This is a genomic window from Cellulomonas sp. P2_B4, assembly GCF_056404795.1.
In genome coordinates this window covers 54,524-110,507 of sequence record NZ_JBFUDI010000004.1, presented here as the reverse complement: position 1 = coordinate 110,507, position 55,984 = coordinate 54,524, and the positions used below count along the sequence as shown (strand labels likewise).

Annotated in this window: 52 protein-coding genes, 1 tRNA gene and 1 pseudogene (2 of these 54 cut by a window edge); 28 read left to right on the top strand and 26 right to left on the bottom strand. The window is 71.9% G+C overall.

Features of this window, described 5'->3' with window-relative positions:
• On the bottom strand, positions 1-108 hold the start of the coding sequence (locus AC1DZC_RS08360) for a helix-turn-helix domain-containing protein (RefSeq protein WP_477042926.1). It extends 159 nt beyond the left edge of the window; only the first 108 of its 267 coding nucleotides appear in the window; its start codon is at positions 106-108; its stop codon lies beyond the left edge, outside the window.
• Positions 109-174: 66 nt separating this feature from the next.
• On the opposite strand from AC1DZC_RS08360, the gene map reads away from it, so the two are divergent.
• Complete coding sequence (gene map, locus AC1DZC_RS08355; RefSeq protein ID WP_477042925.1) at positions 175-942, top strand: type I methionyl aminopeptidase; 768 nt, start codon at positions 175-177, stop codon at positions 940-942.
• 48 nt (positions 943-990) lie between these two features.
• Here the strand turns inward: map and AC1DZC_RS08350 are convergent, their stop codons facing one another.
• Positions 991-1,476 carry a MarR family transcriptional regulator gene (locus tag AC1DZC_RS08350; RefSeq protein ID WP_477038434.1) on the bottom strand — a complete coding sequence of 162 codons (486 nt, stop codon included), beginning with the start codon at positions 1,474-1,476 and terminating at the stop codon, positions 991-993.
• A gap of 65 nt (positions 1,477-1,541) precedes the next feature.
• Between AC1DZC_RS08350 and AC1DZC_RS08345 the strand changes: the two genes are divergently transcribed.
• Positions 1,542-2,210: an NAD(P)-dependent oxidoreductase gene (locus AC1DZC_RS08345; RefSeq protein WP_477042924.1), complete on the top strand. Its 669-nt coding sequence runs from the start codon at positions 1,542-1,544 to the stop codon at positions 2,208-2,210.
• Positions 2,211-2,262: 52 nt separating this feature from the next.
• Positions 2,263-3,899, top strand: a pseudogene (locus tag AC1DZC_RS08340) (bifunctional 3'-5' exonuclease/DNA polymerase).
• A 1-nt stretch (position 3,900) separates the two neighbouring features.
• On the opposite strand, the gene AC1DZC_RS08335 reads toward AC1DZC_RS08340, so the two are convergent.
• On the bottom strand, positions 3,901-4,422 hold the full coding sequence (locus AC1DZC_RS08335; RefSeq protein WP_477038437.1) for a hypothetical protein: 522 nt from the start codon (positions 4,420-4,422) through the stop codon (positions 3,901-3,903).
• 49 nt (positions 4,423-4,471) lie between these two features.
• Between AC1DZC_RS08335 and AC1DZC_RS08330 the strand changes: the two genes are divergently transcribed.
• Entirely contained in the window at positions 4,472-5,452 is a 981-nt protein-coding gene (locus tag AC1DZC_RS08330; protein ID WP_477042923.1) for an alpha/beta hydrolase, read from the top strand.
• On the opposite strand, the gene AC1DZC_RS08325 is transcribed toward AC1DZC_RS08330, so the two are convergent.
• Positions 5,427-6,281 (bottom strand): hypothetical protein, encoded by an 855-nt coding sequence (locus tag AC1DZC_RS08325; protein WP_477042922.1) that lies wholly within the window; start codon positions 6,279-6,281, stop codon positions 5,427-5,429. The genes AC1DZC_RS08330 and AC1DZC_RS08325 overlap by 26 nt on opposite strands.
• An 88-nt stretch (positions 6,282-6,369) precedes the next feature.
• Entirely contained in the window at positions 6,370-7,497 is a 1,128-nt protein-coding gene (locus tag AC1DZC_RS08320) for a LacI family DNA-binding transcriptional regulator (RefSeq protein WP_477042921.1), read from the bottom strand.
• 397 nt (positions 7,498-7,894) lie between these two features.
• Between AC1DZC_RS08320 and AC1DZC_RS08315 the strand changes: the two genes are divergently transcribed.
• The 4 genes from AC1DZC_RS08315 (at position 7,895) to AC1DZC_RS08300 (ending at position 16,273) form a co-directional block, all read left to right on the top strand.
• Entirely contained in the window at positions 7,895-10,567 is a 2,673-nt protein-coding gene (locus AC1DZC_RS08315) for a discoidin domain-containing protein (protein WP_477042920.1), read from the top strand.
• A 229-nt stretch (positions 10,568-10,796) separates the two neighbouring features.
• Complete coding sequence (locus tag AC1DZC_RS08310) at positions 10,797-12,185, top strand: DUF1996 domain-containing protein (protein ID WP_477042919.1); 1,389 nt, start codon at positions 10,797-10,799, stop codon at positions 12,183-12,185.
• Positions 12,186-12,285: 100 nt separating this feature from the next.
• Complete coding sequence (locus AC1DZC_RS08305) at positions 12,286-14,967, top strand: discoidin domain-containing protein (RefSeq protein WP_477042918.1); 2,682 nt, start codon at positions 12,286-12,288, stop codon at positions 14,965-14,967.
• Positions 14,968-15,088: 121 nt separating this feature from the next.
• Positions 15,089-16,273, top strand: a complete 1,185-nt coding sequence (locus AC1DZC_RS08300; protein ID WP_477042917.1) for a hypothetical protein — start codon at positions 15,089-15,091, stop codon at positions 16,271-16,273.
• Here AC1DZC_RS08300 and AC1DZC_RS08295 read toward each other — a convergent pair.
• Positions 16,266-17,681 carry a serine hydrolase domain-containing protein gene (locus AC1DZC_RS08295; RefSeq protein WP_477042916.1) on the bottom strand — a complete coding sequence of 472 codons (1,416 nt, stop codon included), beginning with the start codon at positions 17,679-17,681 and terminating at the stop codon, positions 16,266-16,268. The two genes, AC1DZC_RS08300 and AC1DZC_RS08295, sit on opposite strands and share 8 nt — an antisense overlap.
• Before the next feature lie 186 nt (positions 17,682-17,867).
• On the bottom strand, positions 17,868-20,450 hold the full coding sequence (locus AC1DZC_RS08290; RefSeq protein ID WP_477038446.1) for an ATP-dependent Clp protease ATP-binding subunit: 2,583 nt from the start codon (positions 20,448-20,450) through the stop codon (positions 17,868-17,870).
• 701 nt (positions 20,451-21,151) lie between these two features.
• Here AC1DZC_RS08290 and allB point away from each other — a divergent pair.
• Positions 21,152-22,486: an allantoinase AllB gene (gene allB / locus AC1DZC_RS08285; RefSeq protein WP_477042915.1), complete on the top strand. Its 1,335-nt coding sequence runs from the start codon at positions 21,152-21,154 to the stop codon at positions 22,484-22,486.
• A gap of 4 nt (positions 22,487-22,490) precedes the next feature.
• On the opposite strand, the gene AC1DZC_RS08280 is transcribed toward allB, so the two are convergent.
• Positions 22,491-23,132, bottom strand: a complete 642-nt coding sequence (locus tag AC1DZC_RS08280; protein WP_477043055.1) for a YoaK family protein — start codon at positions 23,130-23,132, stop codon at positions 22,491-22,493.
• Between the two features lie 65 nt (positions 23,133-23,197).
• On the opposite strand from AC1DZC_RS08280, the gene AC1DZC_RS08275 reads away from it, so the two are divergent.
• From AC1DZC_RS08275 to AC1DZC_RS08230, 10 genes are all read left to right on the top strand, one after another.
• The gene (locus AC1DZC_RS08275) at positions 23,198-24,268 is read left to right on the top strand and encodes an acetamidase/formamidase family protein (RefSeq protein ID WP_477042914.1); all 1,071 of its coding nucleotides are present in this window, start codon (positions 23,198-23,200) and stop codon (positions 24,266-24,268) included.
• The gene (locus tag AC1DZC_RS08270; protein WP_477042913.1) at positions 24,265-25,809 is read left to right on the top strand and encodes an AtzH-like domain-containing protein; all 1,545 of its coding nucleotides are present in this window, start codon (positions 24,265-24,267) and stop codon (positions 25,807-25,809) included. The genes AC1DZC_RS08275 and AC1DZC_RS08270 overlap by 4 nt, the downstream gene beginning before the upstream one ends.
• Entirely contained in the window at positions 25,806-27,017 is a 1,212-nt protein-coding gene (locus AC1DZC_RS08265) for a pyridoxal-phosphate-dependent aminotransferase family protein (protein ID WP_477042912.1), read from the top strand. Before AC1DZC_RS08270 ends, AC1DZC_RS08265 begins: the two co-directional genes overlap by 4 nt.
• The gene (locus AC1DZC_RS08260) at positions 27,017-28,270 is read left to right on the top strand and encodes an allantoate amidohydrolase (protein WP_477042911.1); all 1,254 of its coding nucleotides are present in this window, start codon (positions 27,017-27,019) and stop codon (positions 28,268-28,270) included. Before AC1DZC_RS08265 ends, AC1DZC_RS08260 begins: the two co-directional genes overlap by 1 nt.
• 94 nt (positions 28,271-28,364) lie before the next feature.
• Positions 28,365-29,117, top strand: coding sequence for an HAD family hydrolase (locus AC1DZC_RS08255; protein ID WP_477043054.1), 753 nt, complete (start codon positions 28,365-28,367; stop codon positions 29,115-29,117).
• Positions 29,114-29,671: an alpha/beta hydrolase family protein gene (locus AC1DZC_RS08250; RefSeq protein WP_477042910.1), complete on the top strand. Its 558-nt coding sequence runs from the start codon at positions 29,114-29,116 to the stop codon at positions 29,669-29,671. Before AC1DZC_RS08255 ends, AC1DZC_RS08250 begins: the two co-directional genes overlap by 4 nt.
• Positions 29,672-29,766: 95 nt before the next feature.
• Positions 29,767-30,891 carry a class I SAM-dependent methyltransferase gene (locus tag AC1DZC_RS08245; RefSeq protein WP_477042909.1) on the top strand — a complete coding sequence of 375 codons (1,125 nt, stop codon included), beginning with the start codon at positions 29,767-29,769 and terminating at the stop codon, positions 30,889-30,891.
• Between the two features lie 57 nt (positions 30,892-30,948).
• A complete protein-coding gene (locus AC1DZC_RS08240; RefSeq protein ID WP_477042908.1) occupies positions 30,949-31,983 on the top strand; it encodes an aminotransferase class V-fold PLP-dependent enzyme in 1,035 nt (344 codons plus the stop codon).
• A 180-nt stretch (positions 31,984-32,163) separates the two neighbouring features.
• Positions 32,164-34,272, top strand: a complete 2,109-nt coding sequence (locus tag AC1DZC_RS08235; protein ID WP_477042907.1) for an MMPL family transporter — start codon at positions 32,164-32,166, stop codon at positions 34,270-34,272.
• Between the two features lie 70 nt (positions 34,273-34,342).
• Complete coding sequence (locus AC1DZC_RS08230; protein WP_477042906.1) at positions 34,343-35,203, top strand: aldo/keto reductase; 861 nt, start codon at positions 34,343-34,345, stop codon at positions 35,201-35,203.
• Positions 35,204-35,207: 4 nt separating this feature from the next.
• On the opposite strand, the gene AC1DZC_RS08225 is transcribed toward AC1DZC_RS08230, so the two are convergent.
• From AC1DZC_RS08225 to AC1DZC_RS08180, 10 genes are all read right to left on the bottom strand, one after another.
• Positions 35,208-35,714, bottom strand: coding sequence for an O-acetyl-ADP-ribose deacetylase (locus AC1DZC_RS08225; protein WP_477042905.1), 507 nt, complete (start codon positions 35,712-35,714; stop codon positions 35,208-35,210).
• Positions 35,715-36,564: 850 nt separating this feature from the next.
• A complete protein-coding gene (locus AC1DZC_RS08220; RefSeq protein ID WP_477042904.1) occupies positions 36,565-37,482 on the bottom strand; it encodes an ABC transporter substrate-binding protein in 918 nt (305 codons plus the stop codon).
• A gap of 164 nt (positions 37,483-37,646) precedes the next feature.
• Positions 37,647-38,078 (bottom strand): D-aminoacyl-tRNA deacylase, encoded by a 432-nt coding sequence (dtd, locus tag AC1DZC_RS08215; RefSeq protein ID WP_477042903.1) that lies wholly within the window; start codon positions 38,076-38,078, stop codon positions 37,647-37,649.
• Entirely contained in the window at positions 38,075-39,031 is a 957-nt protein-coding gene (locus tag AC1DZC_RS08210; RefSeq protein ID WP_477042902.1) for an asparaginase, read from the bottom strand. The genes dtd and AC1DZC_RS08210 overlap by 4 nt, the downstream gene beginning before the upstream one ends.
• A 2-nt stretch (positions 39,032-39,033) precedes the next feature.
• Positions 39,034-39,369, bottom strand: coding sequence for a DUF2516 family protein (locus AC1DZC_RS08205; RefSeq protein ID WP_477038463.1), 336 nt, complete (start codon positions 39,367-39,369; stop codon positions 39,034-39,036).
• Positions 39,370-39,391: 22 nt separating this feature from the next.
• Positions 39,392-39,802: a type II toxin-antitoxin system VapC family toxin gene (locus AC1DZC_RS08200; RefSeq protein WP_477042901.1), complete on the bottom strand. Its 411-nt coding sequence runs from the start codon at positions 39,800-39,802 to the stop codon at positions 39,392-39,394.
• Positions 39,803-39,812: 10 nt separating this feature from the next.
• Positions 39,813-40,073, bottom strand: coding sequence for a type II toxin-antitoxin system Phd/YefM family antitoxin (locus AC1DZC_RS08195; protein ID WP_477042900.1), 261 nt, complete (start codon positions 40,071-40,073; stop codon positions 39,813-39,815).
• Positions 40,074-40,121: 48 nt separating this feature from the next.
• Complete coding sequence (locus tag AC1DZC_RS08190; RefSeq protein WP_477038466.1) at positions 40,122-41,231, bottom strand: FUSC family protein; 1,110 nt, start codon at positions 41,229-41,231, stop codon at positions 40,122-40,124.
• Positions 41,228-42,412 carry a CAF17-like 4Fe-4S cluster assembly/insertion protein YgfZ gene (gene ygfZ, locus AC1DZC_RS08185; RefSeq protein ID WP_477042899.1) on the bottom strand — a complete coding sequence of 395 codons (1,185 nt, stop codon included), beginning with the start codon at positions 42,410-42,412 and terminating at the stop codon, positions 41,228-41,230. Before ygfZ ends, AC1DZC_RS08190 begins: the two co-directional genes overlap by 4 nt.
• A complete protein-coding gene (locus AC1DZC_RS08180; RefSeq protein WP_477038468.1) occupies positions 42,409-42,996 on the bottom strand; it encodes a heme-binding beta-barrel domain-containing protein in 588 nt (195 codons plus the stop codon). Before AC1DZC_RS08180 ends, ygfZ begins: the two co-directional genes overlap by 4 nt.
• A 186-nt stretch (positions 42,997-43,182) precedes the next feature.
• Between AC1DZC_RS08180 and AC1DZC_RS08175 the strand changes: the two genes are divergently transcribed.
• Positions 43,183-43,554, top strand: a complete 372-nt coding sequence (locus tag AC1DZC_RS08175) for a DsrE family protein (protein WP_477042898.1) — start codon at positions 43,183-43,185, stop codon at positions 43,552-43,554.
• Positions 43,555-43,674: 120 nt separating this feature from the next.
• On the opposite strand, the gene AC1DZC_RS08170 is transcribed toward AC1DZC_RS08175, so the two are convergent.
• The 3 genes from AC1DZC_RS08170 to AC1DZC_RS08160 form a co-directional block, all read right to left on the bottom strand.
• Positions 43,675-44,169 (bottom strand): DUF4395 domain-containing protein, encoded by a 495-nt coding sequence (locus tag AC1DZC_RS08170; RefSeq protein WP_477042897.1) that lies wholly within the window; start codon positions 44,167-44,169, stop codon positions 43,675-43,677.
• Positions 44,170-44,252: 83 nt separating this feature from the next.
• Positions 44,253-44,717 carry a thioredoxin family protein gene (locus AC1DZC_RS08165; protein ID WP_477042896.1) on the bottom strand — a complete coding sequence of 155 codons (465 nt, stop codon included), beginning with the start codon at positions 44,715-44,717 and terminating at the stop codon, positions 44,253-44,255.
• Between the two features lies 1 nt (position 44,718).
• Positions 44,719-45,453, bottom strand: coding sequence for a hypothetical protein (locus AC1DZC_RS08160; protein ID WP_477042895.1), 735 nt, complete (start codon positions 45,451-45,453; stop codon positions 44,719-44,721).
• 210 nt (positions 45,454-45,663) lie between these two features.
• Between AC1DZC_RS08160 and AC1DZC_RS08155 the strand changes: the two genes are divergently transcribed.
• From AC1DZC_RS08155 to AC1DZC_RS08145, 3 genes are read left to right on the top strand one after another with little or no spacing between them, the layout of a single operon-like run.
• Positions 45,664-46,392: a winged helix-turn-helix transcriptional regulator gene (locus AC1DZC_RS08155; protein WP_477038473.1), complete on the top strand. Its 729-nt coding sequence runs from the start codon at positions 45,664-45,666 to the stop codon at positions 46,390-46,392.
• A gap of 23 nt (positions 46,393-46,415) precedes the next feature.
• Complete coding sequence (gene nhaA, locus AC1DZC_RS08150) at positions 46,416-47,672, top strand: Na+/H+ antiporter NhaA (protein WP_477042894.1); 1,257 nt, start codon at positions 46,416-46,418, stop codon at positions 47,670-47,672.
• A 10-nt stretch (positions 47,673-47,682) separates the two neighbouring features.
• On the top strand, positions 47,683-48,618 hold the full coding sequence (locus AC1DZC_RS08145) for an alpha/beta fold hydrolase (RefSeq protein ID WP_477042893.1): 936 nt from the start codon (positions 47,683-47,685) through the stop codon (positions 48,616-48,618).
• Positions 48,619-48,670: 52 nt separating this feature from the next.
• On the opposite strand, the gene nth is transcribed toward AC1DZC_RS08145, so the two are convergent.
• The gene (gene nth / locus AC1DZC_RS08140; protein WP_477042892.1) at positions 48,671-49,381 is read right to left on the bottom strand and encodes an endonuclease III; all 711 of its coding nucleotides are present in this window, start codon (positions 49,379-49,381) and stop codon (positions 48,671-48,673) included.
• Positions 49,382-49,575: 194 nt separating this feature from the next.
• Here nth and AC1DZC_RS08135 point away from each other — a divergent pair, with 194 nt between their 5' ends.
• A complete protein-coding gene (locus AC1DZC_RS08135) occupies positions 49,576-49,989 on the top strand; it encodes a hypothetical protein (protein ID WP_477038477.1) in 414 nt (137 codons plus the stop codon).
• Positions 49,990-50,094: 105 nt separating this feature from the next.
• The gene (locus AC1DZC_RS08130; protein ID WP_477038478.1) at positions 50,095-50,772 is read left to right on the top strand and encodes a Crp/Fnr family transcriptional regulator; all 678 of its coding nucleotides are present in this window, start codon (positions 50,095-50,097) and stop codon (positions 50,770-50,772) included.
• Between the two features lie 19 nt (positions 50,773-50,791).
• Here the strand turns inward: AC1DZC_RS08130 and AC1DZC_RS08125 are convergent, their stop codons facing one another.
• The 3 genes from AC1DZC_RS08125 to AC1DZC_RS08115 form a co-directional block, all read right to left on the bottom strand.
• Positions 50,792-51,271, bottom strand: a complete 480-nt coding sequence (locus AC1DZC_RS08125; protein WP_477042891.1) for a RidA family protein — start codon at positions 51,269-51,271, stop codon at positions 50,792-50,794.
• Positions 51,271-51,429: a DUF4177 domain-containing protein gene (locus tag AC1DZC_RS08120; protein WP_146847999.1), complete on the bottom strand. Its 159-nt coding sequence runs from the start codon at positions 51,427-51,429 to the stop codon at positions 51,271-51,273. The genes AC1DZC_RS08125 and AC1DZC_RS08120 overlap by 1 nt, the downstream gene beginning before the upstream one ends.
• A 61-nt stretch (positions 51,430-51,490) precedes the next feature.
• Complete coding sequence (locus AC1DZC_RS08115; protein WP_477042890.1) at positions 51,491-51,784, bottom strand: WhiB family transcriptional regulator; 294 nt, start codon at positions 51,782-51,784, stop codon at positions 51,491-51,493.
• A 370-nt stretch (positions 51,785-52,154) separates the two neighbouring features.
• Between AC1DZC_RS08115 and AC1DZC_RS08110 the strand changes: the two genes are divergently transcribed.
• The 3 genes from AC1DZC_RS08110 (at position 52,155) to AC1DZC_RS08100 (ending at position 55,756) form a co-directional block, all read left to right on the top strand.
• Positions 52,155-54,605, top strand: coding sequence for a penicillin-binding protein (locus tag AC1DZC_RS08110; RefSeq protein ID WP_477042889.1), 2,451 nt, complete (start codon positions 52,155-52,157; stop codon positions 54,603-54,605).
• The gene (locus AC1DZC_RS08105) at positions 54,605-55,558 is read left to right on the top strand and encodes a metallophosphoesterase (RefSeq protein WP_477038482.1); all 954 of its coding nucleotides are present in this window, start codon (positions 54,605-54,607) and stop codon (positions 55,556-55,558) included. Before AC1DZC_RS08110 ends, AC1DZC_RS08105 begins: the two co-directional genes overlap by 1 nt.
• Positions 55,559-55,682: 124 nt before the next feature.
• Positions 55,683-55,756: transfer RNA gene (locus AC1DZC_RS08100), tRNA-Pro, on the top strand.
• 178 nt (positions 55,757-55,934) lie between these two features.
• Here AC1DZC_RS08100 and gtfA read toward each other — a convergent pair.
• Positions 55,935-55,984: the 3' end of a sucrose phosphorylase gene (gene gtfA / locus AC1DZC_RS08095; protein ID WP_477042888.1), read on the bottom strand. It continues 1,441 nt past the right edge of the window; only the last 50 of its 1,491 coding nucleotides appear in the window; the start codon falls outside the window, past its right edge; its stop codon occupies positions 55,935-55,937.

Sequence of the window (55,984 nt, the reverse complement as noted above, 5' to 3'; positions counted from 1 at the left end):
ATCGAGCGCGGTGTCGAGCATCGAGCGGTCGCCCCGCGCGCGACGCAGCAGCGCACCGAGGCGTTGCCCGCGCTCGACCTCGTCGGGCGTGAGCGGCAGTCTGACCATGACTCCGATACTAATACCGGGATACTGTTACCGGGATAGTTATTGGAACGCCACGGAGAGAGCACCATGATCGAGATCCTCAACCCCGCCGAGATCGCTCGCGCCCGGGAGACCGGCGCCCTGGTCGCCGGCATCCTGCAGACGCTCAAGACCCGCAGCACCGTGAGCACCAACCTGCTCGACATCGACCGCTGGACGAAGGCCATGATCGACGAGGCCGGCGCCGTGTCCTGCTACGTCGACTACGCGCCCCCGTTCGGCCGCGGGCCGTTCAGCCACTACATCTGCACGTCCGTGAACGACGCCGTGCTGCACGGCCTCCCCCACGACTACGCGCTCGCCGACGGCGACCTGCTGTCCCTCGACCTCGCCGTCTCCCTGGGCGGGATCGTCACCGACTCGGCGATCAGCTTCGTCGTGGGCTCGTCGCGACCGACGGAGAGCCTCGCGCTGATCGACGCGACCGAGCGCGCGCTCGCCGCGGGGATCGCCGCCGCCGGCCCAGGCGTACGCATCGGCGACCTCTCGCACGCCATCGGCACGGTGCTGAGCGCCGCTGGGTACCCGATCAACACCCAGTTCGGCGGCCACGGGGTCGGATCGACGATGCACCAGGACCCCCACGTCACCAACACCGGCCGTCCCGGCCGCGGCTACACGCTCCGCCCAGGTCTGCTGCTCGCGCTCGAGCCGTGGGTCATGGTCGACACCGACGAGCTCGTCACCGACCCTGACGGCTGGACGCTGCGCAGCGCGACCGGCTGCCGGACCGCGCACAGCGAGCACACGATCGCCATCACCGACGACGGGGCGGAGATCCTCACGCGCGCGTGAGCGGGCAGGTTGCAGGGACGGTCGGCATCCGACGGCCGTGAGCGTGCGCTACCCCTGCGCCAGCTCCTCCGTCGCGACGACCCCCGCCTCGCGCGCACGGCTCAGGAAGTCGACCAGGACCTCCAGCTGGGACTCGTCGTACCCGTTCAGCAACGACTCCATCGAGCCGTTCATCCCGCTGTACAGCTCGTAGATCTCCGCGCCGCGCTCTCGAGCCGCACGCACGACGACGGCTCGCCGGTCTGCGGGGTCGCGCTCGCGCACGATCCAGCCGCCCTTCTCCAGGCGGTCGAGGATGCCGGTCATCGTGGCCGGGTGCAGGCCGGCGGAACGGGCGAGGGCCGAGGCACCCAGCGGTCCGTTCCGGCTGATGATGTCGAGGCAGTCGAGGTCGACGTCGCGCATCTCGAGGCGCTGGCCCACCTGGTGGTTGAGCAGGGCCAGCTGGATGCCCAGCTCACGCATGTTGTCGCGCACGGCCACGGTCAGCCGACGCTTGCGCCGTCGCTCGTCGGCAGATAGTTCGGTGCTCATATGTTACGGTCCTCGTATCTTCTCGTTCTCCAAGGAGAACCTACACCGGGACAGGAGCCGAGCCCATGAAGCTCACCATCGTCGCCGCGACCGGCGGCATCGGACGGCAGATCCTCGAGCAGGCCGTCACGGCGGGGCACGACGTGACCGCCGTCGTGCGCGACCCGTCACGGCTGCCGAGCACGACCGCACGCGTGATCACCGCAGACCTCAACGCGCCCGACCAGAGCACGCTGATCAGCGCCGTCGCCGGGGCGGACGCCGTCCTGTCCGGCCTGGGCGCCCGGACCAAGTCCGACCAGGGCGTCGCGACGCACGGCACGCGGGCGATCGTCGACGCGATGCACGCGGCCGGGACCAAGCGCCTCGTCGTCGTCAGCGCGGCGCCCATCGGGACCGTCGCCTCGCCGCAGATCCCGAACCCGCCGAAGTACGACGCCGGCGACGGCTTCTTCATGCGGCACCTGTTCGCCGGGTTCGCCAAGACCATGTTCAAGGACCACTACGACGACCTCGCCCACATGGAGGACGTCGTGCGCGGCAGCGGCCTGGACTGGACCATCGCCCGCCCGCCGAAGCTCACCGACAAGCCGCTGAGCGGGACCTACCGGACCGCGCTCGACAAGAACATCGTCGGCGGCTGGTCGATCGGCCGGGCCGACGTCGCCCACCTGATGCTCGCGCTCGTCGACGACGAAGCGACGATCCAGCACGTCGTCGGCGCCGCCCACTGAGCCCGCGCGTCCTGAGCGTGTGGGTCCCGGCGGCGACAATGGCGCCGTGACACTGCTGCTCCTGCTCGACGACTATGCGCGCACGGACGTCGTCGTCCTGCAGGAGCTCACGGACGAGGGCGTGCTGGTCGGGTCGGCGACGGTCCTCGTCGGCGACCTGCCCGAGACCGTCCGGGAGCGCGAGGCCGGGAAGCCGCGATGGGTGTGGGACGACACGTCCCGCCGCTACCCGCCGCTGCTCGAGGCCGGCGTGCACGTGGAGAGGGCCACGACCTGCGGCTCTGCCACGCGATCCTGCGCCGGAGCGTGTACTCGCAGGGCTCGACGCTGGCGCAGGGCCCGCGGACCGCGTGGGACGGACCCCGGCCCGGCGCACCCGAGCCGGTCGAGGTCAGCCTGTTCGACGAGGAGCGCCCGGAGACCCTGGACTCCGCCGACGAGCTCCGACGTCAGCTCGACGCGCTGAAGAACGCCGACGAGCCCGGCCGGCTCCGGCTCCTGCTGGCCGCCGAGTCGACGGGCGCGCTGATCGCCGCGGAGATGAACCACGTCGGTGTGCCGTGGAGCGTCGAGGCCCACGACCGGATCCTGACGGAGCTGCTCGGGCCGCGGCCCTCGTCGGGGAGGCCCGCCAAGCTCGAGGCGCTGGCCGACGAGGTCCGCGAGGCCCTCGCCCAGCCGGCGCTCAACCTCGACTCCCAGCAGGACCTGCTGCGGGGCCTGCGCGCGGCCGGCTACGACGTGCAGTCGACGAGCCGGTGGGAGATCAAGGAGATCGACCTGCCCGCCACCAAGCCGCTGCTCGCGTACAAGAAGCTGGCCCGTCTGCTCAGTGCCAACGGCTGGGCGTGGATGGACACGTGGATCCACGACGGCCGCTTCCGCCCCGACTACGTGCCCGGTGGCGTGGTGACCGGGCGGTGGGCGACGAGCGGCGGCGGCGCGCTGCAGCTGCCGGCCAGCATCCGGGGTTCGGTGCGTGCCGACGAGGGCTGGAAGCTGGTGGTCGCCGATGCGGCACAGCTGGAGCCGCGCGTGCTCGCAGCGATGTCCGGGGACGCGGCGATGGCGGCGGCGGGCCGGCACGCCGACCTCTACCAGGGCGTGGTCGACGCGGGGATCGTCGAGACCCGCGCCCAGGCCAAGGTGGCGATGCTCGGCGCGATCTACGGCGCGACCACAGGCCCGAGCGCGATGCTCATGCCCCGGCTGACGCAAGGGTTCCCGCGGGCGATCGCACTGGTCGAGGCCGCCGCGCGGGCCGGGGAGCGCGGCGACGTCGTCGCGACCTGGCTGGGCCGGACCTCGCCCGCACCCGACGCGGCATGGCAGGAGGCGCTCGCCGCGGCGTCGGCGGAGGGCGCGGGTGCCGATGACGTGCGCGCCGCGCGCAGACGCGGGCGGGACTGGGGGCGGTTCACGCGCAACTTCGTGGTCCAGGGCACGGCCGCCGAGTGGGCGCTGTGCTGGATGGCGTCGCTGCGGCGTCGGCTGAAGGAGAGCCAGGCACACCTGGTCTTCTTCCTGCACGACGAGGTCATCGTGCACGCGCCGCAGGACGAGGCGCCGAACGTCGCAGACGCCATCCGTGAGGCCGCGATCGAGGCCGGGCACCTGCTGTTCGGCAACACTCCGGTGGACTTCGCGCTCAACGTGGCCGTCGTGGACAGCTACGACCAGGCGAAGTAGGTCAGTGCAGGACGATCTTCAGCAGGATGACGACCATCCCGAATGCGACCGCGACCGCCGTCTCCCCGATGAGCGGCCATCGGCGCGCCCCCGCCCGCCAGGCCGCGAGCGCACCGGCCGCGCCGAGCATCGCGACCGTGAACCACAGGGCCAGCCACGCGGCGTCCGTCAGGTCCATGCCGAACAGCCGGCCGGCCGCGAAGACGATCAGCGCGGGCAGGCTGCCGATCAGGACGGCCGTGTTGTTGCGCAGCGCGTGAGCGAGCCGCCGCCCGGTCGAGTGCTCGTGGTCGTGGAACCGACCGCCGATCGCGTCGACGTACACGTGCGCGAGCCAGTAGGTGACGTTGACCAGCAGCGTCGCGAAGAGCACGGAGCGGCTGTCCTCCGCGTGCGCGCTGGAGACGGCCAGGATCGAGCCCGAGACGAGTGCGCCGTAGAGGAACTCGTCGATCTGACGTTCACGCACGATCCTCGTCGCGGCGCGATGGATGGGGTGGTGGTGGGTCGCCTCGTCCGTCACGTCGTCCAGTTTGGCCCACGTGGGCCGACGGCGGTGCGACGATCACCAGATGAAGCGGATCGGAGCTGCGGCACTCGCCCTCGCGGCGTTGCTCGCGGTGCTGCTCCGGGCCAGTCCGCGCCCCACCGCTCTCTTCTACCGGAGGCGCTTCGACCGCAACGGCCTGCGCCGCTCGCTCGTCGCCGCGGCCTACGTGCCCGAGGGAGTGACGACCGTCCGTGACGTCCCCTACCGCCCCGGCGACCGCGACGCCCTCCTCGACGTGCACCACCCGCCCGGCGCCCGCGGGGCCCGGACGACGATCGTGTGGGTGCACGGCGGCGCGTGGCTGTCCGGCGACAAGGACCACATCGCCAACTTCCTGCGCGTCCTCGCGGCCGGCGGGTACACCGTGGTGGGCGTCGGCTACTCGATCGCCCCCGAGGCCCGGTACCCCACGCCGGTCCGCCAGGTCCTCGACGCGCTCGGCTACCTGACCGCGAACGCGGAGGCGCTGGGCATCGACCCGGCCCGGCTGATCCTGGCCGGCGACTCGGCGGGCGCACAGATCGCCGCCCAGGTCACCGGCATGATCACCAACCCCGGGTACGCGGCGATGATGACGATGCGCCCGACCGTCGACCCCGCGCAGGTCGTCGGCACCGTCCTGTTCTGCGGCGCCTACGACCTCAACCTCATCCGCGCGCTGCGCGGCCGCACCCGGTGGTTCGTCGACTCGATCATGTGGGCGTTCACCGGGACCTCGCGCTACCTCGACGACCCCCGGTTCGCCGGCCTGTCGGTGGCCACCCACGTCACCGCCGACTTCCCGCCCACGTTCCTGGCCTGCGGCGCCGACGACCCGATGATGGCCCACCAGTACGTGATGTCCGACGCGCTCGAGACGGCCGGTGTCCGGCACGAGACCCACATCGCCGCGGATGCCGGTCACCAGTTCCAGCTCGACCTGTCCAGCCCCGCCGCCCACGACGCGATCACCGCGGTCCACGCGTTCGTCGCGACGCTCAAGCCATCCCGCACGACGTCCTGACGAAGTCGTGCAGCGCGCCGCGGAGCTCGTCCGACGACGCGACGTAGAACACCGGCTGCGGCACCCCGTCGACCGTCGAGTGGATGCCGAAGAACGTGCCGCGCTTGTCCTCGGCGACGGCGTGCGCGTCGCAGCGTGACGGCACCAGCTGCAGGGGGATCGTCGCCGGTTCACCGACGACTGGCCAGCTCGTCGCCCCGCCCACCGGCGCCAGCAGCACGGTCCCGTCGACCTGGGTGATCTGCACGACCGGGCCACCGTCTACGGGTTTGACCTGCAACGACACGGTCGCGGCGAGCCGTCCGTCCACCGGGGCGGTCGTGATCGCGTCGTCCAGCGACAGCGTCGCACCCTCGGCGACGGCAGCCGCCGCGCAGTCCTCGCCGTGGATGCGGGCGAGGTGGCCCTGCGGGTCGTCCGGGGTCACGACGAGGGTCGAGCGCCGGTCCTCGTCGTCGACCAGGTCCAGCTCGACGCTCGCCGGGCCGGACGACGCGCTCGTGCACACGGGGTCGCCGAGCTGGACGGACACGTCGCGGTCGACGCCCGCGCGCACCGGTCGCTCACGGTCGCTCGTCGCGACGCCCTCGTCGTCGGGCGTGACCAGCCGCGCCAGGGCCACGGTCACGTCCCCGGGGCCGGCGTTGGTGACGCGGATCTGCACCACCCGCAGCGCCCAGTCGCTGCGCGCCTGCCGCATCTCGACGGAGAGCCCGGCGAGCACGTCCGTCGGGATCGGCGTGGGCGTCGGCTCCGGCGACCCACCGGCGGAGCATGCGGCCAGCGCGAGCACGCCGAGCACGCCCACGGCGAGCGCGCGACGTCCCATCCCCTGATGGTGCCTGCTCAACCGCCCCGGACGTAGTGAGTTTGGCGACGGGCACTCCCCCTGCGAGTGCCCGCCCCGAGCGGCACCGTCAGGCGGAGTCGCGGATGTGGAGCGTCGGTTCGAAGATCACCGACGTCACACGACGGTCCGGCTCGGCGATGGTGTCGAGCAGGATCTTGGCCATCTCGATCGCCATCTCCTCGATGGGCTGACGGACCGAGGTCAGGGACGGCCGGGTCAGGGCGCCGACGGAGCTGTCGTCGAACCCGATCACCCGCACGTCGTCGGGCACGCGACGGCCGGCCGCGTTGAGGGCCTCGATGGCACCGAGCGCCATGAGGTCGTTGGCGGCGAACAGCCCGTCCAGGTCGTCGTGCCGCGAGAGCAGGGCGGTCATCGCCTTCACGCCGCTGTCGAACGTGAAGTTGCCGAACTCGGCAGGGACGAACGCCTGGCCGTGGCGCGCCATCGCGTCCTGGAACCCGGAGAGCCGGTCGGCGGCGGACCCCACGTCGAGCGGGCCGGAGATCGCGGCGACGTGCCGGCAGCCTCGCGCCACCAGGTGCTCGGCGGCGAGGCGGGCTCCGTCGCGGTTGGCCACGTCGACGAAGCTCAGGGGGATCGGGTGCGACGGGCGCGCGAACATGACGGCGGGCAGGCCCGCGTCGACGAGCAGGCCCGGCATCGGGTCGTCGGCACGCGTGGAGACGACCAGCGCACCGTCGGCGTTGCCGTTGCGCAGCGAGCTGAGCACCCGCGCGCGGTCGTTCTCGGTCTCCGCGAGCATGAGGATCGGGTCGACGTCGTGCGGGCGCAGGGCGCGCAGCATGCCGCCGACGATGCGACCGAAGAACGGGTCGGCGAAGTCGATCGTCGACAGTGCACCCTCGACGCCCTGGTCCTCGACGCCGGAGACCACGACGATAACGGCGCCCGTGCGGCGCGTGACCAAGGACCGGGCTGCGAGGTTGGGCACGTAGCCGGTGGTCGCGATGGCGGCCTTGACCACGCTCTGGATCTCCGGCGCGACGGCGCGCTTGCCGTTGACGACGCGGGAGACGGTCGCCCGGGAGACGCCGGCGACGCGCGCGACGTCCTCGAGCGTCGGTGCGCCGCGACCGAGCCCGGACACGACCGGCAGACCGCTCGGCGGCGTCGCCTCGAGCGTCGAGACAGGACCCCCAGCTTCCGGCGTGCCCCTCCTGTCGTCTTCCATGCGCTGAAATGTACCAGCGCGGGAGAGCGCTCTACCCCGTGCGGAGCATCGTCAAGGGGCTTTGGACCCGCGTTCGGCCACGATTTCGTGCTCAACCGGCCGATCCGAGGCCAAACGGTCACCCGTCCGATGCAGTTCCTGGCTATGCGAGCGGGTGAAAACGGGTATAGCGTCCCTCCCGGAGCCAATCGAGACGTTCCTCCCACCCGCATCGCAGCGTCAAACGCCTCGACGCAGGCTCCGGTGATAGAGCGCTCTCCCACCAGAGACGCGACAGATGTACCGGCACCAGCTCAACGAAGAACTGCAACGCCCGGCGCACGGATCGACAACGAGGTCGACTGCGGAGCTCGACACCGACGTCTTTGCCACGGGCCAAGCCTTGAGGAGAGAACCTGTGTCAACGACCACCCACCCCTCACACGGGACGCGCAACGACGCGCGCCCGTCCCAACCCCCGACGCGCGGCAGTCGCGTGCTGGGCGTGCTGATCGCCGGTGCGCTCGTCGCCACGGCTATCAGCATCCCCGCGATGGCCGCGCAGGCCGCCGACCCGGTCCTGCTCTCGCAGGGCAAGACGGTCACGGCGTCGTCGGTCGAGAACGCCGACTACTACCCCGCCAAGTACGCGGTAGACGGCAGCACCACGAGCCGCTGGTCGAGCCTCGCGTCTGACGCGCAGTGGCTCCGCATCGACCTCGGCTCGACGTCCACGATCAGCAAGGTCGTCCTGAACTGGGAAGGCGCCTACGGCTCCGGCTACCAGATCCAGACCTCGCCCAGCGGCACCGGTGACTGGACGACGATCTACAGCACCACGACCGGCAAGGGTGGCATCGAGACGCTGACGGTCAACGGCACCGGCCGCTTCGTCCAGCTGCTCGGCACCAAGCGCGGCACCGGCTACGGCTACTCGCTGTACGAGCTCCAGGTCTTCGGCACCGCGGGCGGCACGACGAACCCGCCGACCGGCGGAACCTGCAACAACGACAACGTCGCGCAGGGCAAGACGGCCACCGCCTCCTCGGTCGAGGGTGGCAACACCGCGGCCTCGGCGGTCGACGGCAACCTGGGCACCCGCTTCGCCAGCAGCTTCACGGACAACCAGACGTGGCAGGTCGACCTGGGCTCCAGCCAGAACCTCTGCAACGTGACCATCAACTGGGAGTCCGCGTACGGCAAGGTGTTCGACGTCCTCGGCTCGGACACCGGCACCGGCACGTACAACACCCTCGCCTCGGTCACCAACGGCGCCGGCGGCAACCAGTCGATCGCCGTCTCGGGCAAGGCCCGCTACCTCAAGCTCGACCTCAAGACGCGCGGGACCGGCTACGGCTTCTCGTTCTGGGAGGTCAAGGTCGCGACGACCGGCACCACGCCCACCGACCCGCCCACCACCGACCCGCCCACGCAGGAGCCCTCCGGCCCCGCTGACGGCAAGGTCCGCATCGCGGGCTCGCAGGGCAGCTGGGCACTTCTGGTCAACGGCAAGAACTGGGTGGTCAAGGGCGTGACGTGGGGCCCGGCTCCGGCCGACTTCCCGCAGCACGTGGCCAACCTCAAGGCGCTCGGCGTCAACACGATCCGCACCTGGGGCACCGACGCGGGCTCGAAGGTCCTGTTCGACGCGGCCGCCGCGAACGGCATCCGCACGGTCGCCGGCTTCTGGCTGGCTCCCGGCGGCGGCCCCGGCTCGGGCGGCTGCCCGAACTACGTCACCGACGCGACCTACAAGGCCAGCTCGATGAACGACATCGTCACCTGGGTCACGGCCTACAAGGACAACCCCGGTGTGCTCATGTGGGACGTCGGCAACGAGTCCCTGCTCGGGCTCGGCAACTGCTACTCGGGCCAGGAGCTCGAGAGCCAGCGCGACGCCTACGCCACGTTCGTCAACGACGCCGCCAAGCGGATCCACCAGATCGACCCGACGCACCCCGTCACGTCGACCGACGCCTGGACCGGCGCCTGGCCGTACTACAAGAAGAACTCGCCCGACCTGGACCTCTACGGCCTGAACAGCTACAACGCGGTGTGCGACGCCAAGGCGACGTGGATCGCGGGCGGCTACACCAAGCCGTACTTCATCACCGAGTCCGGCCCGGCCGGCGAGTGGGAGGTCCCGAACGACATCAACGGTGTTCCCGACCAGGGCACCGACGCGCAGAACGCCGCGGGCTACACCAACTCGTGGAACTGCATCCAGGCCCACAAGGGCGTGGCGCTCGGCGCGACGATGTTCCACTACGGCAACGAGGGCGACTTCGGCGGCATCTGGTTCAACCTGAAGCCGGGCAACAACCGTCGCCTGTCCTTCTACGCACTGGCGAAGGCCTACGGCGGCCCCGCCGGCCAGGCGGGCACCAACACCCCGCCGACGTTCAGCTCGTTCACGGTCAACAACCAGACCGGCGTCGTGGCCGGCTCCACCTTCACGGTCAACGCCCCGGCGTCCGACCCGAACGGTGACGCCATCACCTACAACGTGCTGATGAACAGCAACTACATCAACAAGTCGGGTGGCCTCGCCGCGGTGCCGTTCACGCGCAACGGCAGCACCTTCTCGGTCACGGCTCCCCAGACGCTCGGTGTCTGGAAGGTCTACGTGTTCGCCGAGGACGGCAAGGGCAACGTCGGTGTCGAGACCAAGTCGGTCCGGGTCGTCCCGCCGGCCGTCGCGGGCACCAACATCGCCAAGGGCCACACGGCGACGGCGTCGTCGTTCGACCAGTACAACGGCAACTGGACCCCGGGCCAGGCCGTCGACGGCGACTACGCCACCCGCTGGTCGAGCGCCTGGACCGACACCGAGTGGATCCAGGTCGACCTGGGCTCCCAGAAGGCGTTCAAGACGGTCCAGCTGGTCTGGGAGGCGGCCTTCGCCAAGGGGTACAAGATCCAGACGTCCAACGACGGCACCACCTGGACCACCCTGACCGAGGTCACGACCGGTGACGGGAACGTCGACACGCTGAACGTCAACGGCAACGCCCGCTACGTCCGCGTCCAGGGCGTGACACGTGGCACCGCGTACGGCTACTCGCTGTACGAGCTCGGGATCTACGCGTAACGGCGGATCTCGCAGACGTGCCGGGGGCGGGCTGCAACCCGTCCCCGGCACCACCCCCCGGCCCAAGACCCCTGTTCCGAGCCGACCAACCGAGGAGTCACAGCATCGTGGCACCTCGCTCCCGGCATCGACGCACCGATCCGCGAACCTTCACCCGTTCCGGTTCAGGTCTGACGCCAGCCTCGCGCGGCCCGTACGCCGCACCAGCGCAGAAGAAGGAGCACCACGCATGACTACCCACCAGCTCACCCGGCCCAGCGGCCGCGCCCGCGCCTGGGTCGCCGCCGCTCTCGCGACGGCCCTCGTCGGCGCCGGCGCCGTCGCCGTCGCGACGAGCGCCTCCGCGGCACCCGTCAACCTCTCCCAGGGCAAGATCGTCTCCGCGTCCTCGGTCGAGGGTGCCGACGTCAACGCCTCCAAGGCCGTCGACGGCAACACCAGCACCCGCTGGTCCAGCCAGTTCTCGGACAGCCAGTGGATCCAGGTCGACCTCGGCGCCTCCGCCACGCTCTCGAGCGTCGTGCTGCGCTGGGAGGCCGCCTACGGCAAGAGCTTCCAGGTCCAGACGTCGACGAACGGCACCTCGTGGACCAACGCCGCGACGATCACCAACGGCACCGGCGGCAACCAGACGATCAACGTCTCCGGCACCGCCCGGTTCGTGAAGCTCAACCTCACCGCACGCGCGACCGGCTACGGCTACTCGCTCTGGGAGTTCCAGGTGTTCGGCGAGGGCGGCAGCACGACGCCGACGTACAGCCCCAAGCCGCTCCCGCCGGCCCCTCCGGGCGCCGACACGACGGTCACGCACCACGAGTTCCAGGCGAACTGCACCCCGACGCACACCCTGCCGGACGACCCGATCGTCTTCCCCGGCCAGGCGGGCGCCTCGCACAGCCACACGTTCATGGGCAACCGCTCGACGAACGCGAACACCACGGCCGCCTCGCTCGTCGCGGCCGGCACCTCCACCAGCTGCACGGTCCCGCAGGACAAGTCGGCGTACTGGTTCCCGACGCTGCTCCGCAACGGCACGCAGGTCGTCTCGCCCTCGGCGCAGACCATCTACTACAAGGCCGGGATCCTCGACTACAAGAAGGTCCAGCCGTTCCCGAACGGTCTGCGGTTCGTCGTCGGCAACATGATGGCCACGCAGTCCGAGTTCCAGAACGCCCCGGGCAAGGTCGAGGGCTTCGAGTGCGGCAACCTCTCGTTCCAGTGGGACATCCCCGCCAACTGCGCACCGGGCTCGGAGCTCAACGTCCGCTACCAGGCCCCGAGCTGCTGGAACGGCGTCGACCTCGACTCGGCCAACCACAAGAGCCACATGGCGTACCCCGTCAACGGTGAGTGCCCGGCCGGCTACCCGGTCCCGGTCCCGATGATCGAGTTCAAGCTGTCCTGGCCCGTCTCCGGTGACCTGACCAACGTCCAGTTCTCCAGCGGTCGTGGGTACTCGTTCCACTACGACTTCTTCAACGGGTGGGACTCGGCCGTCCAGACCGCACTGGTCCAGCACTGCATCGACGGCGGGCTGCAGTGCAACCCGCGCGGATTCGACCAGTACAAGACCTGGGCCGGTGGCGTCCTCGACGCCAGCTACAACCTGATCCCGTAGCTCCACCCCCACAACGGCCCCCCGCGCGCGCTGACCGCGACTCTGCGCGCGCGGGGGGCTCCCCTTTCTGCACCCATTTCRCCCCCTCGAAAGGCATCTGATGCGCACACGTACGACGGCACCACCGCGGGCCACCCGCGGCCGGGTGCTCCTCGCCGCGGGCCTCGCGGCGACGCTGGCCGCGACCATCGTCGGAGCCGGCGCCGTCATGGCCTCGGCCGCCGACGCGGTGATCCTGTCCCAGGGCAAGGCCATCACGTCCTCCTCGGTGGAGAACGCGGACTACACGCCCGCCAAGAGCGCCAACGACGGCAGCCTCGCGACGCGCTGGTCGAGCCTGCCCTCCGACGCCCAGTGGCTCCAGGTCGACCTCGGCGCCGACGCGGCCCTCGACCACGTGGTCCTCAGCTGGGAGTCCGCCTACGGCAAGGCGTTCACCATCCAGACGTCGACCAACGGGACGAGCTGGGCCGACGCCGCCTCGGTGACCAACGGCACCGGCGGCAACCAGAGCATCAACGTGTCCGGCACCGCGCGGTACGTGAAGCTCAACCTCACCGCCCGCGGCACCGGCTACGGCTACTCGCTGTGGGAGTTCCAGGTGTTCGGCAACGGCACGTCGACGACGACGCCGCCCCCGACGACCACACCGCCGTCCAGCGGCTGCGGCACCACCAACGCGGCGCTGAACAAGCCCGCCACCGCCTCATCGGTCCAGACCGGCAGCGGCCTCGTCGCCGGCAACGCGTTCGACGGCAGCTCCAGCACTCGCTGGGGCAGCGCCCAGACCGACAACGAGTGGCTCCAGGTGGACCTCGGCTCGTCGCAGAGCGTGTGCAAGGTCGAGCTGGACTGGGAGGGTGCCTACGGCAAGAACTTCACCGTCCAGGCCTCCGCCAACGGCACCTCCGGCTTCACCACGATCGGCACCGTGACCAACGGCACCGGTGGCAAGCAGTCGGTCGCGACGTCCGGCAGCGGCCGCTACATCCGCATCGCCGGGACCGCTCGGGGCACCGGCTACGGCTACTCGCTCTGGGAGGTGCGCGTGTTCACCGGTTCCGGACCGACGCCCACCCCGACCCCCACGCCGACGCCGACCCCGACCGGTCCGACGGTCCCGCACGCCGACGCCACCAACCCGGACTTCGGCCCGAACACCTACGTGTTCACGCCGACCACCCCGGCCGCGACCGTGCAGAACAAGGTCAACGAGGTCTTCGCGCGGCAGGAGTCGAACCAGTTCGGCACCGAGCGCGACCAGTTCCTCTTCGAGCCCGGCAGCTACGACCTGCAGGCCAACATCGGCTTCTACACGTCCATCAACGGCGTCGGGCGCAACCCCGACGACGTGCAGATCAACGGTGGCGTGTGGGTCGACGCGCAGTGGTTCGGTGGCAACGCGACGCAGAACTTCTGGCGCTCCGCCGAGAACTTCGCCGTGACCCCGAGCACCGGCCAGGCGCGCTGGGCCGTCGCGCAGGCCGCGCCGTTCCGTCGCATCCACGTCAAGGGCAACATCTCGCTCGACTCCTCGGCCTACGGCTGGGCGTCCGGCGGGTACATCGCCGACTCCAAGATCGACGGTGAGGTCACGTCCTACACGCAGCAGCAGTGGTACACCCGCGACTCGACCGTCGGGAAGTGGACCGGCTCGCTGTGGAACCAGGTGTTCTCCGGCACCAAGAACGCACCGGCCACCACCTTCCCCGCCCCGGCGGTCACCACGGTGAGCACGACCGGCGCCATCCGCGAGAAGCCGTACCTCTACAAGGAGAACGGCACGTGGGCGGTGTTCGTCCCGAGCCTGCGCAACGGCACCACCGGCACCACCTGGGAGAACGGCTCGACGCCCGGCACGTCGCTCGGCCTGGACACGTTCTACCTGGCCAAGCCCGGCGTCTCCGCCGCGACGATCAACCTGGCGCTCGCCCAGGGCCTGAACGTCATGTTCACCCCGGGCGTCTACCACGTCGACCAGACCATCAACGTCACGCGGCCCAACACCGTCGTGATGGGTCTCGGGATGGCGACGATCATCCCGGACAACGGCGTCAACGGTCTGCAGACCGCCGACGTGGACGGCATCAAGATCGCCGGCCTGCTGTTCGACCAGGGCACGACGAAGTCCGACACGATCGTCACGATCGGGTCGTCCGTGACCCACGCGGACCACTCGGCCAACCCGACGTCGCTCCAGGACGTGTTCATCCGCGTCGGTGGCGTCGTCGCCGGTAAGACCGTGAACGCCATCGTCGTGAACACGGACGACACGATCATCGACCACATCTGGTCCTGGCGTGCCGACCACGGAGCCGGCGCCGGCTGGACCGACAACGTCGCCGACTACGGCCTGATCGTGAACGGCAACGACGTCAACGCCTACGGCCTCTTCGTCGAGCACTATCAGAAGTACAACGTGCTCTGGAACGGCGAGCGTGGTCGCACGATCTTCTTCCAGAACGAGCTGCCGTACGACCCGCCGAGCACGGCGGCGTGGACGCACGACGGCATCCGCGGGTACGCCGCCTACAAGGTGGCGTCGAACGTGACCACGCACGAGGCCTGGGGTCTGGGCTCCTACTGCGTCTTCACGACGGACCCGACCATCGTCGTCGACAACGGCTTCGAGGTCCCGGTCACGCCGGGCGTCAGGCTGCACTCCCTGTCGACGGTCTCACTCGGTGGCAAGGGCACGTACGCCCACGTCATCAACGGCACGGGACCGCAGGCGTCGGGCACGGAGACGAAGCCCGCGACCGTGACCAGCTACGGGGGCTGACGGTTCCCTGACGGCGACGACGGCTCCGATCCTTCAGGGGGATCGGAGCCGTCGTCGTCTGTATCTGGACGCGCGTCCCGCGCTCCTGTCTGAGACGCTCACTTCAGACGAGAGGCCCTCCATGCTCCTGGCGCAGCGCACCGTGGCGTTCGACCCGGCAACACACGGGTTCGCCTTCCCCAACGCGTTCGTCAATGTCGTCCTGACGCTGCCGAACGGCGCGCGGATCACGACGGCGGGCCGGTGCGGCGGCATGGCGTACGCGGCGCTCGACTACTTCCTGCCGGGGCAGCCGGTGCCCACCTGGCGCTCCTCGCTGTACGCCCCCAGCAAGGTCCCGCCCGACAGCCACTGGCTCGCGCAGCACTTCACCGCGCGCCTGCGCGACTCGTTCCTCACCGGGTCCGCCGCCAAGTTCGTCACCTGGTCCCTGCACTCCGACGACCCCACGTGGGTGTTCAAGGGCGTCGCGCGGTGGACCAAGGAGGAGGAGCTGCCCCGAGTCATGGCCTCGATCGACCGTGGCCGGCCGGTGGTCCTCGGGCTCGTCGTCGCCCGCAGCCTCGGCGCGATCGGCGACAACCACCAGGTCGTCGCGTACGGCTACGAGCGGTCCGACGACGGGCGGGTCGTCGTGACCGTCTACGACAACAACACGCCGGGCCGCCCCGTCACGCTCACGTCGCTCGCCGACCAGCACGACTGGACCGCGTCCAACGGGCACGTCTGGCGCGGGTTCTTCGTGCAGGACTACACGCCCCGACCCCCGCGCGTGCTCACCCGCGACGCCCCTGCGGTGAACGCCCCCGTCACCACCGGCGACACCGTCAAGCTCTCCCACGTATGGACGGGCCTGACCCTGCACTCGCACGACCTGCCGTACACCCACCACGGCACGGACGGGCTCCAGCAGGTCACGTGCTTCGAGGGTTCCGACGAGAACGACCGCTGGCTCCTCGTCGGCACCGCTGCCGGCGTGCCCCTGGCCGACGGATCCGTCGTCCGCCTGCGCCACCACCGGACCGGGCGCTGGCTGCACAGCCGGTCCGGCGTGCCGTCGCCGATCTCGCACCAGCAGCAGGTCAGCGCGGTCGACGACGGGTCGCTCGACACCTGGCGCGTCGAGCTCGAGCACCCCGGCCCGTGGCTCGCCGGCTCACGCGTGAGGCTCGTCCACGTCCCCACCGGCACGTTCCTGCACTCGCACAAGGGCTCCGACCCCACGTTCACGGCCGGTCAGCAGGAGGTCACCACCGTCACCGGCCGCGACCCGGACGGCTGGTGGACCGTCCTCGAGCTCAGCTGACGGTGCCGGTGAACGGGGGGACGTCGCGCGGACCGAAGGTCGCGTTCCAGACGGGAGCAACGGTGACCGCGTCGCCGTCGACCGTCACGGTCGCGGTCAGCGCGAACGGCGACTCGACGAACCGCAACGTCAGCACGTAGGTGTCCTGAGCGGTCCACGTGCCGCTGACCAGCACGTCCTCGGGGTTGCGACGACGCAGCGAGCCTCGCACGATCGTCGGCGAGCCGTGCCCGACGCCCGCCGTCACGACCGCCGGCAGCCCCCGGCCGACGGCACCCTCGATCCGCTGCCCGCCGAGCTCGACCGTCACCCGGTCCTCGTCCTCCCCCACCTCGAGCACGGCCGTGGCCAGCCCGGCGGGGTTCGCGTCGAAGGTGATGGTCCGACCGCTGATCCGGTCTCCGGTCGCGGACCGCGGCTCGCCGGCCGGCGGGTCGAGGCGCATCGCGGCGATCGCGTCGTCGAGCTCGCGGTGGTCCGTCGGTGCGAGCGGTTCGTCGCTCAGCCCCGGGAGCAGCGTGTCCCACAGGACCTGCAGGTACTCGTGCATCTCCTGGCGGCCCGAGGTCGTCGCGACGACCACGTCCTGGTCGGGCAGACCGACCATGTACTGACCGAACGCCCCGTCACCGCGCCAGGCGTTCGCCGGCCGGCAGCGCCAGAACTGGTACCCGTAGCCCTGCGCCCAGTCGTTGTCCGGGTCGTCGCCGTTCGGCACGTGCAGCCGGGTCGCCTCGGCCGCCCAGCCGTCGGGCAGCACCTGCCGGCCCTCCCAGACGCCGTCCTGCAGGTAGAGGAGCCCGAGCGCCGCGATGTCCTCGGTCGTCGCCGACAGGCCGTAGCCGCCCGTGTCGACGCCCGTCGGCGACTGCTCCCACGTGACGCCCTCGATGCCGAGCGGCTCGAACAGCCGGGGCTGCAGGTAGTCGAGCAGCCGCTGGCCCGTCGCCTGCTGCACCAGCGCCGACAGCAGATACGTCGCCGCCGTGTTGTAGACGAAGCGCGTCCCCGGCTCGTGCTCGACGGGCAGCCGCAGGAACTCCTGGACCCAGTCGCCCTCGGTCGGGAAGACCACCGGTGACGGGTCCTCGGCGTGACCTGTCGTCATCGTCAGCAGGTGCCGAACCCGCATCCGCTGCAGGTGCTCGTCGGGATGCTCGGGGGCACGGTCGCCGAAGACGTCGAGCACCAGGTCGTCGACGTCGAACAGCCCCTCGTCGACCGCGAACCCGACCGCCGTCGACGTCACGCTCTTGCTCAGCGAGAACACCTCGTGCAGCCGGTCCGGGGCGTACGGCGCGGCCCACCCCTCCGCCACCACGAACCCGTGCCGCAGCACCATGATCGAGTGGAGCTCGGGCAGCGCCGTGAGGGCCCGGACCACTCCCGCGAGCGCCCCCGGATCCACCCCCTGCTCCTCGGGCGAGCTACGTGGCAGACGTCGGCGTCCAGGCATACCGCCACACTGCCACGCACCCGTCACCGGGTCGAATCGATCCGACCCGGCCAGGGATGCGCGGCCGCGGGACGGTCTCGTCCGGGTACGACGACGCCCCGCTCCCTCTGGGGGAACGGGGCGCCACCGAGCGATGCGTCAGAGGGCGGGCAGCGTGCCCGTGCCTCCGTCGCCGATGGCCGAGATGGGCGGGGCCGCGGGCAGGTCGGTGCCCGAACCTGGGGTGCCCACCGACGCGCCGACCTTGACCGGCTCGTCCACGTGCGCGCCGCGCGGGACGCCGCGGAAGCTGAACTCCCCCAGCAGACCCTCACCCTCGGCGTCCACGATGATCAGCTGACCGGCCTTGAGCTCACCGAACAGGATCTTCTCGGACAGGGCGTCCTCGATCTCCCGCTGGATCGCGCGGCGCAGCGGCCGCGCACCCAGGACCGGGTCGTAGCCCTTCTCCGAGAGCAGCTGCTTGGCCGCGGGCGTGATCTCGATGTCCATGTCCTTGTCGCGCAGACGCTTGGCCAGCTTGGCGACCATGAGGTCGACGATCGCGAAGATCTCCGGCTGGGAGAGCTGCGGGAACACGACCACGTCGTCGACGCGGTTGAGGAACTCGGGACGGAAGTGCTGCTTGAGCTCGTCGTTGACCTTCGACTTCATGCGCTCGTACGACGTCGACAGGTCCCCGCCGGCCTGGAAGCCGGTCATGAGGCCCTTGGCGATGTCCCGGGTGCCGAGGTTGGTGGTCATGATGATCACGGTGTTCTTGAAGTCGACCACGCGGCCCTGCGAGTCGGTCAGGCGACCGTCCTCGAGAATCTGCAGGAGCGAGTTGAAGATGTCCGCGTGGGCCTTCTCGACCTCGTCGAAGAGGACCACGGAGAACGGCTTGCGCCGCACCTTCTCGGTGAGCTGACCGCCCTCGTCGTACCCGACGTAGCCGGGGGGCGAGCCGAAAAGCCGCGAGACCGTGTGCTTCTCCGAGAACTCGGACATGTCGAGCTGGATGAGCGCGTCCTCGTCGCCGAAGAGGAACTCCGCGAGCGCCTTGGCGAGCTCCGTCTTACCGACACCGGTCGGACCGGCGAAGATGAACGAACCACCGGGACGCTTCGGGTCCTTGAGACCCGCACGCGTACGACGGATGGCCTGCGAGAGCGCCTTGATGGCGGCGTCCTGGCCGACGACCCGCTTGTGCAGGTTCTCCTCCATGTGGAGCAGACGGCTGGACTCCTCCTCGGTGAGCTTGAACACCGGGATGCCCGTGGCGTTCGCCAGCACCTCGGCGATGAGCTCCTCGTCCACCTCCGCGACCGCGTCGAGGTCGCCGGACTTCCAGGCCTTCTCCTTCTCCACGCGCTTGAGACCGAGCTGCTTCTCGGCGTCGCGGAGACGGGCTGCCTTCTCGAAGTCCTGCTCGTCGATCGCCGACTCCTTGTCGCGGCGCGTCTCGGCGATCTGCTCGTCGAGCTCGCGCAGCTCCGGGGGAGCCGTCATGCGACGGATGCGCAGGCGGGCGCCGGCCTCGTCGACCAGGTCGATCGCCTTGTCCGGCAGGTAGCGGTCGTTGACGTACCGGTCCGCCAGCGTGGCGGCGGCGACCAGGGCGGCGTCCGTGATGGACACGCGGTGGTGCGCCTCGTACCGGTCGCGCAGACCCTTGAGGATCTCGATGGCGTGCGCCAGGTTCGGCTCGGCCACCTGGATCGGCTGGAAGCGACGCTCCAGGGCCGGGTCCTTCTCGACGTACTTGCGGTACTCGTCGAGCGTCGTGGCACCGATGGTCTGCAGCTCGCCACGCGCCAGCATGGGCTTGAGGATGCTGGCCGCGTCGATCGCGCCCTCGGCGGCACCCGCACCGACGAGCGTGTGGATCTCGTCGATGAACAGGATGATGTCGCCGCGGGTGCGGATCTCCTTGAGGACCTTCTTCAGGCGCTCCTCGAAGTCACCGCGGTAGCGGGAGCCGGCCACGAGCGCGCCGAGGTCCAGCGTGTAGAGCTGCTTGTCCTTGAGCGTCTCGGGCACGTCGCCGCGCACGATGTCCTGCGCGAGACCCTCGACGACGGCCGTCTTGCCGACGCCGGGCTCCCCGATGAGGACCGGGTTGTTCTTGGTGCGGCGGGACAGCACCTGCATGACCCGCTCGATCTCCTTCTCGCGCCCGATGACCGGGTCGAGCTTGCCGTCGCGCGCAGCCTGCGTGAGGTTGCGACCGAACTGGTCGAGGACGGCCGAGCCCGAGGGCTGACCCTCCTGCGGACCGCCGGCGGCGACGGGTTCCTTGCCCTGGTACCCCGAGACGAGCTGGATGACCTGCTGGCGCACGCGGTTCAGGTCCGCGCCGAGCTTGTTGAGGACCTGGGCGGCGACGCCCTCACCCTCGCGGATGAGCCCGAGCAGGATGTGCTCGGTGCCGATGTAGTTGTGGCCCAGCTGCAGCGCCTCGCGCAGCGACAGCTCGAGCACCTTCTTGGCGCGCGGGGTGAAGGGGATGTGGCCCGACGGAGCCTGCTGGCCCTCGCCGATGATCTCCTGCACCTGCGCACGCACGGCCTCCAGCGAGATGCCGAGCGACTCCAGCGCCTTGGCGGCGACACCCTCACCCTCGTGGATCAGTCCCAGGAGGATGTGTTCCGTGCCGATGTAGTTGTGGTTGAGCATCCGTGCCTCTTCTTGGGCAAGGACGACCACGCGACGGGCTCGGTCCGTGAATCTCTCGAACATGTGCACTCCTCACGAGCTGCGTGCCCACCGATCCCCGGGCTGGCGCACCGGGGGCCTACGAGCGGCGTTGTTCGATGCTAACGGCGAGGTGGTGCCCTGACTGCCCGTGTTCGCCAGGGGCGTGACGGAGTACTCCCTCCGGGGCCCGACCCGGTCGGTATCACGCCGGTATCGCGGGGCTCGTCGCCGTCGAGCGACCGGTCTAGCGTCGATGAGCGCCGGAGAAACGTCCCGGGTGCACGGGGTGGACGACGCACCGTGCGGCCCGAACCCGAACGACTCGCAGCTGCTCCTGAGGGGAGGGGTCCCCATGGGTCCCCGTCGACGTCTTGTCCTGCTGTCCGCCGCGCTGTTGCTGGTTCTCACGCCATCCGCGGCGAGCGCACACCGACCGCCACCCGCGCCGGACGTGACGTTGCTGGCCAGCGGCCTGTCCGGGGGGTTCGGCAGCACTGTCGGCCCCGACGGTGCGCTGTACGTGACCGAGCCGTCCGTCGGCGAGATCTCCCGGATCGACCCCCGCACGGCTCGGATCGTCGACGAGTGCCGCCCGGCGGTCGATGAGGACGGGGCGGCCTGCTGTCCGGGTTCGAGATCCGGCCCGGCGGACGTCTTCCCGTCGTGGGAAATACGTCGGAAACACCCCTTGAGGCACTGTGGCCATAGCCTGATGGGATCCGGTAGACACACCAGGAGGACGCATGCCTGATCTTGTCGTGCGCGCGCAGCGTGCCTGGGTGGACGGAGTCTTCCGGCCTGCCCAGGTGCAGGTCAGCGGGGGTGTGATCACGGCGGTCCTGCCGTTCGACGCACCCTGCGACGACCCGGTCACGCTCCCCGACGACCAGGTCCTCCTGCCGGGTCTGGTCGACTCGCACGTGCACGTCAACGAGCCGGGGCGCACCGCGTGGGAGGGGTTCGCGTCGGCCACCCGCGCGGCCGCCGCGGGCGGCGTCACGACGATCGTCGACATGCCGCTCAACTCGATCCCGCCCACGACCACGGTCGAGGCGCTGGAGGCCAAGAAGGACGCGACCGACGGCAAGCTGACCGGCGACGTGGCGTTCTGGGGCGGGGCGGTCCCGGGCAACCTCGGCTCGTTGCAGGCCCTGCACGACGCGGGCGTCCGCGGGTTCAAGGCGTTCCTGGCGCCCTCGGGGGTGGACGAGTTCGCGTACCTGCCGGCCGACCTCCTGGAGCCCGCCCTCGCCGAGATCGCGTCGATCGGCAGCGTCCTGATCGTGCACGCGGAGGACCCGACGCACCTGCACGAGGCGCACGGTCGCTCGTACGACGACTTCGTCGCCTCCCGGCCGCCGGTGTCCGAGCGCGAGGCGATCGCACACGTCATCGAGGCGATGCGCCGGACCGGTGCCCGCGCGCACATCCTGCACGTCTCGGCGGCCGACTCCCTCGACCTCGTCCGCGCCGCCAGGGCCGAGGGGCTGCCGCTCACCGTCGAGACCTGCCCGCACTACCTGACCCTGCGCGCCGAGGACGTCCCCGTCGGCGGCACCCAGTTCAAGTGCTGCCCGCCCATCCGCGACGGCGCCAACCAGGACCTGCTGTGGCAGGCGGTGCTGGACGGAACGTTCGACGCGATCGTCTCGGACCACTCCCCGGCCACGGTCGACGTGAAGAGCGTGGGCGACGGCGACTTCGGCCTGTCCTGGGGCGGCATCGCCGGTCTGCAGCTGGGGTTCACGGTGGTGTGGACGGAGGCGCGCCGGCGCGGGCTGCCGCTCGACGCGATCCTTCCGCTCTTCACGACCGGCCCGGCACGCGTGGCGGGACTGGATGCCGGCTCGATCCAGGACGGTGCCCCGGCGCACCTGGTCGCGTTCGCATCCGACGACGAGTGGCTGGTCGACGTGCACGCCCTCGAGCACAAGAACCCGGTGTCGCCCTACGACGGCGCGACCGTCGCGGGCGTCGCGCGGACCGTCTGGCTGCACGGCGAACCGATCGTGCGCGACGGTGCCGTCGCCCGCCCGGGAGCGGGCCGGACGCTCCTGCCGGAGGCCGCCCGTGCCTGAGCGCTCAGGCTTCCCGGTGCCGGTGCCCCAGACCCGCGGTGACCAGCGCGAGCACCCCCGCCACCAGCATCCCCACGCCGACCCCGCGCTCGCCGCCCGCCTTGAGCAGCAGCGCCCCGACGGCAGCGCCGACCAGGATCAGGCCGACCGCGAGGGAGCGACGCGCCCAGCCGTCGCCCGTCCCGCCCGCCAGGCGGGAGTCTGCGGCGAGGCCGGTCAGCGTGCTCGTGACGACCACGGTGGTCACGTCCTTCACGGCCAGCCGGCGCGCGGTCGCGGCCTGCAGGCCCATCGCCACGGCGAGCAGACCGGTCACGACCAGGGCCCAGACCTGCCCCTGCTCCGGCGGTGCGATCACGGCCGCGACACCCAGCCCGACGGCGAGCACACCGGTCGCGATGAACGTCAGGCTCGTGCGGTGCGACCAGCCCGCGGGCGAGGTCCGCAGCACCCGGCCGCCGAGCGCGGCACCCGCGAGGAACGCACCGAGCGCGATGAGCGGGCCGAGCACCGGCAGGTCGTCGCCGCCCACGAGCGCCATGCCGAGGATGACCACGTTGCCGGTCATGTTCGCCGTGAACACGCGGTCCAGGCCCAGGTAGCCGACCGCGTCGACGATGCCCGTCGTGAACGTCAGTGCCAGCATCAGCACCAGGTGTCGGCGCCCGTCGTCCCATGTCTTCACGGCGTCATGGTGGGGGGCGGGGCCCGATGAGTGCAACGTTGCAGCCCGGCGAGGGCCTGGTGACGTCGGCCACCTACCTGCCGTCGACACCGTCGACGGTGCTCTGGGGCCGGCTCCCCTGCGGCGCCGACGAGCCCGTCCTGCGCATCGCCGACGGCGACACGGTGACCATCGACACCGTGTCGCACGAGGGCCTGCTCGCGGACCAGGGCAGCGACCCGCTGGCGTACTTCACGGGCCACGGGATCGCGCCCGAGGACGTCCTGGCGGACGCGATCGAGATCGGTGCCGCCCTGGAGCGGGGACCGGACGACGGCCCGCACATCGTCACCGGCCCGATCTTCGTCGAGGGTGCGATGCCCGGCGACCTGCTCGCGATCACCGTCCTGGAGACCACGCCCCGCGTCCCGTACGGCGTCATCTCGAACCGGCACGGGCGTGGCGCGCTGGCCGGCGAGCTGCCGCGCGGCGCCGGCGAGGTCAGCGTCTTCACGCCGGTCGTCGAGGGTCACGGGCGGCTCCCGGTCGTCGAGGGCGGCGCGCGCGACATCGCGTTCCCGCTCGCGCCGTTCCTGGGGATCATGGGCGTCGCGGCGGCCGGCTCTGCCAGGCCGCACTCGGTCCCGCCCGGTGCTTACGGCGGCAACATCGACATCAACCTGCTGCAGGTCGGCGCCACCCTCTACCTCCCCGTGCAGGTGCCCGGCGCCCTCGCCTACGTCGGCGACCCGCACTTCGCGCAGGGCGACGGGGAGGTCGCCCTGACGGCCCTGGAGGCGTCGCTGCGGGCCACGCTGCGGTTCGACGTGGTGCCCGCGGACGTCGCGACGACGCAGTTCGGCGTTCTCGACGGACCGCTCGTCCGGACGGACGAGTACCTCGTGCCGACGGGCCTCGACAAAGACCTCGGCGAGGCCATGCGCCGCTGCGTCCGCGCCGCGATCGCGCTGTTGCAGGCACGCTGGGGCATGGACGAGCACCTGGCCTACGCGTACCTGTCCGCCGCGACGGACTTCGACATCTCCCAGGTGGTCGACCTGGTGTGCGGCGTGCACGCCCGGATCCGCGTGGCCGACTTCGACGAGGTGACCCTGTGAGGGACGTTCCGGCCGACCTCTGGACGGCGTTCGAGGCCTACGAGACCGCCATCGGGACGGACGACGTCGCCGTCCTCGACGACTCGTTCGCCCCGGGGCCGCAGACGATGCGCGGCGACGCCGCCGGGCTGCTCGTGGGCCACGACGCCATCCGCGCGTTCCGCAGCGGCCGCGGCGGCGTCGCTCCGCGAAGCCTGGATCGCGTCGAGACCCGGCAGCTCGCCGACGACTGCTGGCTGATCGTCGCGACGAGCCGCTACGTCGGCGGCGGCACCGGGCTGCAGACGCAGGTGTGGCAGCGGGCCGACGGACGGTGGCGGATCATCGCCGCACACGTCACCGGGCGGACCGCGAGCTTCGACAAGTCCGTCTGGCGCACGGTCGGCGACCCGCTCTACCAGGGCGCGTTCGAGGGTCCGCTGCTGGGGCTGCGGGTCGCGGTCAAGGACCTGTTCGCGATCAAGGGCTACCGGATCGGGGCGGGCAACCCGACCTGGCTGCACGACGCGGAGCGCGAGCGTCAGCACGCACCGGTCGTCCTCGACCTCCTGCGCGGCGGCGCCTCCATCCGCGGCCTGGCCCGCACCGACGAGCTCGCCTACTCGATCGCCGGCACCAACGCGCACTACGGCACCCCGGTCAACGGGGCGGTGCCGGGCGCGCTGCCGGGCGGGTCGTCGAGCGGGCCGGCGACCGCGGTCGCCACCGGGCAGGCGGACGTCGGGCTGGCCAGCGACACCGCCGGCTCGATCCGCGTCCCGGCCAGCTACCAGGGCCTGTGGGGGCTGCGCACGACGCACGGGCTGGTGCCCCGGCAGGGGATGGTCTCGCTCGCGCCGAGCTTCGACACGGTCGGCTGGCTGACCCGCGACGGCGCGACGCTCGAGACGGTCGCGTCGTGGTGCCTGGAGTCGGCGGTCGACGAGCCAGCGGACGAGGGTGCGCACGAGGAGCCGACGCTGCCCGACCTGCTGCGCATCCCGCGCGAGGCTCTCAAGGCCGCCGAACCGGCGACGCGTGCGGCGTTCGAGGCCTGGTGCGACGGCCGGGACACCGAGCTCGTGGACGTCGGCTCCCTCGACGACTGGTACGAGACGTTCCGCGTGGTCCAGGCGGCCGAGGCCTGGCGCACGCACGGCCAGTGGGTCACCGACCACCCCGACGCGACCGGTCCGGACGTCCGCGCACGGTTCGCGATCGCGTCGGCCGTCACGCCCGGGCAGGAGGCTGACGGGCGCGAGCAGCTCGCCGTGTACGCGAAGCTCGTGCGGTCCCTCGTCGCCGATTCCGTCCTCGTCCTGCCCACCACTCCCGGCCCCGCACCCGCGCGCAACGCCCCGCTCGAGGACGTCCGCGCCGCGACCCTGCGGATGACCGCGCTGGCCGGCATCGGCGGGCTGCCCGCGCTGAGCGTCCCGGCGCTGCGGGTCGACAGCCCCCTCGGCGTCGCACCGGTCGGTGTGTGCCTCGTCGGCCCTCGCGGGAGCGACCTGTCCCTGGTGCGCCACGCGCGCCGCCTCACGTCTGGAGAACTCGCATGACACGCCCGGTCAACCCGCCTCCCCGACTGCTCATGGGCCCGGGGCCGGTCAACGCCGACCCGCGTGTGCTGCGGGCGATGTCCACGCCGCTCGTCGGCCAGTACGACCCGGTCATGACGGGGTACATGAACGAGACGCAGGCGCTGTACCGACAGATCTTCTCGACGACGAACGAGGCGACGATGCTGGTCGACGGCACGTCGCGGGCAGGGATCGAGGCGGCGATCGTGTCGCTCGTGCGCCCGGGCCAGCGCGTCCTGGTGCCGGTGTTCGGCCGGTTCGGGCACCTGCTCGCCGAGATCGCGCTGCGCGCGCAGGCCGAGGTGCACACCATCGAGGTCGAGTGGGGCCAGGTGTTCACGCCGTCGGCGATCGAGGACGCCATCACGAAGGTGAAGCCCCATCTGCTCGCGATCGTGCAGGGCGACACGTCCACGACCATGAACCAGCCGCTCGACGAGCTGGGCGCGATCTGCGCGAAGCACGGCGTGCTGTTCTACACGGACGCGACGGCCTCGCTGGGCGGCAACGCCTTCGAGATGGACGCGTGGGGCCTGGACGCGGCGACGGCCGGGCTGCAGAAGTGCCTGAGCGGTCCGTCGGGCAGCGCGCCGATCAGCCTGTCCGACCGAGCCGTGGCCGAGATCCGGAGCCGCACCCGGATCGAGGCGGGGATCCGCGACGAGTCCGACGAGGACACCGGCGAACCCGTGCACTCCAACTACTTCGACCTCGGCATGATCCTCGACTACTGGGGTCCGCGGCGGCTCAACCACCACACCGAGGCGACGACCATGCTCTACGGCGCCCACGAGTGCGCGCGCGTGATCCTCGAGGAGGGTCGCCAGGCGGTGATCGCCCGGCACGAGCGAGCCGGCCGCGCGATGCTGGCGGGCGTGCAGGGGATGGGTCTGTCGGTCTTCGGGTCGCTCGAGCACAAGATGAACAACGTCGTGGCCGTGTACATCCCGGACGTCGTCGAGGGCGACGCCGTGCGCGCCGACATGCTCGATGACTTCTCCATCGAGATCGGCACGTCGTTCGGGCCGCTGCACGGGCGCGTCTGGCGGATCGGGACCATGGGCACCAACGCGCGCCTGGACACGGTGCTCACCACCCTCGCCGCGCTCGAGCAGGTGCTGCGGCGCCACGGTGCGTCCGTGCCCGCCGGCGGCGGCGTGGACGCGGCGTACGAGGCGTGGGGCTGATGTTCGAGGGGGCTGTGTTCGGGGACGCTGCGCGACGGATCATGGCGCGGTGCGACGAGCTCGCCCGCTACTCCTCGATGGAGGGCGGGATCGAGCGCGTCTACCTCTCGCCCGAGCACGCGCGCGTCAACCGCCTCGCGTCCCGCTGGATGCGTGAGGTCGGGCTGGACACGTGGCAGGACGAGGCCGGCAACCTCAACGGGCATCTGGACGGGAAGGACCCCGAGGCGCCGTCGTTGCTGCTGGGCTCGCACCTCGACAGCGTCCGCGACGCCGGCCGGTACGACGGGATCCTCGGCGTGCTCATGGCGATCGAGGTGGTGCGCCTCCTGAAGCCGCGCGCGTCGTCGCTCAGGTTCGGCCTCGACGTCGTCGCGTTCTGGGACGAGGAGGGCGCACGCTTCGGCACCGCGCTGCTCGGCAGCTCCGCGATGGCCGGGCAGTGGAACCCCGCCTGGTGGGACCTCACCGACGAGCACGGGACGTCGCTCAAGACCGCGTTCCGGGAGTTCGGGCTGGACCCCGGGCGGATCGACGCCGCAGCGCGCAAGCCGTCGACCCTGGCCGGCTACCTCGAGGCCCACATCGAGCAGGGCCCCGACCTCGACCGGTCGAACCGGCCGCTCGGCGTCGTGACGTCGATCGCCAGCGCGCGCCGGTTCTCCGTGCAGATCCTCGGCGAGGCCCGGCACGCGGGCGGCACCCGCTACGAGGACCGGCACGACGCTCTGCTCGGCGCCTCGGAGGCCACGCTGGCCGTCGAGCGGATCTGCCGGGCGGAGCACCACATCGTCGGCACGGTCGGGCGGCTGGAGACCTTCCCCGGCGCGGTCAACGTGGTGCCGGGCGAGGCACGGCTGACCGTCGACCTGCGCGGTGAGCATGACGACGACCGGGACCGGGTGTGGGCGGACATCTCCCGGGAGATCGACCGGATCGCGGGCAGGCGCGGGCTCACGTGGACCTCGAAGCAGATCCACGAGGCCCCCGCGGTCTGGTGCGACGGGCTCCTGCAGGACGTCGTGCGCGCGGGTATCGAGGACCTCGGCAGCGGCGAGGCACCGACCATGTTCAGCCGCGCCGGCCACGACGCGATGGCGATCGGGGCGGTCACGGGCGTCGGCATGCTCTTCCTGCGCAACCCCGACGGGATCAGCCACCACCCCGACGAGTCCGTCAGCCTCGCGGACGTCGAGACCGGCCTGCGGGCCATGACCGCCACCGTCGAGCACCTGGCCCGCGAGGCGGCCTGAGAGAATCGACCCCGTGACACAAGTCTTCCCACAACAGGTCCACGATCCCCCGTCGTTCAGCCACGTCCCCGACATCCGGCTCATCGCCGTCGACATGGACGGCACCCTGCTCGACGACGACAAGCAGATCCACGACGAGTTCTGGCCGCTGCTCGACGAGCTCGCCTCCCGTGGGATCGCCCTGTGTCCCGCGAGCGGCCGCCAGTTCGCAGCCCTGCGCCGGCAGATCGGCCGCCCGGAGCTCGTCTACATCGCGGAGAACGGCGCGTACGTGGTCCGCGACGACGTCGAGGTGAGCTCGGAGACGCTCCCGCTCTCGGTCGCGCGTGACGCGATCCAGGTCCTGCGGAACGCCACGCACCTCGACGTGGGCACCGTCCTGTGCGGCAAGCGCTCGGCCTATGTCGAGCGGACCGACGAGGCGTTCCTGTCGCAGGTGCGCCCGTACTACGCCCTCTTCGAGCACGTGGACGACCTGCTCGCGGTCGAGGACGAGATCCTCAAGGTCGCCGTCCACGACTTCGGTCTCGTCGACGAGGGCGCCGGGCCGCTGCTCGCGCACTTCGACGGCGCGGTGGTCTCCGGCAAGCACTGGGTCGACGTCATGAACGCGGTCGCGGACAAGGGCCTCGCCCTGCGGCACGTGCAGGACACCCTCGGCGTGACGCGCGAGCAGACCATGGCCTTCGGCGACTACTTCAACGACGTCGGCCTGCTCGACGCGGCCGCGTGGTCGTTCGCGATGGACAACGCCCACCCCGAGGTCCGGGCGCACGCACGGTTCGTCGCGCCGGCCAACACGGCCAACGGCGTGGTCCGCACGATCCGGTCGGTGCTCGGCCTGTGAGCGTCGCCGGACTGCTGCTGACCCCCGGCGCGAGCGCCAGCCGTGACAGCCCGCCGCTGGTCGCGGTCGAGGAGGCGCTCGAGCCGCTGCCGGTCCTGCGCGTCGACTTCCCCAACCGGGCGTCGGGCAGCCGGGCGCCCGAGCGCGCGCCGGTGGCGGTCGCGCACGTGCGGTCCACCGCCTCCGCGATGGCCGAGGCGCTCGGCGTCGAGCCCGACCAGATCGTCCTCGGTGGCCGGTCGTTCGGCGGACGGATGTGCTCGATGGCCGTCGCGGAGGGTCAGCCCGCCGCCGGCCTCGTCCTGCTGTCCTACCCGCTGCACCCGCCCGGCCGGCCCGACCAGCTGCGCACCGCCCACCTGGCCTCGCTGAACCTCCCGGTCCTCGCGGTCTCGGGCGAGCGCGACCCGTTCGGCACGCCCGACGAGCTCCGTACGCATCTGGCCTCGATCCCGGGGCCGCTCACGCTGGTGCTCATGCCCGGGACGCACTCGCCGTCCAACAACGGCGCCGTCGCCCAGGCCGTCAAGGACTGGCTCGCCACGATCGGCTGATTCCTCCTATTCGGGGCCGTGCAGGTGGGCGCAGCCTGGTGCCCGACCCCCGTCGGATAGCGTCGCCGGACAGACACACACGACACGGGGGAGCGATGCCTGAGTTCACGCTCGACGCGCTGCGGCGCTGGCCCGACGTCGAGGGCCCGGAGCTGGTCGCGGTCGACGCGACCGACCGGCTCCTCCTCGAAGAGGCGGGACCGGCGCTGGCCACCTCCTCCGACGACGTGGTGGCGGTCGGTGACCGCTACGGGGCGCTCACGCTCGGTGCCGTCGCGCTGCACGGCGCCCGCGGCGTGCGCACGCACCAGGACCTGCGCTCGGCGGAGCGGGCGCTCGCCGCGAACGCGGAGCGCACGGGGCTCGTCGGGACCTACACGTCCGGGCCTCTCGACGCGACGACGCTCGGCGGAGCCCGCGTCGTCCTCCTGCAGCTCCCCCGGTCGCTCGACGCGCTCGACGAGATCGCCGCGCTCGTCTCGGCCCACGCCGACCCGGAGGTGCGCCTGTTCGCGGGCGGGCGGATCAAGCACATGACGCTGGCGATGAACGACGTGCTGGGGCGCTGGTTCGCCGTCGTCGAGCCGCAGCTCGCCCGACAGAAGTCCCGCGTGCTGGTCGCGTCGCGCCCGCTGGAAGGGCCCCCGTCGACGTGGCCGGTCTCGCAGCGGCACGACGACCTGGGGCTGACCGTGTGCGCGCACGGGTCGGCGTTCGCCGGGACCCGGATCGACGTCGGCACCCGGGCGCTGCTCGGGGTGCTCGACCAGGCGCTCCCGGACGCGACGACCGCCGTCGACCTCGGCTGCGGCACCGGGGTGCTCGCGGCCGTGCTGGCGACCCGCCGACCGTCGGTCGGCGTGATCGCGACGGACGACTCCGCGGCGGCCGTCGCGTCGGCCGCAGCGACGGCGGAGGCGAACGGCGTCGCCGCGCAGGTCAGCGTCCTGCAGGACGACGCGGCCGCATCGGTCCCGGACGCGAGCGTCGACCTCGTCGTGCTCAACCCCCCGTTCCACGTGGGCGCGGGCGTGCACACCGGCGTCGCCCACAAGCTGTTCGACGCGGCCGCGCGCATCCTGCGGCCCGGCGGCGAGCTGTGGACGGTCTGGAACTCGCACCTGCAATACCGGCCCGCGCTCGAACGGACCGTCGGGCCCACGCGTCAGGTCTCCCGCGACGCGAAGTTCACGATCACGGTGTCCACCCGGCGGGCATAGCCGCTCGTCCCGAAGTGGCCATTGTCTGCGGACGGTGCACGACGGAGCATCGAGAGCATGGACCTCGACCAGCTCCGCGCCTCGTTCGCGCCCGTGCCCGGCTACCTCGACGCAGCGACCTGCGGGCTGCCGTCCCGGGCGACCGTCGAGGCGATGCGCGACGGGCTGGACACGTGGCAGGCCGGCAAGGCCGACCTCCCCGCCTACGACGAGACCGTCGCCGCGAGCCGGGCCGCCTACGGCCGGATCGTCGGCGTCGGACCGGAGTCGGTCGCGATCGGCTCCCAGGCCAGCGTCCTGGTCGGTCTCGTGGCGGCCAGTCTTCCCGACGGGGCGCAGGTGCTGGCCGTCGAGGGCGACTTCACGTCCGTGACGTTCCCGTTCGAGGTGCATGCCGACCGCGGCATCACGGTGCGCCACGTCCCGCTGGACCGGCTCGCCGACGAGGTCCGCCCGACCACCGACGTCGTCGCGTACTCCCTGGTGCAGTCCCGCGACGGACGCGTCGCCCCGGACGCGGTGCGCGACGCCGCCGCGGCCCACGGCGCGCGCACCGTCTGCGACGTCACGCAGGCCGCCGGGTGGCTGCCCGTCGACGCCGGCGCGTACGACGTGACCGTGTGCGCCGCCTACAAGTGGCTGAGCGCGCCCCGCGGCACCGCGTTCCTGACCGTGCGCCCGGACGTCGAGCTGCGTCCGACGAGCGCGGGCTGGTACGCGGGCAAGGACATCTGGGGCAGCGTCTACGGACCGTCGATGACGCTCGCCGACGACGCGCGGCGGTTCGACGTCTCGCCCGCGTGGCTGTCCTGGGTGGGCGCGGCACCGGCGCTGGAGGCGTTCGCGGCGGCCGACCGGGACGCCGTGCACGCGTACGACGTCTCGCTCGCGAACGCGTTCCGCACGGGTATCGGGCTCGAGGCGTCGGACAGCGCGATCGTCCGCGTGCCCGACGACGAGTCCGGGTCCGTGCGCGCCCGCCTGGCGGAGCACGGCTGTCGGACGGCGGGCCGGGGTGGCGGCGTGCGCCTCGCATTCCACGTCTGGAACGACGAGAACGACGTAGCCAGTGCGGTGAAAGCCCTTTCCTGAGAGGAACCTTAGGGGCTGCCTGAGGGTCGACTCGGGGGTATCCCCTATATCCCTGGTCGGGGAACTGTCGGAATCCTAGGATTCGAACAGCACGGCCGAGACGCCGAGACGCCGGTATCACCAGGCGCGCTGGCCGCACCTCCTAGTCGTCGTCGACAAAACCCCACCAGAGGATCTCCCATGGCCCACGTCGCCGGATGGATCACCCACCGCTACGTCAAGTTCGTCATCATCGCGTTCTGGCTCGCCGTCGTCGCCGTGCTCGGCCCTCTCGCGGGCAAGCTGACCGACGCCCAGAGCAACGACGCCAAGTCCTGGCTGCCGCAGAGCGCCGAGTCGACCCAGGTCCTCGACGTCGCCAGCGGCTTCGTCTCGTCCAACACGATCCCCGCCGTGATCGTCTACCAGCGCGACGGCGGCCTCACCGAGGCCGACCTGGCCGCCGCGGCCGCCGACGCCAAGGAGTTCGGCTCGCTCGAGACGCTGGACGGCGATGTCGTCGGGCCGATCCCGTCGGAGGACGGCGAGGCGGCCCAGATTATCGTCCCGCTCGACCTCGGCAGCGACGGCTGGAACCTGGCCGCCGACGCGGTGGCCGACCTGCGCGCCACCGCGGAGGACGGCGCCGACGGGATGAGCGTCTACATCACCGGCCCGGCGGGCGCGGCCGCGGACTCGTCCGCGGCGTTCGAGGGGCTGGACAGCACCCTGCTGTTCTCCGCCGCCGCCGTCGTCATCATCATCCTGCTGCTCACCTACCGCAGCCCGATCCTGTGGCTCCTGCCCGTCATCTCGGCCGGTGTCGCGCTCACGGTCTCGCAGGCCATCATCTACCTGCTCGCCGACAACGCCGGCCTGACCGTGAACGCGCAGAGCGCCGGCATCCTCACGGTTCTCGTGTTCGGCGCCGGGACCGACTACGCGCTGCTGCTGACGGCTCGATATCGAGAAGAGCTGCGCAAGCACGGCGACCGGCACGAGGCGATGGCGCTCGCCCTGCACCGCGCCAGCCCGGCCATCATCGCCAGCGGCGCCACCGTCGCCATCTCGATGCTCGTCCTGCTCTTCGCCTCGATCGCCTCCACCGCCGGCCTCGGCCCGGTCGCGGCCATCGGCATCGTCGTCGCCGTGGTCGTCATGCTCACGCTCCTGCCGGCGCTGCTCGTCACCTGCGGTCGCTGGGTGTTCTGGCCTCGTGCGCCGAAGCTCGGTGACTCGGAGCCGTCGGAGCACGGCTTCTGGTCCCGGGTCGGGACCCGCATCGAGCGCCGCCCGCGTCGCACCTGGGTCGTCACGTCGCTCTTGCTGATCATCGCCGGGTTCGGTGTCGTCGCGCTCAACGCGACGGGCCTGAGCAACGAGGGGTCGTTCACGTCCGAGCAGCCCTCGATCGCCGGTGAGAAGGTCCTCGCGGCACACTTCCCGGGCGGAGCCGGCTCCCCCGTGGTGGTCATCGCGAACACCGACCAGGCGAGCGACGTCGTCGCCGTCTTCGCGGACGTCGAGGGCATCGACCCCGGCAGCGTGCAGCCGCTGGGCGACAAGAACGGCGTCACCTACATCGAGGGCACGCTGACGTCCGCCCCCGACAGCCAGGACGCCTACGACACCGTCGACCGGGTCCGGGACGCGGTGCACGCCGTGCCCGACGCCGACGCCCTTGTCGGAGGCACCAGCGCCATCACGCTCGACGTGCAGCGCGCCTCCGTGGCCGACAACAAGCTGATCATCCCGATCATCCTGCTGGTGGTCTTCGTCGTCCTGATGATCCTGCTGCGGGCCGTCCTCGGGCCGCTCGTGCTCATCGGCACGGTCGTCCTGTCGTTCGCCGCGGCCATCGGCATCAGCGCGCTGTTCTTCAAGTACGTGTTCGGGTACGAGGGTGCGGACACAGCGTTCCCGCTCTTCGTCTTCGTCTTCCTGGTCGCGCTGGGCATCGACTACAACATCTTCCTGATGACGAGAGTCCGGGAGGAGACCATCCGGATCGGGCACCATCGGGGCTCGCTGGTCGCCCTGGCGGCGACCGGCGGTGTGATCACGTCGGCCGGCCTGGTGCTCGCGGGCACGTTCGCGGTGCTCGGCACGCTGCCGCTGGTGGCGTTCGCCGAGATCGGGTTCGCCGTGGCGCTCGGCGTCCTGCTCGACACCCTCGTCGTCCGGTCCGTGCTGGTCACGGCGCTGAACCTCGACATCGGCAAGATGATGTGGTGGCCCAGCTCGCTGGCCCGCAAGCCCGACCCTGCCCCCGCGATCCCTGCTGAGGAGGCGCCGCTCCCCGTCGCCTGAGCAAGCAGATCCGGCGCGGTCCGCACCTGGAGGGGATGCGGGCCGCGCCGGATCCAGCTGTGATGGGTCCATGCGCACACGACTGCTCGGAAACGTGAAGGTCAGCTCCATCGGACTCGGCGGCATGCCGATGTCGATCGAGGGCCGGCCGGACCGCGACCGCTCCCTGTCCACCATCCATGCCGCCCTCGACGCCGGCGTCACACTGATCGACACCGCCGACGCCTACCACCTGCACGCCGACGAGGTGGGGCACAACGAGTCGCTCATCGCCGAAGGGCTGCGCACCTGGGGTGGCGACACCTCCGACGTCCTCGTCGCGACGAAGGGCGGTCACCTGCGTCCCGGCGACGGCAGCTGGTACGTCGACGGCTCCCCGCAGCACCTGCGGCAGGCGGTCGAGGACTCCCTGAGCAGGCTCGGCGTGGACGCGATCGGCCTGTACCAGTTCCACCGCCCCGACCCGCGCATCCCCTACGCCGACTCGGTCGGCGTGCTCGCCGAGCTGCTGGACGCGGGCAAGATCCGGCTCGCGGGCATCTCCAACGCGAACCCCGACCAGATCCGGCTCGCGCAGGAGGTGCTCGGTGGCCGGCTGGTCTCCGTGCAGAACCAGTTCTCGCCGGCGTTCCGCTCGTCGGAGCCGGAGCTCGAGCTGTGCTCCGAGCTGGGCCTCGCGTTCCTGCCCTGGAGCCCGCTCGGTGGCATCGGCCGCGCCGGTGGGCTGGGGTCGCGGTTCGACGCGTTCCAGCGGGTCGCGGAGGCGCACCACGTGAGCCCCCAGCAGGTGGCCCTGGCCTGGGAGCTCTCGAAGGCGCCCGTCGTCATCCCGATCCCCGGCGCCTCGCGTCCCGAGTCCATCCAGGACTCCGTGCTCGCCGCGGACCTCCTGCTCGGGCCCGAGGAGCTGGTCGAGCTCGACGCGGCCTGATCGCTCAGCCGATCGCGTCCTCGAACACGGCGCGCGCCTCGGCGGAGAAGAGCACGAACCGCACGACCTCGACGCGGGTCGCCGCCGACCGGACGCTGTCGACGGCGATCCGCGCGACGTCCGTCATCGCCCACCCGTACACGCCGGCGCTCACCGCCGGGAACGCGACGCGGGTTGCGCCGACCTCGTCGGCCACCTCCAACGACCGTCGGAAGCACGACGCCAGCAGCGCAGGATCCCTCTGGCCGGCGTGCCGGTTCGGGCCGACCGTGTGGATCACCCAGCGGGCCGGTAGCAGGAACCCCGGCGTGGCGACGGCGTCACCGACGGGCAGCCCGTCCGGGAGCGTCGTGCGCCGCAGCTCCCGGCACGCTGCGAGCAACGACGGCCCGGCCGCCCGGTGGATCGCGCCGTCGACACCGCCGCCGCCCAGCAGCCCGGAGTTCGCGGCGTTGACGATCGCGTCGACGTCCTGCGTCGTGATGTCGCCGTGGACGGCCTCGAGGTCCATCCACCCATTCAAAGGGAAAGGCCCCTCGGACGCTTACTCCGAGGGGCCTTCACCTGGTGACCACGGTACCGGCGACGACCCGGCGGACGGGTGAACGCCACACCACTCATCCACAAATTTCGTCCACAGGCCTGTGTTAACAGCACGTTTCCGCAGGTGAACCTGTGGACGACCCTGTGGGGTCAACGGTGGATAAAGAAAGCCTCCCGAAGCCCTTGCGGGGGGTCGAGGGGCAGGACTAGAAATCTCACATCGAGATCGACAGATCGAGAACCGCAGGTGAAGGGCCCCTTCCGGGGAGTTGAAGCCGGCCGGTGACGGAACCCCTCCGGGGGCGAAGGAACCGCCGACGGACGCAGAACCGGACGAGACCGGAACCTCAGGCACCGGAGCCTCTCGGGGCATCGGAGCCCGGCGAAGACGGAACCCCCTCGGGGGCGACAGAAACCGGCGGGGACAGGCTGTCGAGCTCGGGCCGGCCGGAGAACGGGCGACCACATCGGAGGGGAGACCCGACGACTCGCGGATGACGACGCGAGGGTTGCTACGGACCGGGTGGTAGATCGTAGTCGTCCCGCCCGCGGCGGGTCGCCGGCTTGGGAGCCCCCTCGGGGGAGCGCGAGCAGGTGACGCACCGGGTGTCGGGACGTAGCCGCACCGTCAGCGCGGCGTCGGTCGCCGGTTCGCCGGAGGCCATCGGCCTACGGTCACGGAAGGGCCCCTCGGACGCTTACTCCGAGGGGCCCTTCTCCATGTCTGATGACCGCGCAGGCGTCAGCCCCGGTGACGGCCCCGAGGCGTCCGCTCTGGTGACCGCCCCGAGGCGTCCGCTCTGGTGACCGCCCGAGGCTCAGCCGGCCGCGGGGTTGAGGTCGGCGGTGGTGACGGCGCCGGCCTGGGTGCCCCAACCGGTGAGGATCCGGCCGTAGTCGCCGCTGTCGATGAGCTTCTGCATGGCCTTCTGGACCGCGCCGGCGAGGGCCTGGTCGTCCTTCGCGACGACGATGCCCTGCGGGGCGCTCGCGAACACCTCACCGAGCTGCTCGAGCCGCCCGGCCTCCTCGAGGATCGCGTGGGCGATGATCGGGGAGTCCGCGTACATGATGTCGGCCTTGCCGGCCGTCAGCGCCGCCGTCACGTCGGTCTGCTTGGCGAAGCTCAGCGGCGTGATGTCCTCCTTGCCGGCGGCCTTGCAGTCGTCCGCGAGGGTGGCGAGCTCCTCCTCCTCGATCGTGCCCGTCTGGACGCCGACCGTCAGGCCGCACAGGTCGCCGCCGGAGATCTGCTGGGGGTTCCCCTTCTCCACGGCGAAGGCCTCGCCGGCCTGGAAGTACTGGATCATGTTGACGTCGGCCAGGCGCTCGGCGTTGATGGTGAACGACGAGATGCCGAGGTCGTATGTCGACCCGGTCTCCGGGATGATCGCGCCGAAGTCGGCGGACTGGATGTCCGCCTTCAGGCCGAGGACGGCCGCGACGGCCCTCGCGATGTCGATGTCGTAGCCGGCGGCCTCGCCGAACTCGTCGATGTACTCGGCCGGGGCGTAGGACGTGTCGGTCCCGACGACGAGCGTGCCGGTGCTCGCGATCTCCTCGGGCACGAGGGCCGCGATGGCGTCGTCCTTGACCATGGCGCTCGGGCCGAAGGACTGGTTGTCGTCGGGCGGCAGCACCGAGGCGGAGCCCCCGCTGTCGGCACCGCACGCGGTGAGGAGCAGGGCGGCCGCACCGAGTGCGGCGGTCGTGAGGACGAGACGAGGACGACGCACGGGACCTCCTGCGACGCCCGGTCCGGGCGCCAAGTTGTCGCAACTGGTGGACGAGATCACCGCACGCCCCGGTCCGAGGCGGTCGTGTGACAGCGTTGGCGGATGTTACGACCCGGTAGCCCATATCACGGAATCGGACTAATCGCCAAATGCGCCGTCGGGGGTCAGGCGTTCGACTCCAGCAGGATGGTCGTCGGACCGTCATTGACCAGTTCAACGGCCATGTCCGCCCCGAAAACGCCCGTCGCGACCTCGAGCCCGCGAGCGCGCAGAGCCGCCACAACTTCATCCACCAAAGGCTCTGCAACCGCTCTCGGAGCCGCCGCGTTCCATGTCGGGCGCCGGCCCTTGCGGGTGTCCGCGTAGAGCGTGAACTGGCTGACGACGAGCACCGGAGCACCGATGTCGACGGCGGCCTGCTCGTCGCGCAGGATGCGCAGCTCGGCGATCTTGCGGGCGATGAGCTCCACCTGCTCCGGTCCGTCGCCGGGCGTCACCCCGACGAACGCCAGCAGCCCGGGCCGGTCGATCGCGCCGACGACGATCCCGTCGACCGTCACGGACGCGCGCGTGACGCGCTGGACGACGGCCCTCATGCCAGGGCTGCCACGACCTCGCCGACGGGGACCCCGTGCCCGAGCACCGGCGTCAGCCCGACGGCCTCGACGAGCCCGGGGTCGACCCCGGCGACGACGAGCGCGGCGGCGAGCACCGCGGGCCGGGGTCGCGCGGATCCGTCGAGGATCTTGAACGCCACCGCGGACCCGTCGGACAGCCCCGCCGCGTAGACACCGTCGGCACCGTCCTTCGCGACGAGCCCCGGCACGGCCTCCATGAACCGCGTGGCGTCCCGTCCGGTTCCCGCGACGTGCCAGGGGTGGCCGGACATCGCGCGCGCGACCCGCGCCTCGGGCCCGTCGTCCGACGCCGCCACCCGACCGAACGAGCGCGCCAGGCCGAGCAGCGTCGTCGAGAACAGGGGCGCTCCGCAGCCGTCGACGGTCTCGAGCTCGACGGGGACGCCGGTCAGGTCCGCCACCGTCGCCCGGACCGCCTCCTGGAGCGGGTGGGCCGGGTCGAGGTAGTCGCCCAGCGACCAGCCGTTCTCCGCGCAGGTCGCGAGCATCCCGGCGTGCTTGCCGGAGCAGTTCTGGGTGATCGGTTCCGTGCCGTGCCCGTCGGAGCGCCACTGGAAGGCCGCGTCCGGGTCCAGCGGCCAGTCGGGGGTGTTGCGCAGGTCGTCGGAACCCACGCCTGCCAGCGACAGCAGCGTGCGGACGACGGCCAGGTGGCCGCCCTCGCCGTTGTGGCTGGCGCAGACGAGGGCCAGCAGCGCCCGGTCGACGTCGAGCCCGGCGCGCAGCATCGCGACGGCCTGCAGCGGCTTGAGCGACGACCGCGCCCAGATCGTGACAGACGGGTCGCCGAGCGCCAGCCGCACCGACCCGTCGGGCGCCAGCACCACCAGGTGACCGAGGTGCACGGACTCGACGAGGTCACCCCGCAGCACCCGCGCGAGCGGGACGGCCGCCGAGGCGACGTCGGACACGGTCACCAGCCGCCGGACGGGCGGCTCGGGCCGCCGCCCCGACGCCGGGAGTACGGGGCGATCGCGGGCTTCACGTCCACCAGGTACACGATCGCCGCGACCGCGGACAGCAGCGCCAGGAAGTCCGGGAACGGGAGGTTCAGCGGGTACGGCAGCGAGATGAACGCGATCATCGTCGCCGCACCCAGGATCAGGCCCCACTTGGTCTTCGTGAGCTTGCCGGCCTGCGTGAACGCGCTCGCGGGCCGCCGCGACAGGTCGATCAGCGCCCACGCCGAGATCGCGAGGATGGCGAAGTAGAAGACGAAGAACAGCAGCAGCTGCATGGAGGCGATCACGGGGTGAGCCTACGAGACGACGTCACGGGACGACCCGCAGACCCTCGGCGCGCGCCGCCGCGGCGAGGTGCTCGTCCCAGACGGCCACGACCAGGTCCGGCGAGCGCAGCTCCAGCGCGGAGGCGAGGTGCAGGGCGTCGGCGGCGCGCAGGGGGTGCTGGTCGACGAGCTCCGCGGCCCTCGTCGTGACGCTCACGCCCAGCTCGATCACGTGGAGCCCCGGCCAGAGCCGCTCCCACTCGGCGCCGGCCTCCCGACCTTCCAGGCGACCGGACCGGTGACCGCTGGCGAGCACCGCCCGCACCTCGGCGTCCGCCAGCCGCGAGGTCACGACGAGGTCGGCGCCGTCCCACAGCGCGGCCGCGAGCGCGGACCCGGGCTCGTCGACGACGAGCTTCACGAGCGCGCTCGTGTCGAGGTAGACGATCGCCATCGGAGCCCCGTCAGCGCCGCAGCCGGCGGACCAGGTCGGAGACCCCGCCCTTGGCCGCGGCCTTGTCGCCGGCCCTCGCCGCGGGGCGCGGTGCGGCGGCGGGCGTGAGCAGACCCTCGCGCTCGAGGCGCGTCAGCAGGTCCGCCGACTCGATGCCGCTCAGCCGGGCGACGGGGATCCCACGTTCGGTGATCACCACGTCCTCGCCGGTGCGCGCGGCCTCGATCCATTGCTTGAGCTCTGCGCGCAGCGCGCTGACCGAGACGTCCACACGGCGACCGTACCGAACACCGAGGCCAGAGGGGGTGCGAGCGGGCGATCAGATCTCGGGGAGTGCGTCCCGGGCGGCCTGTCGCCCGGTGCCCGCGGCCTCCAGCAGGTCGACGACGAGCGACCGCTGCAGCAGGACGAGGCTCTGGACCTGCCAGTCGTCCAGCGTGAACGGGTCGAGCGACTGCGCGATCGTGAGCAGCTCGGACCGCGCGCGGGCCGGGTCGCGTCCGGAGCCGAGTGCCGCGGACAGCTCGGCGGCGGCCCGGGCGGTCGCCTCCACCTGCGCCGCGATGGGCGAGAGGTCGTGGGTGCCGGCCTCGACCGCGGCCAGGCACCGTCGGACCAGCACGCGCGTGTTGCGCATCGCCCGGTCGACGAGCACCGCCCGGCCCTCGAGCGCCGCCAGCTCGTCGCGGAACCTGCGGATGGTCGGGGAGATGCGCGCCAGGTCGCCGGCGTTCTTGGCGGTCTCCGACCACTCGTCGAAGGCCGGCTGCGACGCCCGCGCCCGCACCAGTGCGTCCTCGACGTCGTCCGTCGAGCCCGTGCGCAGCCCGCGCCCGAACAGGCGCAGCACGCCGGCCAGCTCGTCGCACGCGGCGCGGGCCAGCGCGCGGGAGTGCCGCCGCGGGTCGCGCGGCGTGAGCAGGGCTACCGCGAGCGCGACGACACCCCCGATCGCGGCGTCGATCCACCGCCCGAGCGGTCCCCCGCTGGCGGTCAGCGCGGGCAGGCCCACGATCACCAGCGCCTGGACGCCCGCCTGCGTCGTGAGCAGCACGCCGCGGTCGATGAACCGCGCGATCGTCGCGGCGAGGAACAGGACGACGGCGACCTGCCAGATCCCGTTGCCGATCAGGCGAACGAGCACATCCCCGAGGGCGACACCGATCGCGACGCCGACGGCCAGCTCGGCCACCCGGCGCGCCGACCGGTCGGCGGTGAAGCCGAGCGCGACCCACGCGCAGACCGGGGCGAAGAACGGGTACGGGTGGTGCACGACGTACCGGGCCAGGCCGAACGCGATCGCCGCCGCGAGGGCTGCCTGCAGGATCGGGAACCACCCGGCGTGGACGCGCGAGACGCCCTGCCGCAGACGGGTCTCGAGGACCACCCGAGGGTTGCGCCGGGGGTCGACGGCAGCCGGGGCGCTCACAGCATCGGGTGCTGCCCCAGCCCGCGGGCCACCGGTCCACGGGGCGCCGGTCGGTCGGTCGACACGCCCTCGCCCGGCACGATCGCCTCCTGGTTGACCGCCACGGCGCCGCCGTCGCTGTCGACGACGAGCTCGGCGTCGGTCGGCGTGGACCGCTTCACGACGGCCAGCGCGACCGGCCCGAGCTCGTGGTGCCGCGCGACGGTCGTCACGCTCCCCACCGCGCGCCCAGGCTCCTGCGACGTCTCCGTGCGGACCACGTCGTGCACCTGCGCGCCGACCTCGGGCAGCACGTGCCCGGAGCCGTCGAGGTGCAGCATGACGATCCGCCTCGGGGGGCGCCCCAGGTTGTGCACGCGCGCGACCGTCTCCTGCCCGCGGTAGCAGCCCTTGTGCAGGTGGACCGCGGTGCGCAGCCAGTCCAGCTCGTGCGGGATGGTCCGGTGGTCGACCTCGTGGGACGCCCGCGGCCGCCACGCCTCGACGCGCATCGCCTCGCTGGCCCAGGTGCCGACCAGCGGCCAGCCGGCCGCCTCGCGGGCGCGCACCTCGTCGACCAGGTCCGCGCGCGGGACGAGCACGAGCCGCCAGTCGCGGTCCGCGCCTGGGTGCTCGTCGTCGGCCGGGCCGTAGCGCGTGCCCCCCTCGGCGGTCGTCGGCCACGGGTCGCGCCACGTGACCGGCTCCTCGGGCGTGCCCTCCGCGTCGACGGGCTCACCGATCGCCGCCCAGTCGTCGGTCACGTCCGCGATCTCGACGCGCAGCATGAACTTCATGCGGTTCAGCCACGCCGCGAGCGCGATCGGCGTCTCGGTGAGCAGCCAGGTGGTCTCGCCGTCGTCCACGACCCCGGCCGCGTGCTCGATGTGCCCCTGCGGGCTGAGCACGAGCAGCTCGGTGCTGGTGCGCGGCGGGAGGTTGGTCAGCTCCTGGGACGTGATCGAGTTGAGCCAGCTCAGCCGGTCCGGACCCGTCACCGTGACGACGCCGAGGTACGACTGGTCGACCACCGCGCCGCCGCGGCTCAGGGCGCGCTGCTCGGCGGTCGGGTCGCCGTAGTGCCAGGCGACGCCGTCGTCGGGACCCGAGGCACGCACCGCACCCCGGCGGTTCAGCAGCGGGCTCGCGTGCCGCGGGGGCTCGCCGTGCCGCTCGACAGCTTCCTCGACCGGTGCCGTCATGACGCGTCCTCAGGGTCGGTGCTCTCCACGCGGGACAACCGCCCCGACGCGTACGACTGCATCGGGTGGCCGAAGGCCGCGATGTCGTGCGCCCACATGAGCTCGCCGTTGACGAGCCCGTAGAGCCGCTTCTCCGCACTCACGTCGGCGCCGCTGGCCGCGCGGACGATCGCGTCGCTGACCAGGTCGATCCGGCCCTTGCCCACCGCGCCGATGTACAGGCCCACCCGGCCCGACGGGTCCGCGACGAGCACCTCGACCGGGTGCTGCTCGGCGGTGAGCCCGTGGTCCGTCGGCCGCTGCGGCGGGACGCGCCAGTACCCGGACTCGGTCTGCCAGACGGGGGCCGGCGGGACGTCGCCCTCGAGCGCGGAGGTGTCCGCCGGGGCCTCGACCAGCCGGATCGTCGACGAGTACGACAGGTACGGGCCGCCGTCGTGGTCGAAGACGATGTCCTGGGTGAACGCGGCCTCGTCGATGCCGGGATAGTCCACGACGCCCTCGCCGCGCCACGTGCCGACCAGCCAGGCCAGCGGGTAGACCTCGGGGGCCATGCCCTCAGGGTCGGGCAGGACGAACGCCATCTTCAGAGCCTCCTGGTCACGGTCGGACGCAGGACTGCGTCAGCTCTGACCCTTGTAGAGCCGGTAGACGACGAGCAGCGAGATCGACGCGATCGCCAGCGTCGCCAGGACCAGCAGGCCGATGAAGAGTCCCTCGAGCGCAGTCATGCACCGATCCTAACGAGCACGGGCCCCTAACCTGTTCCGGTGAGCACCCCCGCGCGCCCTCTGGTGATCAAGACCACGTCCGGCACCGACCGTCCGGAGGCCACCAACCAGGCCTTCACGGTCGCCGCTGCAGCCGTCGCCGCCGGCGCGACCGTCAGCCTCTGGCTCACCGGCGAGTCCGCCTGGCTGGCCCTTCCCGGGCGCGCCGACGACCTCGTCCTGGAGCACGCGACCCCGCTGGCCGAGCTGCTCGCCCTGGTGCTCGAGGAGGGCACGGTCACGGTCTGCACCCAGTGCGCCGCCCGCCGCTCGATCGGCCCCGCCGACGTCCTGCCGGGCATCCGCATCGCGGGCGCGGCGGTGTTCGTCGAGGAGGTCCTGGCGGACAACGCCCAGGCGCTCGTCTACTGACGCACGTGTCGACCTAGCCGCTCCTGGGACAGGAGTGACCGGGTGTGGCGCCACGGCCACCACACCCGTCGTCATGCGTCCCAGGTGCGGCTACCTCGGCACGCGAGGGGCGCTCAGCCCTCAGGCGGTGGCGCGGCCCGCGCGGAGGCGGATGCCCAGCAGGTAGAGCTCGCAGCCGAGGCACAGGCCGAAGACCGCGTTGAGGAACGCGGCGATCAGGGCGAGCGCGGCGGCGACCGGGACGGCGGCGCTCACGCCGACGAGCCCGAGCAGCAGACCGGCGCCGGTGATGACCAGACCGACGAGCTGGGCGAACGTCGGCGGGCGCGGGTCCTCGAGCTCGGTGGGCGGTGCGAGGCGCGGGCGCACGAACCGGCGGAACAGCCAGCCCTGCCAGGTGTGGCCGACGCCGCGGAAGGCGCCGATCGCGAAGCTGACGACGATCACGGCGAGCAGCGAGGTCGCCGCGGCCGGCCAGGCACCGAGCAGCAGGACACCGGCGAGCAGGACGAGGTTGATCCACGCGCCGAAGCGCGGCCCGCGGGGATCGATCCCGGCGGGTGCCGGACGCGTGGTGGACGAGGTGGGGGCAGACGTGGGGGCGGGCTCGGACATCGGGAACTCCAAGGTGCTGACGCGGGACGGGGGCCGGGGCCGGGGCCATCGCCGCCCGGCCGGCGGCCCTCACGGGCGCGAGCTCAGGGAGCGGTGGCCCCGCCCGGACACGCCTCGAGCGCGGTGAGCGCGTGCCGGCGGTCCGTCGCACCGGACAGACGACCGACCACGACGCCGCGGGCGTCGAGCAGGAGGGTCGTCGGGGTGCGCATGATGGAGAAGCGTCGCACGAGGTCCAGGTGTTCCACCACGTCCATCTCGACGTGCGAGAGGCCGGGCTGCTCGGACACCAGGTGCTCGAGCACGGCTGCGGTCCGGCGGCAGGGCGTGCAGACCTCGCTGGAGAACTGGACGAACGTGGCGCGGGCACCCAGCGGGGTGCCGAGCTCGGCGGAGGTCAGCCGGGTGTCGTCGGCGACGTCCGACGCTGGGGCCCCGGCCAGCAGCGCCGGGTCCACGGCGGTGTACCGGCCGTTGCGCGACCTCCACCAGAACCCGATCACGGTGGCGACCGCGAGGAGAACGACGAGGAGCAGCACGTTGCGCACGTCAGCCCACCAGCACCCGGCCGACGACGTACACGAGCGTCCCGGTCACCGTCACCGGGAGGGTGACGGCCGCGAGCGACGGCCAGCGCCGTTCGAGTGACGGGAGCTCGTCGAACAGCGCGTGGAGTGTGGCGACGAGCACACCGACCGCGAGGCCGAGCACGAGGCCAGGCGCCACGTCGATGTCCGGCAGGACCGCCCCGCCGAGCGCGCCGGCGCCGGCCGCGGCGACGCTGGTGACGACCGCGCCGAGCCACCGTGCGAGGTGCAGCGCCACGACGGMCGACCCGACGGCGAGCGCGAGGGCGCCGACGACGACGAGGGGCTCACCGCCCGGCGTGCGTCCGGTGGCCACCCAGCCGGCCGAGGCGACCGCGACGAGCGTCCCGGCGACGGTGCCCGACACGGACTCGACGAGCCGCTCGCGCCCGTCGCGCCGCAGGAGCTCGTTCAGGAAGGCGAGGAGGATCGCCCCGGCGAACGCCACGGGGAGAAACCGCAGGTAGGGCTGCTCGGGCGTGAGGTGGACGACGGCGACGGCGCCGACCCCGCCGACCGCGACGACGACCGACGAGCCGACCCGGAACGGCAGGCCGACCAGCGCGGGCCACCCGAGGGCGAACACGAGGGCGAGGAGCGCGGCGGCGAGCGTCAGCGGGAGGCCGCCGAGGTACCCGGCGACCGCGACGGCGGCGGAGAGCGCGGCTGTGACGACCGCGCGGGTGGCGAGCTGCATGCGCCTACCGACCTGCGTCCGGGGTCACCACGGACAGGCAGGACGGAGCAGCAGGCAGGAGCACGCCGCCGATTGTCGCATCTCGCGCCGATTTCCCCGGAGTTACCACCGACGCACCACCCGTGCGTGCGGTCAGCCCTCGACAAACGGACGCAACGTGCCCGGAACACGCGATACCGTGTGCCCCACTCGCACGCAGGGAGGTAGGACGTGGCGGATCTGCTGCTGCTCACTCCAGCGTCCGGAGGCTCCGCCCAGGTGCTTCCGGCTCTCGGACTTCTGTCCCACCGCGTCCGCGTCCTGCCGGTCGAACCGTCAGCGCTCGTGGATGCACCGGACGCCGACATCGTCGTGCTCGACGCGCGTCGTGACCTCGTCACCGCGCGGACCACGTGCCGGCTGCTGCGCGCCACCGGTCTGACGGTGCCGCTCGTCCTGGTCCTGACGGAGGGCGGCCTGACGGTCGTCACCGCGGAGTGGGGCGCCGACGACATCATCCTGGAGAGCGCCAACCCCGCCGAGGTCGAGACGCGCTTCCGCCTCGTCATGGAGCGTGCAGCGACCGCGGGGTACGACGACGCACCGCAGGAGATCTCGTCCGGCGAGCTCACGATCGACGCCGGCGGGTACACCGCCCGGCTGCGCGGCCGTCCGCTCGACCTCACGTACAAGGAGTTCGAGCTGCTGAAGTACCTGGTGCAGCACCCGGGTCGCGTGTTCACGCGGGCCCAGCTGCTGCAAGAGGTCTGGGGCTACGACTACTACGGAGGCACCCGGACCGTCGATGTCCACGTCCGACGACTGCGCGCCAAGCTCGGCCCCGAGCACGAGCAGCTGATCGGGACGGTGCGTAACGTGGGCTACCGGTTCGACCCGCCGAAGGACCGTCGCGGCGCGGTCGACGGACGCACGGAGATCCCCGAGCCCGCCGACGCCTGAGGCGGGCCTTCCTGAGGAGCACAGTGCCCAGTCGGCTCTTCTCATCGCTGTCCCCCGGCTCCGAACGCAACCTCCTCGACACCCTCCGTGAGGAACGGGTCGGCGGCGCCCTCCTGCTGGCCGGCACCGTCCTCGCCCTCGTGTGGGCGAACGCGGCGCCGGAGAGCTACAGAACCGTCTCCGAGACCGTCGTCGGCCCAGCGGCGCTGCACCTCGACCTGTCGCTCGCCACCTGGGCGACCGACGGGCTGCTCGCGATCTTCTTCTTCGTCGTCGGACTCGAGCTCAAGCGCGAGATCGTCGCGGGCGAGCTGCGCCGGCTCCAGACGGCCATCGTCCCGATCGTGGCGGCCGTCGGCGGCATGCTGGTGCCGGCGGCGGTGTACCTGGCGATCAACCTCACCGCGGACGGTGGTGCCCCGAAGGGCTGGGCGGTGCCGACGGCGACGGACATCGCGTTCGCGGTCTCGGTGCTCGCCATCGTCGGACGCAGCCTGCCCAACGCCCTGCGCGCGTTCCTGCTGACCCTGGCCGTGGTCGACGACCTGCTCGCGATCATCGTCATCGGCGTCGTCTACACCGAGAGCGTGTCGCTGGTCTGGCTCGGGGTGGGCGCGGTCGTCGTGGTCCTGTTCTGGCTCGCGATCCGCCGGGGCTGGGTCAGCGGCTGGCTGCTCGTGCCCATGGGACTGGTCGCCTGGGCGGCCGTGCACGCGTCCGGCGTGCACGCGACGATCGCGGGTGTCGCGCTGGGACTGGTCGTGCCGGGCACCGTCGTGGCCACGCAGAAGGCGCTGCACCTGCCGGAGCCCCCGCGAGAGTCGCTCGCCGAACGCTGGGAGCACGCGTGGCGGCCGCTGTCCGCCGGCGTCGCGGTCCCGGTGTTCGCCGTCTTCGCCGCGGGCGTCACGCTCTCCGCCGGTTCGATCTCGGGCGCCTTCAGCGACCCCGTGGCGCAGGGCGTCGCACTCGGGCTCGTCGTGGGCAAGCCCCTCGGCATCCTGGGCGCCACCTTCCTGGTCGCACGGTTCACGCACGCCCAGCTGGCGCCGGGCCTCGGCTGGGGCGACGTCGGCGCGGTCGGCCTCCTGGGTGGCATCGGGTTCACGGTCTCGCTGCTCGTCGGCGAGCTCGCGTTCGGTCCCGGGAGCGAGAAGGACGAGCACGTCGTGGTCGCGATCATCATCGCGTCCGCCGTCGCCGCGGTCCTCGGCGCCCTCGCGCTCGTGCAACGCGACCGCTTCCACGCGCGCGCCGTTCCCGCGCCGGCGAGCGGGTAGGTTCGCACCGATGAGTACGGTCGACTCCGCAACGCTCCTGATCGACGGCCCCTGGGAGCACCGCTTCGTAGCCGCCAACGGAGCCCGGTTCCACGTGGCCCTCGCGGGTCCCGACGAGCGCGACGCTCCCCTCGTGGTGCTGCTGCACGGGATCCCGGAGTTCTGGTGGGCATGGCGCCACCAGCTGCCCGTCCTCGCCGACGCCGGGTACCGCGTGGCCGCGATGGACGTCCGGGGCACGGGCGGGTCCGACAAGCCTCCGGTCGGCTACGACGTCCCCACGCTCGCCGCGGACGTCGCCGGGGTCATCCAGTCGCTGGGCGCCGCGAACGCCGTCGTCGTCGGCACCGGGACGGGCGGCGAGATCGCCTGGGCCATGGCGGGCCTGCACCCGCGCCACACCCGCGCAGTCGCCGCCCTGGGCGCCCCGCACCCGCTCGACACCCGTGGCAGCCTGCGCGCCGCGATCCGCCCGGCCGCGGCCAAGCGGCTCGCCTTCATCCAGCTGCCCTCCTTCCCCGAGCACGCGCTCACGGAGGGCGACCTGGTCTCCCGCCTGCTGCACGAGTGGGGCGGCAGCCCCGGCTGGATCAGCGCCGACGACGAGGCGGTCTACCGCTCCGCGGCGCAGGTGCCGTTCGCGGCGCACAGCCAGATGGAGCAGCTGCGCTGGATCGTGCGCTCGATGCCTCGACCCGACGGCCGGCGCTACCACGCGGCCCTCGCCGGCACGCGACCGTTGCCGGTCCTGCAGATCCACGGCGGCCGCGACGGCATCCGTCCCGCCGCCCACGCCGCCCTGTCCAGCCAGACCGCTGCGCTCGTCGGTCCGGGCTACCGGTTCGAGCTGCTCTCGCAGGCGGGCCACTTCCTGCCCGAGGAAGCACCCGACCAGGTCAGCGACCTGCTGCTGGGCTGGCTGCGCGAGGTCGCCCCGAGCGGCTAGCCCTCCAGCGGCACCGCGGCCCTGTCCGCCCAGGTTGGCCGGACCGGCGTGGTCACCCCTTCAGCAGCGCCGCAGCCTTCACCGGATCCAGCTCCCCGATCCCCGCCGACGGGCACGACGACGCGATCGGGCAGGCGCCGCACGCGGGCTTGCGGGCGAAGCAGGTGCGCCGGCCGTGGAAGATCAGCCGGTGCGAGGCCATGGTCCAGTCGGCCCGCGGCAGCAGGTGGTTCAGCTCCTTCTCCACCACCAGCGGGTCGTCGCTCGCGGTGTACCCGAGGCGCTTCGAGAGCCGCATGACGTGCGTGTCCGTGGTGATCCCGGGGATGCCGAACGCGTTGCCGAGCACCACGTTCGCGGTCTTGCGGCCGACCCCGGGCAGCGTCACCAGGTCCTTCATCCGCGGTGGCACCTCGCCGCCGAACCGCTCCACCAGCGCCGCCGACAGGCCCATCACGGACTTCGTCTTGGCACGGAAGAACCCGGTCGGCTTGAGGATCTCCTCGACCTCCTCCGGGTTCGCCGCGGCCAGTGCGGCCGCGTCCGGATAGCGGGCGAACAACGTCGGTGTCGTGAGGTTCACGCGCACGTCCGTGGTCTGCGCGGAGAGCACGGTGGCGACCAGCAGCTCGAACGGCGACCTGAAGTCGAGCTCGCAGTGGGCGTCGGGGTAGCGCACCGCCAGCGCCCGGTCGATCCGACGGGCGCGACGGGTGCGGGCGAGGTCGGTCTCGGTCTGGGCGGCCAGGTCCGTCGGGTTCACCGTGGCAGCGTACGACCGACCGCCCACACGCACCGGGTGCGGCCGCAAAGTTCCGGCCGGATGCTCGATTCACCCGCGTGACCTGCGGCGTTGCTCCCTTGGAGTGATCTGTCGGCCACACCGTGCCCGCCTCCTCAAGGTGCCCCGCGATCAGGCCGAAACCAGACACGGAACCCCTGAGGAGGACCGCCTACATGATCCCTGCCGTGGAGCACCGGGTGCGTGATCTGCGCCTGGACCGCCGGGCGCTGCGCGCCGAGCACGCCCGCGTCACGTGGTGGCGGCGGCTGGTCCGCGCCAGGCTCGACCTCGCCGTCGCGCAGGCCGCACAGCCCCAGTCGCTCGGCGAGGACATGGCGTTCCAGCTGCCGCCGGAGGTCGGGGTCGAGGTTCCTCGGCCGGCCGTCCTGGCGGCCGTGCTGGGGGGATCGAACGAGTCCGAGAACCTGCGGATCGACGAGCTCCGGGCGTTGGACGAGCAGCTCGCGCGCTACGGAGAAGGCGTCGAGCAGGCCCTCGACCGGGCGACCGAACGGCTCATCTCCCGGCTCGCCCAGGAGCCCGGCGCGACACTGTCCGGCCTCGCGGAGCCGCTGAGCCGCGGTTGACCGCTCCGATGGGGCAGACTGAGCGTGGATCAGGCCGCTGACCAGCGGCCACCTATGTCTGCGTGGCGCCACGCCAGACCTGTGCAGGAGAGGTGAGGTGTCACCGTGGAGGACGACATCGTGCTCGCGGCCCCGTTGTTCGCCGGCCTGGAGCCGGAAGCATCCGAGGCGCTCGTCGCGACGATGAAGGCGATCGAGGTCGTCCGCGGCGACGCCCTCTTCCACGAGGGCGAGCCCGGGGACCGGCTCTACGTGGTCCGCGAGGGCAAGATCAAGCTGGGCCGACGATCGAACGACGGCCGCGAGAACCTGCTGGCCGTGCTCGGCCCGGGCGAGATGTTCGGCGAGCTGTCCCTGTTCGACCCCGGCCCCCGCACCGCGACCGCGACCGTCGTCGCCGACGCCGTGGTCCTCGAGCTCGGGCACGCCGACCTCATCCGCTGGCTGCACGACAAGCCCACGGTCGCCCAGCACCTCCTGCAGGCCCTGGCACGCCGGCTGCGCCGCACCAACGAGGCGCTCGCGGACCTCGTCTTCTCGGACGTCCCCGGCCGCGTCGCCAAGGCGCTGCTCGACCTGTCCACGCGCTTCGGCGAGCGGGTCGACGAGGGCATCCGCGTGGCGCACGACCTGACCCAGGAGGAGCTCGCACAGCTCGTCGGCGCCTCTCGCGAGACCGTGAACAAGGCGCTCGCCGACTTCGCCGCTCGCGGCTGGGTGCGTCGCGAGGGCCGTGCGGTCGTCCTGCTGGACGTCGACCGGCTCGAGCGCCGCGCCCGCTAGTCGTCCGTCACGCGTTCGCTCAGGCAGACGGCGCGAGCTCGACGACGATCTCCACCTCGACCGGTGAGTCGAGCGGCAGCACCGCCACCCCGACCGCCGAGCGCGCGTGGATGCCCGCGTCGCCGAGGACCTCGTGCAGGAGCAGGCTCGCCCCGTTGACGACGCCGGGCTGCCCGGTGAAGGACGGCTCGCTCGCGACGAACCCCACGACCTTGACCACGCGCACGATCGAGTCGAGGGCGTCGGCGCCACCACCCAGAAGGCCGGCGACCGCCGCGAGGGCGTTCAGGGCGCAGGTCCGGGCGTAGCCGGCGGCGTCCTCGGGACTCACGGAGCCGCCGACCTTGCCCGTCGCGGGCAGGGCACCGGCGACGAACGGCAGCTGCCCGGACGTGTAGACGTAGTCGCCCGAGCGGACGGCCGGCGCGTAGGCGGCGACCGGCGGGGCCACCACGGGCAGCTCAAGACCGAGCGCGGCAAGCCTCTCGGCGGCGCCCATCAGGACTCCTTGGGCCGCTTCAGGTAGGCGACCAGGCCGGCGTCCGGTCCCTGGATCACCTGGACGAGCTCCCAGCCGTCGGCACCCCACTGGTCGAGGATCGCCTTGGTGGCATGAATGATGAGCGGAATGGTCGCGTACTCCCACGTCGTAGCCATGCGCTCACCCTAGTGGTGGGTGTCTGGGCCGGGCAGCACGGGCTCGGCCAGGACGACGGGCTCAGCCCAGCAGCACGGGCTCCGAGCCGACGAGCTCCGCACGCCACGAGCGGACGTCGGGCCGACGACGCAGGAGCGCCCGACGCTCGCGCTCGGTCATACCGCCCCAGACGCCGAAGTCCATGCGGTTGTCGAGGGCGTCGGCGAGGCAGGCGAGCCGGACGGGGCACCCCGTGCAGATGGTGCGCGCCTCGCGTTGGGCTGCGCCCTCCACGAAGAGGGCATCGGGAGCCATCTTGCCGGTGCCGCACTCCGCGAGTGCGGTCCAGTGCGCGTCCGATACGAGTGTGGTCACTCAACCTCCCCTGCCTACCGAGGGGGCTGCACCGAAAGCGGCCACCGCACCCCTGTCCTGCCGGGAAACTAGCGGTACCGCGACCCTTCTGGCGAGCCTCCGAAGGGGTCGTTCCGGCTGTTGGACGCTTGAACATGTCCGGAAGTGGACACGATCGCGTGTTCCGTCACCCGTTCGTGTCAGATGTGACTCGGTGTGCTGGGCCGTGCCGATCGTTGTCTGAACGTGTCGGAACGCGTCCGACCGCCTTCGGCGTCCGGTCCGCCGAGCTCCCCATCGGCGGTAGCCCGCTTGTGTGGGTCCGGTGGAGGTCACGTCGACGCTCGATCATCCGGACCGGTGCTGAAGCGGCGCCTACTACCCTGACGGCATGCCGAACCCTGCGCGCTCGCGCGGCCGTCAGGTCAACGCCTTCCAGGCGTTGGCCCTCTTGCTGTCCTTCGTGCTCGTCGCCGGGGTCGGCGGAGTCCTCGCCGCGGGTCTCGCGCTGCCGGGCGTCGCGCTCGCCAACGGCGCCACCGACGTGACGGCGCAGGCGTTCGACGACCTGCCCACCGAGCTCGACCAGCCCGGTCTTCCGGAGAAGTCGGTCATCAAGGCCTCCGACGGGACGCTGCTCGCCGAGTTCTGGGACCAGAACCGCGTGGTGGTCCCCCTGGCCGAGATCTCGCCGATGCTGCAGCACGCCGTGATCGCCACCGAGGACAAGCGCTTCTACGAGCACGCCGGCGTCGACCCCGCGGGCATGCTCCGCGCGTTCATCCGGAACCAGGCCTCGACCGGCGGCCAGCAGGGCGCCTCGACGCTCACGCAGCAGTACGTCAAGAACGTGCTCATCGAGGCCGCGCTGGCCAAGGACGAGGGTCCTGAGCGGCAGGCAGCGCTCGAGGAGGCCCGCGGCACCGAGGGCAGCGAGGGCATCGCGCGCAAGCTGCGCGAGGCGAAGCTCGCCATCACGCTCGAGAAGCAGATGACGAAGGACCAGATCCTCGAGAAGTACCTGAACATCGCGCAGTTCGGCATCAAGGTCTACGGCGCCGAGTCGGCCGCGCAGTACTACTTCAGCAAGCCCGCCAAGGACCTGACCTACCTCGAGGCCGCGACGATCGCCGGCGTGACGCAGAGCCCGAGCAAGTGGGACCCGGTGAAGAACCCCGAGGCTGCACAGACGCGCCGGAACACCGTCCTGCGCCTCATGCGCGAGCAGGGCTACATCACCGACGCCGACTACACGGCGGGCATCGCCACCCCGCTCGCCGCCACGATGCACCCGCAGGAGCTCAAGCAGGGCTGCGCGGTGGCGAGCACGGTCATCGCCGGCTCGGGCTACTTCTGCGACTACGTCACCAAGGTCATCGTCAACGACCCGGCCTTCGGTGCGACGAAGGCCGAGCGCGCGGGGCGCCTGTACCGCGGCGGCCTGACCATCACGACGACGATCGACCCGCGGCTCCAGACGATCGCCGACGCCGAGGTCAAGGCGGGGATCCCTGTGCAGGACCCGAGCGGCGTCGCCAGCTCGATCGTCACCGTGCAGCCCGGCACCGGCGCCATCGTCTCGATGGCCCAGAACCGCGACTACTCCGCGGTCGGTGACCCCGCGGCCCGCACCGAGTCGGTCAACTTCAACACCGACTTCGCCTACGGCGCGTCCGGCGGGTTCGCCCCCGGCTCGACGTTCAAGCCGTTCACCCTGCTCGAGTGGCTCAAGCAGGGGCACAGCCTCTACGAGCAGGTCAACGGCTCGGTCCGCCCGCTGAACGAGAACATGTTCACCACCTGCGGCTCCAAGGGCCCGAACGTGCCCTGGAAGCCCGGCAACGCCGAGGGTGGCGCCGGCAACATGACCGTGCTGGACGCGACCAAGAACTCGGTCAACCTGGCCTACCTGACCATGGGCATGCAGCTCGACGTCTGCAACATCATGCAGGGCGCCACCGACCTGGGCATGCACCTGGCCAAGCCGCGCAAGGACGGGACCGTCACCCCGCAGGTGAACCCCTCGAACATCATCGGCACCGACTCGGTCGCGCCGTTGTCGATGGCCGCGGCGTTCGCCACGTTCGCGTCGGGCGGCGTCTACTGCACGCCGGTCGCGATCGTCAGCGTGGTCGACGCGGACGGCCAGCCGCTGCCCGTGCCGAGCGCCAACTGCCACCAGGCGATCGAGCCCAAGTACGCGAACACGATCAACTTCGCGCTGAGCAACGTCTGGAAGGGCACCGCCAAGTCGGTCGGCGCCCCGGACTTCCCCTCGGCGGGAAAGACGGGCACGACGAGCGAGAACGAGGAGACCTGGTTCGTCGGGTACACCCCGCTGCTCGCCACCGCCGTCTGGGTCGGATTCTCCAACGCCTTCACCCCGGTGCAGAACATCGTCATCAACGGCAAGTTCGTGAAGAACGCCTACGGCGCGACGATCGCTGCACCGACCTGGAAGCGGTACATGTCGCAGGCGCTCGCGGGCGCACCGAACCCGCCGTTCGCCGAGCCGGACCAGAAGCTCGTCTTCGGCGAGAAGATCCCGGTGCCGTCGGTGGTCGGCCGCTCCGAGGCCGACGCCAAGAAGATCCTCGAGGACGCCGGGTTCAACACCACGACCGCACCGGACCAGGTGCCGTCGACGGTCCCGGCCGGCTCCGTGGCCGCGCAGAACCCGTCCGGCACCGCGACCCGCGGCTCGGTCGTCACCCTGACGCTGTCGAACGGTCAGCCGCCTGCTCCGGACCCGAACGCGAACCCCAACCCGAATCCGGGCGACAACCGCGGCGGGAACGGCCCCGGCGGGAACGACAAGCCTGGCCCAGGGAAGCAGCCCTGATGTCGTCGGACGCCGGCCGGGCGCTCGCCCGCACGGCCGGCGGGCTGGCCGTCGCGGGCGCGGCGGCGCTCGCGTACGCGGCACTCGTCGAGGTGCGCTGGTACGCGCTGCGTGAGGTGACCGTGCCGGTGCTGCCCACGGGGCAGGAGCCGCTGCGCATCCTGCACCTCTCGGACCTGCACCTGGTGCCCGGTCAGAAGCGCAAGGTCGACTGGGTGCGCGACCTGGCGTCGCTGCAGCCGCACCTCGTCGTCGACACCGGCGACAACTGGTCCCACCTCGACGCGATGCCGGACCTGCTGCACGCCCTCGAGCCGCACCTCGCCGGCCCCGGCGCCTTCGTCTTCGGATCCAACGACTACGTCGCGCCGACGCCCAAGAACCCCGCGCGGTACCTGCTGCCGGACGCCCGGCGCCCGGCCGCCAAGCAAGCCGTCCCGCTGCCCTGGCGCGAGCTCGCGACCCGGTTCCGGTCCGCCGGCTGGGTCGACCTCACCAACCGCCGGGACGTGGTCAAGGCCGACGGACGCGTGCTCTCGCTCGTGGGCACCGACGACGCGCACCTGAACCTCGACCGCTACCCGCAGGCGGGCGGAGCCGACGATGCGCGCACCGGCCCGACCCCCGTCGACCTGCACCTCGGTGTCACGCACGCGCCGTACCGTCGCGTGCTCGACGCGATGCACGCCGACGACGTCGACCTGGCCATCGCCGGGCACACGCACGGCGGCCAGCTCGCGGTCCCGCTGTGGGGCGCCCTGGTGACCAACTGCGACCTCGACACCGGCCGCGCCAAGGGCCTGCACGGCTGGCCCGGTCCGCGTCCCGACCGCCCCGGCGGCGCGGGCTCGACGTGGATGCACGTCTCCGCCGGCCTCGGCACCTCGCCCTACGCACCCGTGCGGTTCGCGTGCCGGCCCGAGGCGACGCTGCTGACGCTCGTCGCCCCCTGACGCTCGCCATTCAGTTTCGTCGCAGGGGCTGTGCTCGTTCGCGGCCTGCGCCCGGCCCGGGTCTCAGCGAGCGCCTTTCAGTTTCGTCGCAGGGGCATCCGTCGGCTATCCTTGCCAGGCTCCACGGGGTGTGGCGCAGCTTGGTAGCGCGCTTCGTTCGGGACGAAGAGGTCGTGGGTTCGAATCCCGCCACCCCGACACTGTGGAGAAGGCCCCTGGCCAGCGGAGACGCTGACAGGGGCCTTTTGCACACTCGTGCCGCACGCCTCGCGGACCGCCGGAATCAGCCCCGTTCACCAGGGCCAGCTCGGTCCTCCGGCCGTGGCGTCGGTCCACAGCCAGGTGAATGCGTCAGACGGGTCGCAGGGTCGTCGGGCTAGCCGTCTGCGCGGACGGCGAAGTCGCCGTCCGACGTGACCTGTAGCG

Bases quoted from the DNA above. Each gene is read 5' to 3' on its own strand.
- map (WP_477042925.1), top strand. From the start codon at position 175: ATGATCGAGATCCTCAACCCCGCCGAGATCGCTCGCGCCCGGGAGACC.
- AC1DZC_RS08350 (WP_477038434.1), bottom strand. From the start codon at position 1,476: ATGAGCACCGAACTATCTGCCGACGAGCGACGGCGCAAGCGTCGGCTG.
- AC1DZC_RS08345 (WP_477042924.1), top strand. From the start codon at position 1,542: ATGAAGCTCACCATCGTCGCCGCGACCGGCGGCATCGGACGGCAGATC.
- AC1DZC_RS08330 (WP_477042923.1), top strand. From the start codon at position 4,472: ATGAAGCGGATCGGAGCTGCGGCACTCGCCCTCGCGGCGTTGCTCGCG.
- AC1DZC_RS08325 (WP_477042922.1), bottom strand. From the start codon at position 6,281: ATGGGACGTCGCGCGCTCGCCGTGGGCGTGCTCGGCGTGCTCGCGCTG.
- AC1DZC_RS08320 (WP_477042921.1), bottom strand. From the start codon at position 7,497: ATGGAAGACGACAGGAGGGGCACGCCGGAAGCTGGGGGTCCTGTCTCG.
- AC1DZC_RS08310 (WP_477042919.1), top strand. From the start codon at position 10,797: ATGACTACCCACCAGCTCACCCGGCCCAGCGGCCGCGCCCGCGCCTGG.
- AC1DZC_RS08305 (WP_477042918.1), top strand. From the start codon at position 12,286: ATGCGCACACGTACGACGGCACCACCGCGGGCCACCCGCGGCCGGGTG.
- AC1DZC_RS08300 (WP_477042917.1), top strand. From the start codon at position 15,089: ATGCTCCTGGCGCAGCGCACCGTGGCGTTCGACCCGGCAACACACGGG.
- AC1DZC_RS08290 (WP_477038446.1), bottom strand. From the start codon at position 20,450: ATGTTCGAGAGATTCACGGACCGAGCCCGTCGCGTGGTCGTCCTTGCC.
- allB (WP_477042915.1), top strand. From the start codon at position 21,152: ATGCCTGATCTTGTCGTGCGCGCGCAGCGTGCCTGGGTGGACGGAGTC.
- AC1DZC_RS08280 (WP_477043055.1), bottom strand. From the start codon at position 23,132: ATGCTGGCACTGACGTTCACGACGGGCATCGTCGACGCGGTCGGCTAC.
- AC1DZC_RS08275 (WP_477042914.1), top strand. From the start codon at position 23,198: ATGAGTGCAACGTTGCAGCCCGGCGAGGGCCTGGTGACGTCGGCCACC.
- AC1DZC_RS08265 (WP_477042912.1), top strand. From the start codon at position 25,806: ATGACACGCCCGGTCAACCCGCCTCCCCGACTGCTCATGGGCCCGGGG.
- AC1DZC_RS08260 (WP_477042911.1), top strand. From the start codon at position 27,017: ATGTTCGAGGGGGCTGTGTTCGGGGACGCTGCGCGACGGATCATGGCG.
- AC1DZC_RS08255 (WP_477043054.1), top strand. From the start codon at position 28,365: ATGGACGGCACCCTGCTCGACGACGACAAGCAGATCCACGACGAGTTC.
- AC1DZC_RS08245 (WP_477042909.1), top strand. From the start codon at position 29,767: ATGCCTGAGTTCACGCTCGACGCGCTGCGGCGCTGGCCCGACGTCGAG.
- AC1DZC_RS08240 (WP_477042908.1), top strand. From the start codon at position 30,949: ATGGACCTCGACCAGCTCCGCGCCTCGTTCGCGCCCGTGCCCGGCTAC.
- AC1DZC_RS08235 (WP_477042907.1), top strand. From the start codon at position 32,164: ATGGCCCACGTCGCCGGATGGATCACCCACCGCTACGTCAAGTTCGTC.
- AC1DZC_RS08230 (WP_477042906.1), top strand. From the start codon at position 34,343: ATGCGCACACGACTGCTCGGAAACGTGAAGGTCAGCTCCATCGGACTC.
- AC1DZC_RS08225 (WP_477042905.1), bottom strand. From the start codon at position 35,714: ATGGACCTCGAGGCCGTCCACGGCGACATCACGACGCAGGACGTCGAC.
- dtd (WP_477042903.1), bottom strand. From the start codon at position 38,078: ATGAGGGCCGTCGTCCAGCGCGTCACGCGCGCGTCCGTGACGGTCGAC.
- AC1DZC_RS08200 (WP_477042901.1), bottom strand. From the start codon at position 39,802: ATGGCGATCGTCTACCTCGACACGAGCGCGCTCGTGAAGCTCGTCGTC.
- ygfZ (WP_477042899.1), bottom strand. From the start codon at position 42,412: ATGACGGCACCGGTCGAGGAAGCTGTCGAGCGGCACGGCGAGCCCCCG.
- AC1DZC_RS08180 (WP_477038468.1), bottom strand. From the start codon at position 42,996: ATGGCGTTCGTCCTGCCCGACCCTGAGGGCATGGCCCCCGAGGTCTAC.
- AC1DZC_RS08170 (WP_477042897.1), bottom strand. From the start codon at position 44,169: ATGTCCGAGCCCGCCCCCACGTCTGCCCCCACCTCGTCCACCACGCGT.
- AC1DZC_RS08145 (WP_477042893.1), top strand. From the start codon at position 47,683: ATGAGTACGGTCGACTCCGCAACGCTCCTGATCGACGGCCCCTGGGAG.
- AC1DZC_RS08135 (WP_477038477.1), top strand. From the start codon at position 49,576: ATGATCCCTGCCGTGGAGCACCGGGTGCGTGATCTGCGCCTGGACCGC.
- AC1DZC_RS08125 (WP_477042891.1), bottom strand. From the start codon at position 51,271: ATGGGCGCCGCCGAGAGGCTTGCCGCGCTCGGTCTTGAGCTGCCCGTG.
- AC1DZC_RS08120 (WP_146847999.1), bottom strand. From the start codon at position 51,429: ATGGCTACGACGTGGGAGTACGCGACCATTCCGCTCATCATTCATGCC.
- AC1DZC_RS08110 (WP_477042889.1), top strand. From the start codon at position 52,155: ATGCCGAACCCTGCGCGCTCGCGCGGCCGTCAGGTCAACGCCTTCCAG.
- AC1DZC_RS08105 (WP_477038482.1), top strand. From the start codon at position 54,605: ATGTCGTCGGACGCCGGCCGGGCGCTCGCCCGCACGGCCGGCGGGCTG.